Genomic DNA, 50,997 nt, shown 5'->3' on the forward strand with positions numbered 1-50,997 from the left:
GTCCATGTTCATCAAAGAAGATTCGTTTTAGCACGTTCGTCTCCATATCCTAACCTTACCAAAAACAAAAACGAGGCGGAAGCCCTGCCCACCCCAAAATTTTATAAATTCTATAATGTAAAAAAAGCCCTTGCGGGCATTGGCGTTGCATCGAAAAGGGCTGCGGATTCGATTTCGTGAAGGTTGCCATGCGCGATTGGCCGGCAACTGACCGTCGCGAATATCAATTCGTGGCGATCCGCGCAGTACTCCTTGTTTGGCGCTAAACGAAACTGACAATCCTTATTGGGCTCAAAATGAAGACGTGCCCATCCTAACGAATGTACGTATCGCTATTCATTGGAAATCGGCGGTTCTACCCCCTTTTTTCCCTCATTAGCGTGTTAACGTTTCGTTAGCCCGCTCGACGGGTCGTCAGCCGCGCAGCGGTATGATGAAATTGACTCAAAACGCATCGAAGCGAGAAAAAAGCTCCCTTTTCGCAGGCATTGCCGCAGCAATCGATCAACACGGGCGAAAAGACGCATCATTGCAGGTTTCTGAATGAAAGGCCTTCCTGGCCTGGCTTTGGGTGGTGAAACGGGTCAAATCGTTTTTCTATAAGGATAAAATTTCTCCCTTTTCATCTCATATTCATTCAATTCATATAGTAAGGAGTTCCTGAAATAAACAATACTAGACCCTTCCCATTCATATTCTTGAGCGTCATAAACGCACTTAAATATCCATTCAACAAATGCGGTATTTACGACTTCATCAAATCCTACGCTTTTTATAGTCCAATACTCCACTTTATTGTCATTACCGTTCCATTGTGTAAACCAGTTCGTCAATTCGTCTCTACCCTCTATGACAGTACCGTTGCACTCCCTTACGATGGCTTTATCATGCAACACGCTGCGAAACATCTCCATATCCTTCTTGACCCATGATTCGAAATATTGGCGAATGATTTGAGTCGCTTGATCCCGATTCAATTCAAGTCCCTCCTTAAATAATGAATGTCCCGCACCGCAGCAGGATACAACACTTATAAATCCTTAATAAAGGCGACAATCCTGCCCGCTTCTCTAAATCCGATCTTCTTGTGGAATTGCTGGCTTCCATCGTTATCCAACTGTGTATCCGACGCCATTTGGCTGCACCCCAACGACTTTGACCATTGTTCCCCGGCTTCAACCAGTTTTTTCGAAATGCCTTTTCTTCGGTACTTGTGATCCACATAGATGCCTTCAACATAACCTACAGGAGATGAATGCGAACCTTCCACGTAATCATGCCTCAAAGACATATGAATAAATCCGACATAAACTCCTTCGACGAATGCTAGATAAAAGATATCTTTTTCCGATTCCAGCAGTTCTTCGAATTCAGACCTTACATATTCTCTCGAATTATCCGGCCATAGCTTCAAGGCTAATGTCGTTAACTCATCAAGGGTTGAGATGTCTGCTTTAACAATGAACATGGACACACCACCTTTACTGTCTATCTAAGCTTTTTCCATGATCGGTTTGATACACTCCACTCTATTCCCAAATGGATCCCTAAATTCAAACCTCTCATATCCGGGTATCGGTACAGATTCCAGGATTTCAATACCATTTTTCCTTAATAGTACTTCTATTTCTTGCAAGTTATCCACTTCATACGCTAGATGAGCTTTCGTTTGAAGACGGTCAACCCTATCTTCCGTACCAATATGTAATTCCTGATCTGCTACTTGTACCCACAAACCGCCTCTACCCATTAATGATTCGGGTTTAGCGATTTCTTTCATTTTTAATATCCCACAGTAAAAGTCCCTAGCCTCTTCTTCTTTTCCATTTGGGATTGTAATTTGAGCATGGTGAAATCGTTTGATCATATCGATTCTCCTTTGTAGAAATATGAATTATGGAGATGAAAAAATACATGTTTAAAGAGAATTGGCTCCCGCAAAACGCTAAAGAAGGTTTATTATTCTTATTGATTGTTTCAATCCGATTGTAAGCAAAGTAATGCCAATATTCGTGGGAAAGACAGGAGCGAAAAGTAGAAAATGCAGATCAACAATTCCCGGTAAGATGACATCATCATCTTCCAATAAGGTGTGTTGTCTGAGTAGTCAAGCGGGGTTCAGCGATAGTAACTCTAACGGATGTCACGGCCGCTATTTCCGAAAATTCGGCCCATTTGAAATTGTAACGGAACTATACGCCGCTATTTGCTAATCATTCGCGTTTTTCCGCATGAAAAAGCTCAAATAAGGTCGCTCAGATCCGTTACATTTCAAAAAGAGGCTCTATCGGCAAAATAACGTCTGTCACTTCCGTTAGAGCCTCATTCGGAACGAAACGTTTCTCCCATGATTATACATCTAATAACAAAGGGGCGAAAGTCCCGCAACGCGAATGTAATATTGTTATACATAGTAGCGGTACTGCACTTTAGGATTAAGGCCTTCATCATATTTCAATATATATCGGAGGACGAAGGGTTATGAAAACGGCCCCGCACCTTGCAGCATTTTATTTATTCATCGTCCCAATCGATTCGAACTTTGGATTACTGTCAGTACTGAGACCTGCCTCTTTCCGCAATGCTGCCAGCGCATCCGCAAGATCGTCTTGTTTCACATAAACAAACGGACTCTTCCAGACGCTTTCCATTTGTAAGGATTCCATTTGATTCGGTTTTAACTTAGGGAAATTCAAGATCCATTGGCGCAGCACCGATTCAGGTATATCCGATGTTACATTTTCACCGATAATATCCAATATGGTTCCCCATTGGCTTATTCCATTGAAAGCGCCCAGTTTATCTAAAATCTGTTTGATAACCTGCTGTTGACGCTCATTGCGGGCAAAGTCGGAAGATTCCCGCGTACCTTGATTCGATTTGCGGTATCGGACGTAGTCAAGCACATGCTGGCCATCCAATGTCTGCAGTCCTTTACGTAGATCAATATTCGTCCCGTCTGCGGAGTCTTTATATTTCATGTCCATTTCCACATCGATCTGAAGTCCGCCTAGTGCATCCACCGTCTTGCGCAATGCATTGAAATCGACAACAACCATATAATCGATCGGCAAATCGAACAACTCGCTGAAGAACTGCTTCGTTGTGGGAATGGCCTCGGACTTATCCTTGATGTAGTAATGGGCATAGTAATAATTGGCTTTGCGGGAACGCGATGATTCGGATTTGATCAATAGATCGCGCGGTATCGACAATAGACTGGCTGAGCGGGTATCAGGGTTATAACTTACAAGCATAAGAACATCTGTATTCATCATTCCATCGGCGCCTTCCCGGCTATCGATTCCCGCCAGCATAATCATCATCGGTTTTATGCCCGGATCAGGTATTGGCGCAGTCATTTCATCCGCAGGAGTCGTTTGAAACGCCGGAAGCGTTTTAACTGAGGAAGATATCCGCTGTATCGCGGCATCCGCCTTATAATACAGATATCCCGCATAGATGCCGACTCCAACAATGATTACGGCAAACAGGCTCCAAATGGTATTTACAACTTTACGCATTTTCCTTTTTTTCATTTTGTCAGACATCGTTTCCCCCACCATATTTACGAGTTGTTTGGTCAGACGGCTAAGTACGCCAATGAGTGCCCCTGTTATGACATCGGACGGAAAATAAACACGTTATGATTTTTGCTTGGTTATGAGAGGCTTTCTTCGTCTTTATGCGCTGAAACGCTTAACACCAATCCGATGGCAATCATATTGATAAACAAAGAGCTGCCGCCATAACTGATAAACGGTAATGAAATACCGGTCAGCGGGACCAATCCGATAAGCATGCCAATATTAACGAATATTTGAAACACTAGCATCCCAATAATCCCGATAACAATATAAGCCCCTGTGAGGTGTCTGCTTTCCATGACGATTTGAACCATACGATAAATAAGCAAAAAGTATAGGAATAAGAGTACGGACGATCCAATAAATCCATAATTCTCTCCGATAACGACGTAAATCGAATCGGAATATGCATAGGGAATGAACCCTCTCTGGATATAATACCCGCCGCTTCCGGTCAAACCACCCGAACCGATTGCACGCATAGCATTTTTGACATGCCATGATTTGTCGGGATCGCTTGCAGGATCAAGAAAAGTCTCAATTCTTGACATTTGATGCGGCTCTACAACCTTGGCTAGCAATTCCTGGTTCGTATGAAACAGCCACAGTATCGTACCGATCGCAATGACCATGATGCTGAGGAACGCAATCATATAGAGCAATCGAACGTTGCCCATCCACAGCATGCTTAGTAACACCCCTACAAACACAAGTGAAGTCCCTAAATCGGGCTGCTTCATAATTAAAATGGTAGGAATCAAAAAGACAATGCAGATCGGAATCAAATCTTGAACTAGTCGAAGCTTCATTCCTTCACGTTTACCTAGCATATGAGCAACAAGCAGTATGGTGAAGATCTTCGCGAATTCCGATGGTTGCAATTGAAAATGGCCGATGTTTAGCCAGCGGGCTGCCCCATTAATGTTCTCTCCGGTAAATTTAACAAGAATAAGCATTCCTGTGCCTAAGCCGTAGAAAAAGTACAACAATTTGCCGGGCAGAGCCCTGCAATCGATCCGGGAAATCGCCAGCATCGGAATGCAGAAGGCTGCAAACAGAAATATATTGTTTATATGAAGACCTTCTAAATTTGTATCTTTGGTGGCCCCGTATATCGAGACGGTTCCACAGGCAACCAGACACAATAAAATGAATAACGTGAATTTATCCAGCTTCTTAAATTTGCGTACGAACATGTTGATACTACCTCTATTTTGTTGATTCCCTATCCTCTTTCTTCGTCATCTTTTCTGCGTCGATAGGAACTATCTCTTGATATGCTAAGCAAGATGCCGGTGCCAGCTAAGCATAAAATAAGCGAAGATCCGCCGTAACTAATGAACGGCAGCGGTAAGCCCGTGATCGGCAAGGTCCCTGTTACGCCTCCGATGTTCAATACGATCTGAATAAAAATCATCATAACGATGCCTACCCCTAACAAGAGGCCGAAAGGGTCGTCACATAGAACAGCAGCTTTATAGCCCCTCCATACGAATAGAAAGAAAACAATCAGGAGGAGAGATGTCCCCACAAACCCGAATTCTTCGCCTATAACGGCAAAAATAAAATCGGTATGCGCTTCAGGCAAATAAAACAGCTTTTGTATGCTTTTGCCAAGGCCTGTCCCCGTAAGACCCCCATTTCCCAGTGCAATGAGCGACTGAATAAGTTGATAGTCCGAGCCCAAGGGGTTATTCATCGGATTCAGAAAAGCGGCGATTCGCTGCAGTCGATAACTTTGACTCACGGCAAGAAAGATAAAAACAGGAATGAAAAACAAACTCAGCAGGAAAAGATGCCGCAGATCAACTCCACCGACAATAAGGATCGTTAGAGCAATACAGCACAAAATTAACACCGTACCGAAATCCGGCTGTTTCAATACAAGCAGCATTACCAGACCAACAACCGTTAAAATAGGCAATAATCCTCTCCTGAAGTCCCGAATATGTTCGCCTTTTCTGCTGACTAGGGCCGCCATGTACATAATGACACTTAACTTCGTAAACTCGGCAGGTTGTAAATGATAACCGCCTAAAACAAACCAACGTTTCGCGCCATTGATGTTGATTCCTACCAGTAATACAAGAACAAGCGAAATAATAGAGAACAATAACAGCATAGGGGTCACTTTTTTCCACCACGTATATGGGATACGCATAAAAATGAGCATTAAAAATAGTCCAATGAGCGCAAATACGCCTTGTTTCATGACGTAATGCCATGGACTATCGTGTTTCATCGTAGCTATCGGCGAGCTGGCGCTAAAAATCATAATCAAGCCAAATCCCACTAACAGGATCGTTACGAACAGAAGTAAGAAATCAGGGCGTCCTCGGATTTTACTCAAGTCGCAAATACCTCCATCCGATGCGCTGCAATCAATCCGTTGGTTATTTATTCCTCATCAAGATCAAGCTTTCCATGGTACTCTTTCTTCTTAATCAACTCCAATTGATCATGGTTCAATCCATAAACATCCAGCCCATTTCCAGCCGCTCCTAGCGACCAGGCAAGAGCAAGCTCGGGCAGACCATCGTCATTGAGATCCGAAAATCCGGCATACTCCAACCCATATCCAAAACCTTTCACTTCCGATACGATTCGCCACTTATTGTTATCCCGTTTGAATAGCGCAGCTTTCAATACTTTTCCTGACGGATTATTCTCTTCGTATACAATCACAGCTTCATCGATCCCGTCGCCATCCATATCTCCGAATGAGATGTCCTGCCTCTCTTTGCCTTGCACGGGTACGACTAACTTAGCCTGGGCGGGCAGCAATTGAATAAGTTCATCGCTGATGCGATCGCGTTCGAGGCTGTTCACGGATACGGGAGGCTTAATCATATCGATAGGCGTTGCCGGAATTCCGCATCCTCCGAGCATCCATACCATAGTAATCATGATCCCTATTCTACCCGGTTTATAAAGCATACTGACGATCATCTCCCCCGCATGGTTACTATATATTCTAAGGGCGCTCGGGCCCAAAGTGGTTATGAAATAGTTAAATTTCAATAATCTGAAACCGGCAGGAAAATATGAACCGTCGTTCCCTTCCCCACTGTACTGCTAATTCGCAATTCACCATGATGCAGGCGAATGATTTGATCGGATATGGCTAGACCTAACCCGCTGCCTGAGGCATGTTGATCTGCTTTATAGAATTTGTGAAGAACGCGCGCCAATTCTTCCTCGGCGATCCCTATGCCTGTATCTTCAACGCAAATAACAACTTTTCCTTGATCCTTGTGCGCGTGCAGAAGAATTCGACCGCCAGGGGCTATAAATTTGAGCGAGTTGTCCAGTAAATTAATCAAAACTTGCTTAAGACGGTTTACGTCGGCTTGGATAAGGGGAAGATCTTCACCCGTTTGGACTTCCAGCGAGACGCCTTGCCGGGCCGCTCTTGGACCAAGCTGCCTGCCCATATGGCGGAGCAATTCGGAAAGATCGACAGGACCAAGCTCCAAGGCGATTCTTCCATTATCCAATTTGGAAAAATCCAGCAGTTCATCAACCAAATGACTTAACCTGTCGCCCTCCGATTCAATAATATCCAGTCCTTCTTGCAATAGAAGTTTATTGTCCCTCCCACTTGATTTCAAAGTAATGACCCAGCCTTTGATCGAAGTGAGCGGTGTCCGCAGTTCATGGGAAATGGAAGAGATAAAATCGTTTTTAAGCTCTTCGCTCTTTAAGATTCTAGCAGCCATCATATTTAAAGTGTCCGCCAACGAACCCAACTCGTCTTGGTAGCGCTTTCGCACGCGTATGCTGAAGTCTCCTTCTGTCATGCGGTCTGCTCCTTGCTTGAGATCCTTAATCGATCTTGTAATCGTCCAGGACAGCAGCAGCCCGAGAACCGTAACGATGGCAATGACAAGAATCCCGACGGATATAAGAAGGACCGTAATCTGATGCAAGGTATGCAGCGTGGCCGTCAAGGAAGTGACGAACCTGACCTCGCCCAGAGTCATCCCATTTTCATGTTCTTTTAAAGGGTAAGATACGGCTAATACCGGTTCATGGGTCAGAGGATCCTTCCCCTTCCATACCCCGGGTGCGCCGCCGATCGCTGCTTGGACATCCGGATATTCCGTCATGGAGACGTTCCCTTGTAATCCGTTTGAATCCTGCAGCAGCCGGCCCGAAGGAGCAATAATCTGTACCTGCGCATCGGAATTGTGAGCGAACCCTTGCAATAACCGGTCTGATTGCGTCTCCAGATCCTCTTCATCAAAATATTGCTGAAAAAAAGAAGCTGACAGCTCTGCTTGATTATTCAGGATTCGCTCAACATTATGAAAATAATAAAACCTCACCGAGGCAATCAGAAAGATCTCGAGAATGAGGACTGTAAGGCAAATCACGACCATGTAGCTTCCGACTAGTCTTTTTTGTATACTCATGGCTCTATTCGTCTTTCCTCCAACGATACCCCAAGCCCCACACCGTCTCAATCCAATGGGGCTTGGAGCAGTCATCTTCAAGTTTCTCGCGAAGTTTGCGCACATGGACATCTACTGTTTTCGGATCGCCGACAAAGTCCTCGCCCCATACCAGATTCAATAATTCATTGCGCGATAATGCCGTATCGGGTTGTTCAAGAAACGTGCGAATCATTTGGAATTCTTTCGGCGTCAGATCGATTGCCTCGTCATGCTTGAACACTTTATTGGAATTGAGATCTACCCGAATGGGACCGGATTGAAGGATATGTCTTTGCGGTTTCAGGCTGACATCGGTACGGCGCAATATAGCATGAATACGTGCTACAAGTTCCAGAGGGTTAAATGGCTTGACAATATAATCGTCGGCTCCGATTTCAAGCCCTTTGATTCTATCAAGATCTTGTCCGCGTGCCGTTAAGAAGACAATGATGACAGCAGGATCCTTCTCTCTGATTCGTCTGCAGATCTCAAATCCATCGGTATCCGGAAGCATAATGTCAAGAACGATCACATCGGGTTGATGCGCCAAATAGCTTTTGATTGCCTCTTCTCCGGTTGAAGCTTCATGCACGATAAATCCATTATGCGATAAATTGATTGATATAAAACGTCTGATATGATCGTCATCTTCGCCGATTAATACTTGATTGCGTGTTACAGTATCCAAGATTTGCACCCCCAACACTGAATTCTTCGTAAGTCACATGCAAAAAAGACTTTGCCCGAGAAATTATAATACATTCCGTACTTTCACTCGCTGATAACAAAGTGGATGTTACTTGAATTTGATCGAATTGTCAAAAATGGCCGCAGCTTTCCTATCCAAGATGAATCAAAAAGGTGTATTCCGTCCGGTCCGATCAAGAGAATGCGAAAAGCCGCCCTTTAGGCCGGGTTTACGACCTTTTGGGACGGCTCCATGACAGGCGAACCTTTTAGAGGAAATACCAATCATTTAGGCTGAAGCTTCTTTTCTCGGAGGTTCCGCAAGAGGCTGCTCTATGCTTTGGCCCGTTTCGGCTTGTGCAAGTTCGTACGGCAAGCAGAGCGGCACGCCCGTGCGCGGATCGGGGATAATATCCGCTTCGATGCCGAAGACTTCCCGTAAAACTTCCTGGGTCATCACTTCTTCCGGAGACCCTTCGCTCACGATTCTTCCCTGCTTGATCGCTACCATATGCTGTGCAAATCGGGTCGCATGATTCAGGTCGTGAACGACCATGACAATGGTTCGTTGCTGCTCCCCATTTAACTGCTGCAGCAGCTTAAGCACCTCAAGTTGATGCGCCATATCGAGATACGTCGTCGGTTCGTCCAGGAACAGCATATTCGTTCCTTGTGCAAGCGCCATGGCAATCCACGCCCGCTGCCGTTGACCGCCAGAGAGTTGATCAACCGGCCGATCGCTGAAAGCGCCCATTCCGGTCACCTGTATGGACCATCGAATGATCTCCTTGTCTTGTTTCGTGAGCGACCCGAATCCTTTCTGATGCGGGAATCGGCCATAGGAAATAAGCTCTGAAACGGTTAGCCCCTCGGGTGCGACCGGGTTTTGCGGCAAAATCGCAAGCTGTTTGGCGACCTCTTTGGTTGGCTGGCTATGAATCGATTTGCCGTCGAGGAATACGGTTCCGGCTTGCGGCCTCATCATCCGTGCCATTGCTTTCAGAATCGTCGATTTTCCCGAGCCATTCGCACCGACAAGCGCCGTAATCTTACCTTCCGGAATCGACAAATTCAAATTCTCTACGATGAAACGGTCGGAATACGCGATGTCTAGTTTTTCGGTATATAAGCGTTTCATAGCCTTCACCTCTCCTCTCTCATGTCGTATATAAATTTTTCATGATCTCGCGGTTTTTCTGTTGAAACAATTCGTTATGGGTAGACACCATTCCCCATGCATTCGCTTCAGGCGCAATAAATTGTTTGGCTTTATTCACAGCGTTCGCAGCATCCTGGAATGCGCCGGCAATCAAATGAAGTTTCCCATCGTGATGCAAGATATCGCCTGCCGCATACAACCCTTCTACCGATGTCTCACTCATCGCAGTCCCCGCTACGCAGTATTCATTCTCCATCGCAATTTTCAATTCGCTGTTTTCCAGCAGATCCTTATCCCGTTCATATCCGTGATTGATAATGACCTCATCGACGGCCAGTTCTATTTTCTCCCCATCCTCACTGCGATTCAACAATACTTTGTCAATCCGTTCATGATCAGGCGTCGCGACCAGCTTTTCGATCGTCGTATTGAACAAGCATTCAACCGTGCTGTTTAGCAGCCGTGTTACTTGAGCTTCATGTCCGTTCAGCATGTCTTTTCTATAAGTCAAGTAAACTTTCTTCGCAAACGGTTCCAGCTCGTTCGCCCAATCGATCGCCGCATTGCCGCCGCCTGAAATCAGAATTGTTTTCCCTTTGAAACGAGCCAATGATTTTACCGTGTAATGCAAATTGGTCACTTCAAATCGCTCGGCGCCGTCAATATTTAATTTGGTCGGTTTCAGAATACCGCCGCCTACGGCAAGAATGACCGTCTTGGAGCAATGCCGCTGGCCGGACGAAGTATGCACAATAAAATGACCGCTTTCATCTTTAGTCAGGGAAGTCACCTTTTGCCCAAGCACGACCTCAGGATCGAAGGTTAATCCTTGCGCCACGATTTGCTCAATGAATTGGGCGCCCGTGACCGGTGTCAGCCCGCCTACATCCCAGATCATTTTCTCCGGATACACATGAACTTTGCCGCCAAGAAAAGGTTGGAACTCGATGATTTTCGTTTTCATCTCGCGCAAACCGCTATAGAAAGCGGCAAACAATCCCGCAGGACCGCCGCCGACAATCGTCACATCAAAAATTTGATCCGTATTCATAGATTACCGTCTCCTTGTCATGCTTTATATCGAATAAAATTCGGATGGCCTACGCTTTCGACCGTGCCAGCAGATACAGAAAATAAGGCGCGCCGATAACCGCGACGACGATACCGGTCGGAATTTCCGACATTGAGCGTCCGATCGTATCGGCCACGATCATGAGCAAACCGCCGGTCAATGCGGAAGCCGGAAGCAACAGCTGATGCTTCGGACCGACAAGCCGCCGCGCCAGATGCGGACCGATCAGACCGACAAAAACGATCCCTCCGCTTACCGCGACGCAGGATCCGGCCAGACCTACCGCTGCGGCAAGCAGCAGAAGCCGTTCTTTCTCAACCGGAGCGCCAAGTCCGGTAGCCGTTTGCTCGCCAAGGTTCAACACATTCATGACGCCGGCTTTGAAAAAAACGAAGGGGAGAAGCACCGCAATCCACGGGATCAGTGCGAGGACAAATTTCCAGTTCGACCCCCAGACGCTTCCTGCCAGCCAAGTGGCCACGAACTGATACTTGTCCGGATCGAGCCGCATCGTTAGCACAATCATCGCGGCGCTTATACCGGCTGCTACGGCAATTCCGGTCAGAACCAGCCGCGTCGGCGAAATGCCCTCATGACGCCTATAAGCAAGCGTGTAGATCAACAAAGCCGTTACCCCGGCCCCGGCCAAAGCGAGCACCGGAAGCAGGAATACCGGAGCCGCTGTAGTCGCCGGATAAAAGGAGATAAACAGCATGACCATGAATCCGGCTCCGGCGTTAATGCCCAAGATCCCGGGATCGGCAAGCGCATTGCGTGAAATTCCTTGCAGAATGCAGCCCGATACGGCCAATCCGGCGCCAACGAGAATGGAAATGACGATCCGCGGCAAGCGGAATTCGAACAAAATAAGCCTCTGCTTCTCCGTACCCATGCCGAAAAGCGTCTTCAACACGTCCAATGGCGATAGATGAATATAGCCGGTATTCATGCTGATCATAAATGAAATGATGATAAGCGCGGCCAGAATCGCCATCACGATCAAGCCCTGTCGATGTCTTCTTTCGCCCGAAGTTAACGTTTGTGCCGTTTTCATGACAGCACCCTCCTCTCCTTGCGTACCAAATAGAGGAAGAAGGGAACCCCAATCAAGGCAATAAGAGCCCCGACAGGTATTTCATAAGGAGGATTGATCATTCTTGCCGCAAGATCGGCGAGTATGACAAGCAAGCTGCCGAGCACCGCCGAGCAAGGAATAATCCAGCGGTAATCCACGCCGACCAGGAATCGTGTCAAGTGCGGAATGATCAGACCGATAAAACCGACGGCGCCGACGACAGAGACGGCGGAACCGGCCAGAATGAGCACGATGATCGTACCTGCCAGCTTGACGAGGCGGGTTCGTTGCCCGAGACCAACGGCAACCTCCTCTCCGAGACTTAGCAAGGTAACGGATCGAGACATGATCAACGCAGCGATCATCGCTCCCGCGACCCATGGAAACATAACTTTCAGTTGGAACCATTTCGTACCCGCTACCCCGCCTGCAAACCAAAAAACGATATCCTGGCCGATGCGGAAATGAAGAGCAATCCCTTCGCTCAGCGCAGTAAGGAGCGCGGTGACCGCTGCTCCAGCCAATACCAGGCGAACGGGAGTCAAGCCTCCCTTGGCCAGCGATCCAACTCCGAACACAAGTCCGGCGCCGGCAGCGGCGCCCAGAAACGAATATAAAATGAGAAACATATACGGAAGTCCGGGAAGAAAAGCAAAGCATAACGCCAATGCAAAGCCGGCTCCGGCGTTGAGTCCGAGCAACCCGGAATCTGCCATCGGATTGCGGGTCATTCCTTGCATCAGCGCGCCTGCTACCGCGAAGCTCGCGCCGACCATCGCTCCGCCAAGTACACGCGGCAACCGAAGCTCCTGAATAACTTGATGCTGGGTTACGTCAGGATTAAATCGGAATATCGCCTCCCATACCGTAACGAACGCAATATCCGAAGCGCCGAAGGAAACGGAGAACGCAATCCCGAGCATTAGGGCAATGACTCCTCCGATCAAAATAAAGGTCGCAGCGAGCGGCCGTGTCCGCAATTTCTCCGTCTCTATAGCTGTTTCTTCCATGCCTGCTCTTTCTGTCCAGTACGACATCCCCGTTCTCCTCACCCGTATAAATCGATGTGTTCTTTATGAATTTCATGGTTCCGGGCAAAGCGCTGCGCTTCATCCCCAAACTTTTAAATGATAACGATTATCAATATCAATGAATACTATACCAGATGAACAGAAATGATTCAACATATAAGAACCAGATTCATCCATCATTTATCCGCAAATCTGCAGACATTTCTATTGCCCGGCTTCGGTCTCTTCATTGCCGCGAGAATCATTATGGCGTTAGGCGCCGGGATGGCCGCCGTTACCGAGAATAAACAAAGAATTGCAATAGGAGTTTGCTTGTATTAGAATGATCATAGTGATAATGATAATCTTTATCAATTAAAGATGCTTTATTACATATATTACAGCAATGGAGAAAAAAAGGAGCAGATTTATGAAAACCGGAAAACATGCCTATGCAATCATACTTATCGCTGCGCTTCTGCTTATTATGACAGCATGCAGCAGTTCTCAGAATCCTTCGATGTCTTCCGAACCTTCCTCACAGTCGGAAACAGCCAACGGCAGCGGCTCGTCCGCACCATCCGCCCAGCCGGAAGCGGCGACGAAAACAATCAAAGACGGCCTGGATCGGGAGGTAGAGATTCCAACAAGGCCCGAGAAGATGGTTGTGCTCGGCAACATGGGCGAAGTGCTCTCCTTGGGCATCAAGCCAATCGGCACGAACGACTACTATCTGAATAAATTCGAGCCGGAGCGAATGGCTGGTATCGCAAGTGTCGGCGGAGACGAACCCTCCATGGAGAAAATTCTCGATCTGGAGCCGGATCTGATTATTATTCCAAGCTATTTCAAACCTGAAATTGTGGAAGCATTGCACAAAATTGCACCTACCATAGCGACCAAGTGGGGACTGCTTCCGCGGGAACACTTGTCCGTTTTAGCCGAATGGTTAGGCAGAGAAGCGGAAGAACAAACTTGGCTTGCGCAATATGCCGACAAAGCCGCACAAACCAAAGAAGCGCTCAAACCGTTTCACCTTGAGGGCGAAAAGGCGATCGTTCTTCAGTTTTGGAACAAATCGATTTATCAGCATGCAACAACCGTATTCACGCCATTGTTCGAAGACATCGGCTTCATTCCTACGGATGCACAATCTAAGGTAACGGAATCCAAGGGAATCTCGGAAGAAGCGGTCGTCGATTATGCAGCCGATGCAGATCGCTTGTTCATTCTGGTAGACGGGCAGAATGATATCGATATGTATCATCAACTGAAAGAGACCGCATGGAAGAACATCCCTGCGGTACAGAACGATAAGGTCATGCTTGTAGAAAGCGCAAGATGGAATGATTACAGCACGGCTGCGATGGAATGGATGCTCGAAGATTTAGTCCAGTTGATCAAATAGACGCCTATTTTGAATGTATAAAGAAACCGTCTCCTCTTGTAGAAAGAGACGGTTTCTTTTATCATTAGTGCGCACGGCTTCTAACCGAATATAAAGTACATGGCTTCAAATTTACCTTCAAAGGCTCTTTTCAAACGTATAGATCCGTCCATTGCTGGGCTTTGTAAATTTATCCCCTATATAGCCTCGATGTAAAAGCTCCTGTCGGAGCACCGTCATAAAAGCGCCATGAGTGACAATTAAGACATTCTCATCGTTTTTGCCGCTTTCTTCTACGGTGTTCAGAAATATTTGGGCTCTTTCCATTGTGGAGTACTTCTCTTCCTGCGATGGATGGTTGATTAACCACGCAAATCTCCCCAAGATTAACCAAACATTCAAATGCAGCTTGACGTTTGAGCGAAACATGGAACGAATGGTAATTTCCCGGAGTAAATCTGTCGTAATTAACTCGCCTTTATACATCGTTTCGGCCGTTTTGACCGCTCTTTTCATATCGCTCGAATAACAAACATCCCAATGGATCTTCGTTGTTGTTATATTCGTAAGGTCAATGTCTGACTCATCATACTGTTTGACCCACTCCGAGAAATCATTCGAAGTCATCCAGTACTTCTTTGTATTGATATTCACTTTATAATGTCTCATGATCCCAATTCTCATCATTACCTCGTGGTTTCAATTCATCACTACAGGTTTCAGGGCTTCGCCAAGACATCGACCCGCCAAAATAATCGGCCGGCGCGATTATTGCATCGCTTTGGCAAGCTCCGTGAAAATCACCCCGAGCGCGTAAGCGCCCGCATCGGGATAACCGATGCTGCGTTCCCCTACGGCGCCCGCTCTTCCCATTCGGGCGACAATGTCCGCCGTTTGCCGCGCGCCGAGAACCGCCGCTTCCGCCGCCTTGGTCGCCGCCGGCTTCATCTCGTCGCCTTGTTCGGCGCTCCGCGTCCACGCATCCGCAAACGGCACAAGCGCATCGATCAACGTCTTGTCTCCGACAACGGCCCCTCTGCCGAACGATCTTTCGCCTGTGTCCTGTACCCCTTTCACGACGGCCTGCATCATATCGGCGACGTCCTGAACGGACAGTTCCTGTTTCTTCCGGGCATACTTGCCCGCCGCGCGGAACCCCGATCCCCAGATCGGCCCGGAGGCCCCGCCGCAATGCTCCATAATGATCATCGAGCATGCGTCGAGGAAATCTCCGATATCGCTAAGATGATGGGTTAGAAGATCGTTCCACTCCGCTTTCAACTGCTTGAATCCCTTGGCGACGCTCATCCCGAAATCGCCGTCTCCGGCATGGGCGTCGAGCTCGCAGAACGGAACCTCGTTCTCGATGATGACTTCGCTCATTTGATCGATCAAATAGACGATATTTTGCAAAGAAAGCCGGTTATTCCGAATGACCGCTGCCGCACGATCCGTGTTGTTTTTATACGATACGGCCCCCGCTGCCTTCTCTTCCCGCACGACCTCGGTATAATTCACCGGCTCGAACGGGCCTTTGACCGACAACGCCGGCGTATCGCATGGCGCGGACAGCCATTTCTTCAGCGTCTCATCCAGCTTCATGATCGTCACCGACGCGCCGGCCATATCGATGCTGGTCATATAGTTGCCGACAAACGCCTTGAATACCCGTTTGTTCCTGGCCGTCAATTCGCGCGTCACGGAATTGTTGAGCAAATACAGTTCCTGCAGCGGCGTGCCGCCAAACCCGTTGATCAAGACGGCAACATCTTGTTCCGCAGGATCGTTCATCCGCAAGTTGTCCAGCAAAGACGTCACCATCCGCTGCGCCAGTTCATCCGCAGGCACGACTCGCTCCCTGCGTATTCCAGGTTCGCCGTGAATGCCGACGCCGTATTCCATCTCGTCCTCTTCGATATGAAACGTCGGAGATCCCTTGGCGGGAACGGTGCAGGAAGTAAAAGCGAAGCCGATGCTGCGAACATGATTAATCGCATGCTGCGCCGCTTCCTTTACTTCCGGCAGAGACAGTCCGGCTTCCGCGGCAGCCCCGGCCACCTTATGAACGAGAACTGTTCCGGCAACCCCTCTTCTCCCTACCGTATAGAGACTGTCTTCGACGGCAATATCGTCGTCTACCTTGACATAATCCGCTTGAATGCCGTCTTCGCTGGCGAGATGGGCCGCATTTTGAAAATTCATGATGTCGCCGCTGTAGTTCTTGATAATAAGCAGCGTTCCCTTATTGCTTGCGGTGCTGCGGATCGCTTGATACACCTGGATTTGGGACGGAGAAGCAAACACATCGCCGCATACGGCCGCATCGAGCATCCCTTTCCCTACGAACCCGGCATGGGCCGGTTCATGCCCGCTTCCGCCGCCGCTGATCAGCGTCACTTTGTCGGGATGGATCTCTTTTTTGGAAATCACTTTGAATTTCGGATTGAAATCCAGCTCAGGATGCGCCAGCACAAGCCCATAGCACATTTCCCGAACCAGAGTCTCAGGTTTGTTCATGATTTTCTTCATTATAAATCTCCTTCCTTCATTTATATTGTCGGCCTAAATGACGGCGGCCATAATCGCCGCTCATTTAAAACCGAATGAATGATTCGATCTATGTTCTCCACCTCTATACCAATTGTAGAAAATATATAATCTTGCACTGGTCTCACATAACTTGTGTCAATGAATCCGAGAGTTACATGCTGTGCCCAGCGTTACAGGCAAATGTTTATTTTTCTACCTCATACCAAATCTTATATGCTTCAATATTTTCCTCCGATTTATTGCTCGCATCGAATGTTTTGAAATATTTTGCATAATACTCATGTTCGATTTCTTCGTCGTCGTCCGTATTTATGGTCAGGTGTACTGCAGATATCTCCAAATTCCATTTGATTTTGTTGGCGATCTCGTTCATATTCTCAACCGTTGCAAATTCCTTCGTTCTCGATAGAATGGCATCGATTAATTCGTCGCTCGGTTCTTCCGAAATTTTGATTTGACAGTATAGATCCGGCCTTTGAAACATGACTTTTACTTTATTAATTTTACCCGATAGTTCTTGTATATCTTGGATATATTCCTTTGTCGGTCCTGTGTTGACATGAACCCTCGTAGAGCATCCGCTTAGAATAACTATAGAAAAAATAATTATCAAAACAAGAAAGTTAGTTCTAATATGACTCCACTCCTTCTCAGTTTTCTCCTAATATAATAACATGGAAAACCGTGGTGCATGCATTAGCGTAGCAATAAATCTTCTAGCTTGGGTGTGGTGTCATGAAAAGATAACGGATTTCCAAGGTCTTATTTTTCGAATCCCAGTCGATTTTTTGGAATTAACGGATTTTCGACCCGTTAACATATCGTGATCGGCCTGAGAATCCTTGGTTTTGTGAAATTTCTACAAAAATAGAGCCCTCAAAATCCGCTAACTTCACCCAAGCAGCGGTTTTGGATAAATTAAGGCCTTCAAAGTCCGTTAAGCTTTGCTCCTCCCTATCGGAATCATCGGCTTGAAATACAGTAAAGCATTCGATGCAATAAGATGCATGGGATATTTTGTTCCTGTATGGACGATGCCGTTGGACCGGGTACCCCGGGGAATAATAAACCGTTCCAATCATATTCTTTATAGAAGAAAACAATCAAAAGGAGGGTAAAGGGAATTGGTAAAAGCGAAAGTTAGTTTGCGGCCCATTGCTAGTAAGCTGAATTTACCCACTGTTTTGAAAACAACGATTCTTCCGGGTGACTCCATCGAAAGATTATTTATCGCAACCCAGGTAGGAGAGATCTTTTACATAAGGGACGGAGCAACAAGAACTTTTTTAGATATTCGCCCACGAATCATACAACTAGGTGCTTCTAGCGGCGGATATGATGAACGGGGATTGCTGGGACTAGCATTTCATCCCGATTTTTATTATAATCGTCTGTTTTATCTCCATTATTCGGTAGCCGGAACCCAAGGTCCGGGCGCTCTTCCAGGTCCTTTTGAATCTTTTAAGCCTAATCCTTGCGATCCCGAAACCTTAAACCTAAAGTGGACAAATAGAGAAACTCAATACGATCATATTGATACCGTTGAAGAATGGATTCTGCAATCGAATGGCCAACCTCGAAAACGGCGGACATTGCTGAATATAAGAAGACCCTTTTTAAACCATAATGGTGTCAATAGCTTAAACTTTTCGCCTGAAACAGGAAGACTTGTTTTGACAACCGGCGATGGCGGATCAGGCTACGATCCGTTTAATTTAAGCCAAGACGATATGGAAATCGCAGGTAAAATCATCGAAATTGATGTAGGTAAAAATACATTGATCGATAATCCGCCCATCGTTACACGTTTTCATGAGCTGCCCGAACCGATTCAGGAAACGCTTACGGTCATAGCCAAAGGGGTTCGCAATATACCAGGCATTTCATTTCAATGGTTTTATAACGAGTATATCAAATACGTGGGAAATGTCGGACAGGATCTCGTAGAGTCGATTTTTTCATTCGTACACTATAAACCAATACCGGTTACTCGGCTTGTTCAAGCATATTTCATGAATTCGGAACTTGACCAAGAAGGATTTATTAACTTTGGCTGGCGAGGGTGGGAGGGCGCTTTTCCTACCGCGACCATAACAGGCTGCTCTGCAAATTCCGCTTTGAATCGGAAAACCATTGCTTATTACGATGAAGCGATAAAAACTTCAGTACGGCGTCTTCTGCCTCTAACAAGTTATTATCATGAAGAGCCCCGTACCGGTAAGTTTAAAGCCACTGCACTTACAGGAGTCCAGCCATATATGGGAAATGCAATCCCCGCTTTATCGGGAAGCGTTGTGTTTACCGATCTGGCTCGGGACAAAGAATCTCAGCTTCCGGTTAGAGGGGCTTTAGCTTATACAAGGCTAAGAACAGATTGTAAACTAAATCATTATACTGTTATTGAAACCGATTATCATTTTGGGTCTCAATCCGCTTATTATGTTAGTTTGGGAACGAATCTGAATCAAACCAGACTCTATTTAGGGGTTTACGGCTCTATGAAAGTGACTGATGCTAACCAAGGTACTGTTTTTGAAATTGTTCCATGAATAGCCGGAGGGGACGATGAAAAACGTGATTTCGTTGAAAAACGTATCGTTTCGGTACGATTCGCGCCAGGATTGGGCACTTCGGGACATCAATTTAACCGTTTATGAAGGAGAATGGCTTACGATCGTGGGCGGAAACGGTTCCGGAAAATCAACGCTGGTTCGATTGATTAACGGCCTTCTTCAACCCGCATTGGGAGAAGTCGCTGTTTGCGGAATGTTGACATGCAACCCTCTGCACTTAAGGAATATTCGCCAACATGTTGGTATGGCGTTCCAAAACGCGGAGAATCAAATTGTCGGTCTGACCGTTTGGGAGGATACGGCTTTTGGCTTGCATCATATCGGCGTTTCCCCGGAACAAGCAGATGCCCGGTGCCGCTCCGTCTTGCAAATGCTTGGGCTCTATGAACGGAAAGATCATCCTCCGTATTTGCTATCCGGCGGGGAAAAACAAAAGTTGGCGCTTGCCGGAGTTCTGGCGATGGAGCCGAAAGTGATCATTGTTGACGAGTCTGCTTCCATGCTCGATTCCAAAAGCGCGCAACAAATTCATGAGATCATGTCCGAACTGCATCGTAACCAAGTCACACTTATCCAGGTGACCCATGAGGTCGAAGAGATTTTCACTGCCGATCGTCTTGTCGTTATGCAGAAAGGCATGATCCGGTTCGATGGAACGCCCCAAGCAGCGGCACGCAATTCGAGCGTTTTTACGGATTCCGGACTCCTCCCTCCGTTTTCTGTTCGAATGCGTGATGTCGCCACGCTAAGAGGGCTGAATTTACCTGCTATGAGCGAATTTGAATTCGCGGATCTGTGATGGATATTGTTGTAGAGAACGTAAATTGCATGTTGGCCGCCAGAACCCCTTTTTATCAAAAAGTCATTGATCGAATCTCGTTGCATATTCCCGCAGGGCAGTTCGTAGCGATGATGGGACCGACCGGGAGTGGAAAAACGACATTGGGACAAATGATCGGAGGCCTGATCCCCTCTCATTCAGGGGTAATAAGGATCGGACCTTACCGAGTCAATAAAAAGACCGACCGCCGCCGCCTTTGGAAAGCAATCGGATTTTTATTCCAATTCCCCGAGCACCAAGTACTCGAGGATACGGTTTTCACCCATATCGGAGCCGGACTCCATCGTTTAGGCATGAGGCGGGAATGGGTTTCCGAGCAGGTAAAACAAGCCATGGAAGCCGTGGGGTTATGCTATTCGCAATTCAAAGACCTGTCACCGTTTCAAATCAGCGGCGGTGAATTGCGACGGATTGCACTGGCGGGAGTTTTGGTTGCGGAACCGGAAATTCTTATTCTGGATGAACCGACAGCGGGCCTGGATAGCCGGGAACGGAGCAGAATGTTATCGTACATCAAGCGAATTCATGATGAGAACAAAATGACGGTTATCTATATTACTCATCGGCTTGAAGAAGCCCTCGAGTACGCTGACCGGATTCTCGTGCTGGACCATGGTCGATTGTATGCGGATTTCCACCCTTGTAAAATTCGGGATCACTGGCCGCGGCTGGAACGAATCGGTTTTGTGAAAACGCCCCTCCTCCGTTTTATCGATGCACTTGAGAAGCGGGCCGCCGAACCATTGCCCGAAAGTTTATATAAAGAAGAGCAACTGATGTCATTCATCGCTAATCTCTCTAGGGAGGACCTGTGACGTGCAATGGTTGAAGTTGCTGTCTTTAGGGCTGTCTATGAACACACGCTCTTTTTTGCAGGACTTGGACCCTCGTTCAAAACTTATTTTTGCTGCGACCTATTTATTTTTGGTTGCCTGTTCGAATGATCTAATCAGCATGGTTTTGTATGCAATCTCCGGATTTTTAATCGTTTTCGCCGCCCGGTTGCCGCTAGTTTATTTATGGAATGGCCTGAAGGGTTTGCTCCCCCTTCTGCTGGCGCTGTTTTGTTACCACATGCTGTTAGGCGATATGAAACATGCGGCTATTCTGCCTTGCAAGCTCATTTTTTTTATCCTAACGGCTCTCGTGCTCAGTGCAACGACCGCCCCGACAAAGCTGGCAGACGGTCTGGAGGCCGTCATGCGCCCGCTTGCTCTCATACGATTTCCGGTTCATCATTTCGTCTTTATGATCTCGGTGGCCTTCCGGTTCATTCCTCTCTTTGTCGACGAAACGGATTCCATGTTGAAATCGCAAAAAGTGAAACACGCACGTGATCAAGACAAAAGGTTTCGAACAAAAATACAATCACTTCTTCAGCTTCTCGTTGCTCTGCTCGTTGCCGCGCTTCGCCGTGCGGACCAATTGGCTCTCGCTATGGACGCTCGTTGTTACTTACCGGGAAATAAAATCCGGGCACGCCGGTTGCAGTTTCGTTGGCGTGATTGGATGGTTATCTTTTCTGCGATGGTTCTGCTTCTGATCGATATCCTGTTGAAAGGAGCAATTGGGAAAGGATGAACCCGATGAAAAAATATTGGTTGAAGCCGGTATGTGTAGAAGTTTCAGAGATGAACGCCCGTTTTGGAGCAGCCGAAGCTGCCACAAGAAAAATGATTACTGTCGCTTTTCTTGCCGCGCTATCCGCCATGTTCCAATCCATGGGAGGGTTATTGCCGGGGATAGGCTACTTGATTAGTCCCCTCGCCACAGCCCCCATTGTGTTAAGCACCGTCCTTTCTCTCGGTTCCGGTCTGACCGCTTATGCGCTCGCTATGTTGCTTCTCTTTTTTATCCAACCGAGCGAACTGATCGTGTTTCCTTTCACGACAGGCATATTGGGGCTTGGGATTGGCGGTTCGCTGTTATATTTGAAAATACGTTTATCGGCGGTGATTGCCGGGTCGTTGTCTTTGTGGGCAGGAATCCTTTTGTTGCTTTACGTTTTTCGATTTCCTGTTCTAGGCCCAGCCGTTTCAACTACATTTAACCTGAGTACCATCGCAATGGTTTATGTGTTCTCGCTGTTCTACAGCTGGCTCTGGGTAGAAATAAGCAGGTATGTCATTCAAAAAACAAGCAAAGTGATTGCTTGATCCCAACTCCGATAACGAATCATATGCTTTCTTCACAATGCCGAATTCCGCCACCGGTGATGGAACTGGTTTTATTGCGCATTCGGCGCTAACGAAACTAGCAATCCTTATTCTGCTCATAATGAAGACGTCCCAATCCTAACGAAAGTACGCATCGTTATTCATTGGAAACCGGCCGTTTTACCGCCTTTTTCCCCTCATTAGCGTGCTTCAGTTTCGTTACACGAGCAACAAGGTGATTTACGGGCTATTAGCGTGCATATGTTTCGTCCCGGAATAACGAACCCTTCAACGACTTCCGGCTCACCGCCGTACTTCTTCATCCAGCCGTATAACGTATTGTCCTTGATTTTTAGTTCGCGGGCGACCTCCGCCACCGCCTTTCCGCTTTCCTTGACGTACTGAACTGTCTTTCTCTTGTACGCTTCATTATACAGGGGTTTTTCATTCTGACACAGACCTCCGATTATTCTTCATTTCTTTAGCGCCTGTGACTGAGATATTTTTTTGTTAACCGTAAACATAAAAAAAGACCGTCGATCCGAACGGTCGAATCAATCCGAGTAACTGGAATTGATTACTTGGTCACGCGTCCGTTTGGTACGCGCGGGTAAAATATTGATGACATCCACAACCCGATCCTGTTCGTGAACAGCGTAATAAATCAGATAATTCAAAAACACATGCCTGCTTCTTCCATAAGTCATCCGCCGAAGCCCTTTGAAACTGCCGCGTTCAACTGCGGGACCCACGTATGGATTAAGCGCCAACAAGTTCTCTATATAGTCGATGATTTCGATTTCCTTCGTGTACCACCATTGCAACGGTTCCGGCCCTTGTTCCGCAAAAAAACGTTCGATTCGATCCAAGCATACATCGAACTCTTCTTTAAAAATTACACGAAAGGGCCGGTTATTTTCTTCGCTCACGACGCTTCTCCTTCAGTTCACTGGCCGAGTAGCCTTTCATATCAGGATTATCCAAATAATTCTGCAACGAAGCTTTCAGTTCAGGATCATCCTCAATCTCCTGAGCCAAATCCATTTTCCCGTCATCGCCCATAGCTGGATCGAAGTTTTCCACTTCAACGGAAACCAGTTTACCATCAATCACGAAAAGGCCCGACTGCTTGCCTTCCAACGCATGTAGCAACTCTACCTTCGCTTTGTCGCTTAATGGGTTCATCCGGTTCACCTCCACTTCATTTTCACACACGATCCCTGATTCTGCTTGTTACTATCATAGCATCGACGACATGTCCTGTCGATATTCACGCCTCCTACCGAGATAAACCATCCGTCTGCCTGCTACGTTGGATCGGGCGCTCCAGTCGCCACTTTACAAAATAAATTAATGACAGATATCATTGCTCAGGACGAGGAAAGCAATATCTTGGAACACTTTATTCAGAACAAAAACAACTTGTTTAGTAGTTTCTACAAGTGTTTTTGCAAATATAAAAATGCTTATCCAGTTGAGTTTTACAAGTACTTCAAACAATTAAATGATGATTGGCATTATTATTTTGGGAAGAGCCTTATAAAAGCTCCATTCAAATCTAAGTTTCCTGCTTATGCAAATGGAGAGTATAAAGCTGAGGTAATACGTTATTCCTCCAACTTTATATCAGATGATAACAAGTCATTACTTACCGATATTGAAGAAGACAATGGAGAAATATCTTATGAAGTCTTCATATACACTCTTTATTTGCAGAAATTTCTTTCAGAAATAATAAGACATTCGAAGCCTGTATGGTGGATAAATTGTATACCTAATATTATGTATTCTCCAATTCTATCTTTTGAAAGAGGGCGTAATCGGCAAGGACTTTTTATATATCAAGCATATCTCTCTTACATCGAAAGTGTGTATGGTTCTTTAGTAGTTGCCCAACAAAGAATCTGGGCTGATACAATTATTGTTGTAGAAAATAAAGAACAAGAGAAAATCGTATGTTACAAATTACATTAACGCTAACAAAACAAGGAGGCTGTCTATTAACTGTGGACAGTTTTCTAATTTGCTTCTCAAATGCTCAGATCGATTTTCTTTTCGACAAGAGATTTACCTCTGCATTAAAAATCCATATAAGAGGGCGATTTGGAAATTAATAAAATGTGTCCACATTAAATCGACAGTCTCCAAGGTAACTCTAATTCCTTTTGTGCCGCGGTGCACTTATCTTTTACAAAATCGTTTCAATGAGTATTCGGGCTGCTTGTTTATCACTTCCTAAACTTGACTGATAATTTGACACAAGTTAAGCTCTATTTATCAGCTTCGTATATCACTTGAGTTATCTTCCATGATTATACATCTAGCAGCCAGAGGGCGGAAGCCCCGCAGCGCGAATACGTCGCTTGAACGACAGTGAAAATGCCAATTCATTCTGCAGACTTATCCTAAGATAAAACCCCTGCTGGATGAATTCTTATCCATCCCCCACAAACTCCAACTAACCCTACCGGAGTTAATGATCCGATAACTCGACATCCCCCAATATCATCTGATCTAAATTTCGTCCGCCGGGAATCATCGGATATACATTTTCATCTTTCGGCACCACAAATTCAAGCAGCACCGGTCCGGGTGTTTCCATAGCCTCTTGCCAAATTCGTCTTGCCTCCGCTTTGGTGCTTGCTCTTAACCCCTTCATGCCATAGGCTTCGGCCAATTTTACAAAATCGGGACTGCCGGCAAGGTCGATATGGCTTAAACGATTGCTGTACATGACCTCCTGCTGCTGTCTAACCATGCCCAGCACTTCATTGTTAATGACCACAATTTTCACGGGAATACGATGAATCGCACAAATCGCCATCTCCTGCGCGCACATCTGCATCCCTCCGTCGCCATTGACCGAAACAACCAGACGATTTGGATTGCCTATCTGAGCACCTATAGCGGACGGAAATCCGAAGCCCATTGTCCCAAGGCCTCCGGAAGTAATGAGGGAACGGGGATGTTTAAATTTATAAAATTGAGCCACCCACATTTGGTGCTGTCCTACATCCGTGGTGATAATCGCTTCCCCTTGCGTAGTTTCGCTGATCATTTCGATAACAAATTGCGGTTTAAGCTCCGTATCCGAATCTTGGTAGCGCAACGGATATTTTGCTTGATCCGTCTCCAACTGTTTGATCCATCTGTCCGAATTGGACGGTCGGGCTTTCGCGTTGGCACAATGGAGAAGTGCTTTCATATCGCCGACACAAGCAATATCCGTTTTGACGTTTTTTCCAATTTCGGCAGGATCAATATCGAGATGCGCGATCCGTTTGGCATTTGGGGCAAAACCGGCAATGTTCATCGTGGCTCGCTCGTCGAAACGCGAACCGATGGAAATGACCAAATCCGCATTTTGGACGGCCATATTCGCAGCATACGTACCATGCATGCCCAGCATGCCCAGCCAGAGAGGGTGGGCGCTAGGGAAAGCTCCTAAACCGAGCAGTGTTGTTGCCACCGGAACCTTCGTTTTATTGACAAATTCCAGCAACTCCATGGATGCATTGGAATAAACGACTCCGCCTCCGGCAATAATGACCGGTTTCTCCGATTCGGCAATGGCCTGAAGGAGCTTATCGATCTGCGTCTGATCGGGACTCGGAGCCGGATGATATCCGCGTAAATGCATCTCGGCGGATAACTGAAACACCATGTTTTGATTGGATACATCTTTGGGGATATCGATCAACACCGGACCTTTCCTGCCTGTGTTCGCAATGTGGAAGGCTTCGCGAACAATGCGCGGCAGATCATGCACGTCGCGTACGTAGTAGCTATGTTTGGTTATGGGCATTGTAATGCCGACAATATCCACTTCTTGAAATGCATCCGTTCCCCCTGCTGCGGTAGCCACATTCCCCGTAATGACGACAAGCGGTACGGAATCCATGTATGCAGTTGCAATGCCGGTGACCAGATTCGCCGCTCCCGGCCCGGAGGTCGCGATACATACGCCTACTTTTCCTGTCGATCGGGCATAACCGTCCGCAGCATGGATCGCCCCTTGTTCATGCCGAGTCAAGATATGTTGAAAGTCCGAATTGCCGACCATCGCATCATAGATGTAAAGAACGCTTCCGCCCGGGTAGCCAAATACGCATTCTGCCCCTTCCCTTAGCAAGCAACGTAAAAGAACTTCCGATCCATTGATCAAATGTTGTGAATCCTCAATAGACTCTCTCTCGATTTTAAAACCCTGTTCCATATAACTTCCTCCCTGAAAAAAAATGAACCCCTTCCATCCTCGGCAGACAGCATTCGACTGTCACACCTAGGGACGAAAGGGGAAGGTTTCGCGGTACCACCCTGATTTGCCGGGAACCTCGCGATTCCGGCCTCATGAGGTAAGGATTGGCCTTACCTCCAGCACGGTAACGTGTGCCATTCCGTTTGAGCCTACTCATCGAACCAACGCTTGGCTCGACCTTCGATCAAAAGCTCCGAGACGACATCTGACAAAGGTTTACGGCAAAGGTTCCAGCTTTCCCTCCGCTCTCTGGACATAAGAGCCTTCGTCATTTTTTCTCTTCATCGCTTTATTCGATTTAAAAAATAAAAACCCCTTTCATCCGCGGCAGACAGCATGCAACTGTACACCAAGGGACGAAAGGGGAAGATTTCGCGGTACCACCCTGATTTGCCGGGAACCTCGCGATTCCGGCCTCATGAGGTAAGGATTGGCCTTACCTGCGGCACGATAACGTGTGCCATTCCGTTTGAGCCTACTCATCGAGCCAACGCATGACTCGACCTTCGATCAAAAGCTCCGAGACGACATCTTACAAAGGATTACGGCAAAGGTTCCAGCTTTCCCTCCGCTCTCTGGACATAAGCGCCTTTGTAATTTTTCCTCTTCATCGCATTTTGTTTTTCATCGTAGCACAAGGCATGCAATATTTCAATCGACTTGAACAGGACCAAAAGAATTTTATGATGAATCAAAACCATTCCGTAATCCAAATCGTTTCACTTCATTGCTTGTTCTTATAGGCTTTCCGCCAAGCCCGGTTGAATCTGCAAAATCAACATCCTTTTCCCTTCCGCATCCTTCACTTTATATTCAACGAACGTCCCATTATAGTGCTCATTGAAACGTTCCTCAACAAAGATTTCTTCATACTCTTTGCCCATACCATTTCCAGAAACGAAAAGGCGTTCACCATTATAACTTAATTCCGTAACAATTGGTTCGCCTTGCTGCAATTCATACCTGCACGGTACCAATGGCGTTGCATCGAGAAATGGCGTTCCGGACCGTACGGCCGTTATTTTGCGTCAAAACCGCTTATTTGCTGTTTAGGCGGACAGTGGTTCCGTTATTCATTCCTCGAGGGCTTGTTTTTGCGCTTTTGCCGCGAATAAAGGATCGTCTGTCCGCAAACTATCCGAAATCGAGCCGTTTGTCACAATTAACGTATCCTGTGTCCGCGAATTTTGGGAGCAGGGCGGTAGAAGAAATATTTAAGATTGCTAAGAAAAGTTAATGCAACGCCAATGGCGCGGTGCGCGTGACAAAAGCGGGCATAAAGCTATTCCGTTCCCGCCTTAAGCGCGTCGCTCATGGGGATGCGGTTGATCTTTTTGCTACTCATCAGCTTGGCAAGTTCGAAAGTCAGCATAACAATGACAAAGCCCAGCAGGATATACCCAATGTTCAGTTTGGCCGGAATGGCCATCTGCAAGCTTTCGGCAAGCAACCGGTACATGGCGTTAATGGATCCCACCAAGACAGGTGCGCCCAATATATAGCCGACGATGACGATCCATGTATTGCTGTTCAGGATCAGTCTGTTGATTTCCTTCTTCTTGTATCCCAGCACTTTGAGCAGCGAAATCGTTCCCTTATTCTCGTCGACCACCAGTCCTGTGACGATGTAAAGGATCACCAACCCCAGTACGAACGCCGAAACGGTCAGACCGTATATCATACCGCCCATTTGGTCAATGAAAGAGTGAAAGCTCGCTTTGATCGCCTCGATCGATTTCGTGCTTTTGATTTCATCTTGCGGAAAGCTCATTGGGACATCGCTGAAAATCCCGACATAGGTGTCCGAAGAGAAGCCCAGCATGGCATTCAACTCGGAGAGAGGCATGAAGATAAACTCCCCGCCGTAGGTGTCCGCAATGTCTTCGATCGTAATCGCATATTTCTTTCCGTCGTCATAGTTATAGAAGCTTACGGTATCGCCGATACCAAGCCCAAGCTTTTGTGCCAGCGGTACGGTGACGATCGCTTTGTCGGCAGCGAGTCTGTTGCCTTTCGCATCGTTCAAGACGATTCGGGTGGAGTTCTCGGGAATTCCCGTAACATAGAAGCTAGTTTCCGCTTCATCGTCCATGACCGCATACATCGCGTTAAATGGCTCGGTTCCTTCCGGCGGCGCCCCCTTCCGGTAATCGGTAAATACATATTCGTATTTTAAATTGTACAACTTGCTTATGCCTTCGTTCAGCATGAAATCGACCGAGCTTTTCATCGTAAGCCCATATTGCAGCAGCATGGTCGCCACAATGACGCCGAACAGCAAGAATACCGTTCTCGAAATACTTCGGAATTGCTGGCGTATTTGAAATTTCGTCGCAAATTTGAATCGATCCAGGCGAAGCGCGCGTTCGATCGCGTTGAGTTTATTGCTCTGGCCGCCCTTCATCAGCTCTGCCGGCTGAGTCTTCAGCACCTTGTTAATAACCAGGATCGTGCAAACGCCAAGCGCTGCAATCGGCAACAGCAAACTGAATAGAAAGATCCCGGGAGCATAGACTACCGGCTCCTTAGGCATCGGGAACGCCGTAAGGAGAAAGTCGAACATGGGGTTCATCGCTAACGCGCCGGCAATCGTGCCGACGATCGCGCCCGCTCCGGCTACGATCATCGGAAATGCGAGATAGTGCGCCAGAAGCTCTTTTTTCCGATAACCCAGTGCATACAGAGTGCCGATGATAACCGACTCGCGCTGAATCAGCCGCCACATCAGAATCCCCGTCAATACGCAGGTCAACAGCAAAATCACGGAGGGAACCATGATGCTTATGTTTCCGAGCAGATTGATTTCCATCGGAATATAGGACACCCTGAAATTTTTGGCGGTGCTTTCCCAATTTATAATTTTGACCCCTTGCTCCCGGACATCGTTTTTCATTGCGGTTTCCTGAGCTTTGATACCCTCGGCGTTGTTGAACTTGACGGCGTAGAAGGAAGTCGCATCGGGAACCGTTGCAAAATCGTCCTTGCCAACGACGGCCAGTCCGAAGGTTTGGGGATCGCGGATCATCTCCTCCTTGGACTTAGCGATATAGATATAGTTGGGCAACGTCATATTTCCGGCATACGTATACTCTTTTCCGCCAATGCGCAGGATGTCGCCCAATTCATAGCCGTTGGTTTTCGCAAACAGCTCGTCGAGAAGAATCTCTCCGGCGCCAAGTTGTTGGCCGCTTGTAACGGCAGGAACATTGACCTGAGCGTTGAAGCTATAAATTCTTAGGGTCTGCCCGGGATGAAGCTCATAATCTGCAACCCCGCTCTGCTCGATTTCGGCGTTGAAACGGCTCTCCATACCGGCAATATCAAGATCGGCGTCAACATAGATTTCGGCATCGCTCATCGCATGGTTGGATTTGAACGCGGAGAAGGTGTTGTCTAAATTCACGGAGACCAGGTTCATCATGACCATCAGCATGCAGCTAACGGCAATCAAAAACATGGAGCCGACATATTGCGCTTTGTTTTCCGAAATCGTTCTTAGTACTTTTTTTACCAGCATCGTCACCACTCAATCCTTTCCGCCGGAACAGGAGACGCATTCGCCAGCTCTTCGACGATTTCCCCGCTTCGCAACTTGAATACCTTGTTCGCCATATCGGCAATCGCCGTGTTGTGGGTGATCATCAAAACGGTCGTGCCGTACTGCGCGTTCACCTCCTGCAAGAGCTGTAGGATGCTGCGGGAAGTACCATAGTCGAGCGCGCCGGTCGGCTCGTCGCACAACAGCAGTTTCGGATTTTTGACGATTGCCCGCGCGATGGATACCCGCTGCTGTTCGCCGCCGCTCAGTTCCCTCGGAAAGCGCCGTTTTTTGTCCTGCAGCCCCACCGCCGCCAACACTTCGTCGATGTTCAGTGACGATCGGCTAATGTTGGAGACGACTTCGATGTTTTCCGCCACCGAAAGGTTGGGGACAAGATTGTAGAATTGGAATACAAAACCGATATGCTCGCGCCGGTAGTCGGTCAGCTTGTCGTCGTTCAACCGCTGCACTTCGATCCCGTCCACGATGACGCTGCCGCTATCGCCGCGGTCGATGCCGCCCAGAATGTTCATCAATGTCGATTTTCCCGAACCGGACGGTCCGAGAATAACGCCGACTTCTCCCTTGTCCAACCGCATTCCGATCCCCTTTAACACTTCGGTTGTAATCGTCCCAGACGTGTAGCTCTTCCTTAATCCCGCGATCTCCATAAACATACGGCTTCACCATTCCCTCCCGGATTGCTTTGCGCAATCCGACATTAGATTTGGACTTCAATCTTCCGCCGTCACCCATGCCTTGACCGCTTCTGCATCCAACCGATACAACGCATTCGAAGGCGCGCCCAATACGCGCTCGATCGCATCCATATAGGCGGCATACGTGACGGTAATGCGTTCCATGCAGTTCTGCGGATCCTGTTCCTTCTCAAGCGAAAGCAATAACTTGGCATGGGTGTTTCCCATCCCTTGCTGCAGAGACAAAATGACCTCGCCGGATTGTTCGGGATAGGCTGTGGTGAAGACGCCTTCCCGCACGCCTTGACGGACAATCTCCGTAAGCAGCGGCGCGCGCTGCTCGCGAACGGCTTCCTCCACTTTTTGCCGGACAATGGCATTCTCGTCGGCATACCACACGCGCCCGAGCTTCAAGACAGCCGCCCTGTTCTCGGACCTCAACCGATCCAATGTATCGAAAAACCCTTGCAGCTTCTCGATGGCGGACAGCTTAGGATCGCGGATAATGGGAAGTAGCGGTTTCTCCGTCTCTTCCCGAATCCGCTCGATGAACGCCTCCAGCACCGCCGGCTTCGAGCCGAAATAGTGGTAAAACGCGCCGCTAGATATCTGCAGCTCGTTCAGAATATCCTGGATCGTCATCCGCTCGTAGCCTTTGACATGGATGAGCCGCTGCGCCGTGTCAAGAATTTCGTTGCGTTTTTTGGCGTATTCCTGTTCATTGATCGTTCGCGCCATGTTTCATCTCTCCTTTTTATTAATAAACCGAGACTCTCTCTATTAATACAACACCACTATACTCCTTTTTGCGCCCGGTGACAAGAGAGCGAAGCACTTCTGTTAGTGGATAATGAAACCGAGTGCGGCTAACACTGGGCTGAACAATTGGCTGGATGGGATATCCCTTCTTGAGTCAGAAACGGATAAGAGCCCACCTCTGGCGCTAACCTTAGGGTGGGTCCTTCTTTTCTCTTGAGTTATTATTGAAGAGGGTAAAACCGCCGATTTCCAATGAATAACGCCACGTACTTTCTTTAGATTGGGAACGTCTTCGTTTCGAGCCCATTAAGGATCGTCAGTTTCGTAAGCGCTTAGGTCCCCGCAGATCGCCTTCAATTATTTGACTTGAATATACATAAAGAAGCCCGCAAAGCAGCTATAAAAATGCCGGTCAACGTATCGTGTACGTCAACCGGCATTTATTACTATGTCGCGAGGTGCGCGCACAACATTTTCTTTATTGGGACGCCTGAGCTTGGAGTACGTTCAACAAGACCGCTACCGCTTCCGCGCGAGTTGTCTGCGCTGTCGGAGCGAAGCGATGATCGCCGCGCCCTTGGAGAAGGCCTCCGTTCACGGCGGCTGCGATCCAGCCTTGCGCCCAAGCCGGGATTTCTCCGGCATCGGCAAATGTCAGCCCGGTCTTCGATCCTTCGGCAAGACCCAGCGCCTTGGCCGCCATCGTTGCGAGCTCCATGCGAGTCATCGTTTGGTTCGCACGGAACGTATTATCTGCATAGCCGGTAATAAATCCTTGATGAACGCCCTTGGCAATATCCGATTTCGCCCACTGCGGAAGAAGATCGGCATCCGCGAATGTGAGCCCGGTTTCTTCGCGCAAGTCGAGTCCTCTTGCCAATAAAGCGGTAAACTCGGCGCGTGTGATCGGCTTGTCGGGACCGAACGTTCCGTCCGCATACCCTTGAACCAAGCCTTTCTGCACCGCATCCGCAATTTTCGCTTGAGCCCAATGTCCTTGAGTATCGCTGAAGACTGCGGTTGTCCGATCTGCCGATTCTCCGATCCGTACGGACTTGCCAATGGCAACGTCTTGCGCCGCGAGCTTATGGTCGACAGCGGTCAAGCTATCCCAACGAACTTCGGTGGCGCCGGCCTTTTTCACCTTAAACGTGAAGCCGCCGATTTCAATATCGCCCTCTTCCCCGGCAATATTGCCCGTCATCGTATGAAGGAAGGTAATCTCTCCGTCCTTCACAATTGGGGAAACGGAGAATCCGGTGAGCTCCGACGCCGCTTCGACCAATTCCAAGTAATCAGGATCGAAGCTTAATTTGACTTCATAGGCGTACAAGTCCCGTACGTTTTTCCCCGTCAAAACCAGCTTCACGGTATCCCCTTCGTTCCAGCTTCCCGATTTCGCAGCGAGATGGAAAGAGGTCGGACCTTGGGCGAAAATGCGTCTAGGGCTATCGCTAGGGCCGGCCATTTTCCGGGCGATCGATGCCAGATCGAGCACGTCGATTTTGCCGTCGCCGTTGACGTCGAGCGCTTTGATTCGATCCCAATCCATGCTTGTCTTGTCATGGCCAAGCAGCTTGGCAAGCTGCTCGAGATCGCTAAGCTTTGCCTTGTTCGCTTCGCCTGCGTTCGAACCGGACGAGCTGCTTGAACTGCCGCTATTGCCCGATCCGGGATCAGGATGCTGCGGCTCTCCGGGTTCTCCCGGTTCTCCGGGCTCGCCGGGTTCTCCCGGTTCTCCAGGTTCACCGGGTTCTTCACCATCGGCTTTCAACTTATAAACGAAGGAAGCCGAAACCGCCTCGATCTCATCGCCGCTAGCGTCCCCGATCCGCGCCCCGGCGATATCGATGCTGCTCTCCGTCGTCTCAGCAACCTTATTGGTGTCAAAAGTCAGCTTGATCAAGTCTTGATTGCCTTGAATCGGCCGGCCTTCGCCGGCGAGAATGAAGCGCAGCTGCCCCGAATCGTTCCGCGTATCGAGAACGGTTACCCCTTCCTGCAACGATTCGGGGGAAACGAACGTTAACAGATTCGCATCGTATTGCAGAGTCAGGTCGTGCGCATACATCTCCTTCATAGCCGACTTGATTCCGTAGGCGATCGTCAACGGTTCGCCGCCCGTCACTTCAACCGGTCCGCTGATTTGCACCGTCGGATGTGTAATCGAGACGACAATGCTTTGCGTCTCTTCGACATTGCCCGCTTTGTCAACCGACCGGTATTCGATCATATGAACGCCTTGCTCTTGAACGGCCAGTTTGCCGTCCTTTACCGTCTTCCACTTGCCTCCGTCGATCCGGTACTCGGTCCGCAGCACGCCCCAGCCGTTCGGATTATCTTCTGCGGAGAAGCGAAGAACGATCTCCTTATAATGTTCCCCTTCGGCTTCGCCGCTTCCCTCTAATTGAACCGTTGTCGTCGGCGCTTCCGTGTCTTTAAGGAGAATGTCCAGATAAGCTTGGTACTTGCCGTCTTCATTTTTGCGGCTGCGGATCTCCGCGTGCAGATCGCGGCCGACTTGCTGCAAGGTTAAGCTGACCGTTTTATTGTCTTGCAGTTTGGTTTGTACAAAAGGCGTTACATTGAATGTCCACCATTGATCCGGCGACGCAAACGCCGTCAGATCGATTCGTTCGCTTGCGCTCGGTTTATTTTTATAGGTGATCGTGTCTTCTTTCCAGCTATCGTCATGTACCTCGAACACGCCGATATCGGATTGCGTTCCGTTGTTGTCTTTGGTTTGACCGTAAACATGAAGCGTAGCTTGTTCAATTTCATCGGCAAGGTGCGAAAGATCGAACTTCAAGAACACGCGGCGGTCGTAGTTCCCGCTTCCGTTGCGAATATTGAGGAATCCTCTCGTTCCGAAGTTCGTATTCTCTTCGCTGCCACCGTTCACGAACGTGTCTTCCGCTACGTTAATGCGGACTTTGGCCGCGTCGTCAGGCTCCAGCGCGCCTTCTTCGGGAAGCTCCGTTTCCGCGTCGGGATCGACTTTCAGCTTTATGACATGGCTGCGGCCTTTCGTTCCTCCCGTGGCAATCTCCAGTTGAACCGACGGAGAGGTCCGCAATACGGTCACGGCCTTATCCTTGGCTAGTTCCTCAAGCGCCACTGCGGCAATTTCCACCCTCACCTTGGATTGCGTTTGCGTCGGATCGGATACGGACACGGTCCATTCGTCGCCTTGCTCCTTCACCATCACCGAAGCGGGTTGATAGGCGCGCACGCGGCCCAACTCGCCCGGCTGCCAGAAGTTGATGCCTGTCAGGCCAAGCTTCGTTTCTTCCACCGCCTGCATCTCTGCCGTATTGCTCAGGACGCGAATGTCCGGATTCTCGCTGTACGCTTGCGTCGCTTCCGGCGACAATGTCGGCAGCACCACATAGGAATACGCGGCGTCCGTCGGTTTCGTGCCATGCTCTACCGCCAAACTGACATAATTGCGCGTAATCGGATCGGCGGGACCCGATACGTTGATGTCTTTCCAGGAACCGGTTCTCCCTTCGCGCAACGCCCGAATATCGGTACTCTCCGGGAAATAGTAGCCGATATCGGCTCCGTCCGCCGTCCCTGCCAGATGCGCCCAGTTCACTCCTTGTAGCTCGTCGGACCAGCCCAACTCGCTTGGCATCGCCTGACCGTTCACGGTCAGCGGATTGGAGCCGGCCGTATTGATCATCCGATTTTCTACAATCGTTTCCACTTGGCGTCCGTCTGTCCGCTCGTCAGGCGTCGTAATACCCGCTCCCAGCGCGACGATTTCATTGTCGAACATAAACCACGACTTCTTGCCGGTCAGTTTGCTTCCGGGCGGAGCCAGGTCCATCCCGGCGATCCCGTACAGGTTGTCCATGGACGAACCGCCGACCCATGTTTTGCCCGTCGTTTTGATCATCGGCCGCTCCACGCCGTCGGACGTCGTGCCCGGCATCCGGTGGGAATCGACCGTCGGCCAGAACGCATCGCGGAATTGCCCCGAATCGCGGTTGTATAAATACGTCATTCCGTCGCCGGTATACCAGCCTCTAGTATGTTCGCCGTTCATTCCTCCCTCGAAGTTGGCAATGCGGGAGGAGGACATGCTAATGCCGAGAGTATAGCCCGGGCGCGAATGAACGATCCGGTCCATCGCCGAAAACTGGCGGTGCGCAATCAAGTCCCCGCGCGGCTTGATCGAAGTGTCGCTCATCAGCTTTTTGAATAAAACGATGTCTCGAATTTGCATGCCTTCGTACATATTCGGCATAGTGCGATCGGAGATGACCCAATCCTTGACCATGCTCTTATAATAGGCGGCTTGTTCCGGGGGAGCGTATTGCGCCAAGCGCAGAATCGTCCATACCGCGCCCCGGGTATTGTTATTGTAACGGGAGACCGCTCTGCCGCTGACCATCTCCATAATATGGCCGCTATAAATGACCGGTTCGAACGAATCGGTGATCCAACTCCACACATGATCGAAATTCGGATCTTCGATCGGCCACGGAGAGCCGCTCAAGACGGTCAACAATTTCGAAATATCCCCCAACAGTACGCTGCCGTAGCTGCCGGTATACGCGATATTATTATGCTGGATAAAAGAACCGTCCTGATAGAAGCCGTCCCCGCTGGTCACATACGGGAAGACGGAACCGATCGCATCGCGCGCTTGCACGATTTTCGCCTCGTCCTGTCCGAGGACCCCCCGCAGCAGAACGGCCAGCGATTTATCCAACAGATTGGCGCCCGTCTCTTTCAAGCCGGGAGCGCCGATCAATCTCTTGGTCGGATCGGGTATAAATCGGTCGATCGTCCGGGTATACCCCGCGATCTGCTCCGGACTTAGATGATCGTACATCAGGGTAACGATATCGGCTAACGAGAGCGGCGAGCCGATCTCCCACTCCCACCAATTGCCGTAATAGCTTCTTGTTTCGTTAAAACGATTCGCGTACATCCAATCCAAGCCCGCGATAATATCGTTCTTTAACTCCTCGTTCCGATATAACGGCGTGCCGGGAGTCGCGAAGGCAATCGCCATATCCTTCAGGCGGTTGTACGATAAGGTGATATGGTTCGGAGCGGTCGTACTGTTATAATCCGCCCAGAGATAGGTACGGTCCGCCGCTTTATTGAGCGTGTCCCATACGCCGCTCCCATCCTCATTCGTGACTTTCCGGGCATTCGCCTCGACCGCATTGCGGATGTCGGCATCGTTAAAGTTGATTTGCGCGCCGCCTGTCAAATAATCGAACCATTTCATCCGCAGCGCATCGAAGTCATTCGCCTGCGGCGCCGCCGCGGCTGCCGGGGCAGCCGGGAAAGACGCAAACATAAGCGAAAAGATGAGCAAAGAAAGGACGCAAAACTTGACGCTGTATTTGTTCACGATGAAATAACACCCCTTCCAATTTCTTTTACTCAGCGATCATCGTTTCGGCAAACCATTGCAAATCGTCCGCATCGATGATGCCGTTGCCGTTGATGTCGGCAGCCATGACCTTGTCCCAATCCGGGCTTGCGGCCGTCTTGCCGAAATGGGCGGCGGCCATCGCCAAATCGCCAACCCCGACCTTGCCGTCCCCGTTCAGATCGCCGACGGTATTCGTAAGCGTAATGTGAATGACGCAGGCTGCGGTAAATGCGCCGTCCTCGGTCGTTACCGTCACGCGAACGCGACCCGGTGTCAAAGCGGTTACCGTCGCTTGGCGGCCGTCCGTCTTCAACGCTGCGATATCGCTGCGATCGATCGTCCACACTACATTGGCATTCGTCGCGTTCTCGGGAACGACGGTCGCCTCAAGATTCAGGCTGTCGCCGACGATGAGAGCCGCTTGTTCCTTGCTTAATTGGACGCCCATGACTCGAACCGCTGGCTTCAACGTCACTTCCAAATACGACTTGTAGACGCCGCCTTCATTTTCTTTACTTCTCACTTCCACCGTCAAATCGGTTTCGCCTTGCAGCGCGATGCTTACTTGCCGATCGGCGGCCATCCGCGCTTTGGCATAGGCGGTAATATCAAATTCGCGCCATTGATTCTCGCTGTCGAACGACACTTTCTCGATCAAACTTCCAACTTGAGGCATGTTATTCCAGATGAGCGTATTTTCTGTCCAAGCATTGCTCTCTACCTCGTATGCGCCAACGGTTTCCGTCACTCCGCGGCTGTCGCTCTTTTTGCCGTATACATGCAGCTTCACCGACTCAATTTCTCCGGAAAGTTTGCTCAAGTCGTATTTTAGGAACGTTTTGCGCAAGTAGTCGTTCACGCCGTTTTTCACATTGAGATAGCCAACACCGCCGAAATTCTGGCCCGCTTTGCTGCCGGCATTGACATATGCGTCTTCCGCTACGTAAACGGTGACTTTCTCCTCTTGACCCGGCTCGGCAGGATCGTCCAATTCCGGCGTTTGGCTCGGATCGTATTGGAATTGAATCGTATGGGTTTTGCCAATCGCGCCTTTTGTGTCAATTTCCAATTTGAGATAAGGCGAGGTTTGGATCACGGTAACGGAAGGGTCCTTCGCGATTTCCTTCAATACGGCTTTGCCGAGGTCAAGCGTTACTTTCTCTTGCTTCTGCGTCGGGTCGGAAACGGCGACAGTCAATTGATCGCCTTGTTCCTTGACCATGATCGAAGCAGGTTGATACGCCCGTACAAATGCCGTACGATCCGCTTCCCAGAAGTTGAAGGCGGTCATGCCAAGCTTCTTCTCATGCACGGCATGAACTTTGCTCGTACGGCTCACAATTTCAATATCGGGATGCTCGCTGTATTGCTCGGTCGCTGCCGTATCCTTGTTCGGCAACAGGACATAAGCGTAACCCCCGTTCTGCGGCGCCATGCCGTGATCGAACGCCAAGCTGAGATAATTTCTCGTGATCGGATCGGACGATCCTCCGTTATTGATCTCGCTCCAAGCGCCCGTTCTCGCTTCGCGTTTCCCCGTGATATCGGCTTTGTCCGGGAAATAATACCCGATGTCCGAACCGGCTACATTGCCCTCCAGGTGGGCCCAACCGATCCCTTTCATCGGCTCCTCCCATCCGAGCGCGTCCGATTTCACTTGACCGTCCAACGTAAGCTTATTCGTGCCGCTGTCCGTCAATTGGCGGTTTTCCACGATCGTCTCCACTTTGCGGTTGTCCGTGCTTGCAATGTCCGAGCCTAACGCCACAATCTCATCATCGAACATAAACCACGATTTTTTGCCATGCAGTTTGCTGCCGATGCTTTTATCCAGCGCAAAATTCATCCCTGCCGCGCCGTACTGTCCGTCAATTGACGAACCCCCGACCCAGGTTTTCGCATTGTAATAAGAGGCCCAATCTTTCGGTGCCGGCGCATAGCCGTCCGTTGTGGTTCCCGGCAGGCGGTACATGTCCACCGTCGGCCAATATTGATTGCTGTATTGAGACAAGTCGTTATTGTACAAGGCGGTCATACCGATCCCGGTGTACCAGCCTTTCCGGTTCTCGTTGTTGCCGAATTCAAACGCCGAGATCCGGTCGGAGAACATGCTGAGCCCGAAACCGAAGCCCGGACGCAGGTGAACGACCCGATCCATCGCGGCAAAATTCTGATGCTTCACCAGTTCCCCGCGCGGCTGATTCGCGGCATCGCGCATGATCGCCTTGATCAGATTCATTTCATAGATCGGCATATTGTCGTAATAGTTCGGGAACGTCGTATCGGACAATACCCATTCCTTAATCATGCTCTTGATCTTGACGGCTTCCTCCGCAGGCGCTCCCTCGGCCAAGCGCGCCAACGTCCGAATGATCGCACGGCCCGTCAGGTGATCGGAGTCCGTCTGGCGGGAGATGCTGCGGCCTTTTACCATATCCATCATCGCGCCTTTATAGATTAACGCCTCGAACGAATCGTCCACCCATCGATACACATTGTTCGCGTTCGGATCGTCCAGTTCCCATGGCGATGCGTTGAACAAATACATTAAATCGGCCATACGCCCGATCAATACGCCGCCGTATGCCCCGGTATAAGCAATATTGGTATGCTGAATCAAAGAACCGTCTTCATAGATTCCGTCCCCGCTCTTCGCGTATTGGAATTCCCCGGACATCGCATTCCGGCCTTGTTCGATCTTGGCGCCGTGCTTGCCGACAACGCCGCGCAGCACAACGACCAGCGCTTTATCAAGCAGGTTTGCGCCGGTTTCCGTAACGCCCGCGTTTTGCACTCTTTTCGTCGGGTCAGGCACGAATCGATCGATGACATTCAAGTATTGATCAACTTGTTCTGCCGGCATCTCTTCATACATCAGTACGAGAATGTCCATGAACGCTTGCGGCGTTCCGATCTCCCAATCCCACCAGTTCGGGACGCTGTTCTTGTTTAAGTTATATTGGTACGTATGCATCCATTCCAAAGCTACGAGGATATCGTTCCGCAATTCCCCCTTTTGGTACACAGCGGTACCTTCGGTCGAATAGGCAAGCGCCATATCTTTGATCATGCCGTACGCTTTCGTGATTCGAGCCGAATCGGCGTTCGTCTTGTCGATCACATCATCCCATAGCGCATTCGCATCCGGCGTTTTGTTCATCCGGTCCCAAATCCCCGTGCCCTCGGCATTGGACACTTTCTCCGATAACGACTGAATATAAGCGGCAACATCCGGATCGGACGCATCCATGGAAGATCCGCCAATGAGTTTGTCGTACCATCTCAGTCTTAGCTCGTCATAGCCGGACAGCGTTTCGGATGACTCCACCGTCACATAAGATTGGGCGCTAACGAGACCGTCCGGCGTCGAGACGGTGATGATAGCGGTTCCGTAATCGAGCGCCGTTACCGTTCCGCCTTCTACCGATGCAATCTCCGAATCGGAAGAACTCCACACGACAGGTTGATCCGATGCGTCCTCCGGCGTGAAGATCGGGGTTAACGTCGCGCTTTGGCCTTTTTCCAAGGAGATCATTTTCGGCTCCAGAGACAGTGCGGTTATGCCTTGGCGCGGTTTCAACGTCACGTCGTCAAACCAAGCTGTCCCCGTCCCCGTTTCGAAAAACGGCTCGATTCTCACATATTTCGCTTCGGCCGGAGCCGCCAGCACCGCCTCTTTCAGCGTCCAGTCGTTCGTCCCGGCCAATTTGGCGGTCGAAGGCCCGTCCCCGACTTTTTCGCTCTTCGTGCTGCCGTCCAGGCCGGCGATGCTTTTGTAAAAATTCGTTCTCACAAATACGCCGCCGCTCGACACGACATCCGCCGTTTTGATCTGAGCGCTGAATTCATATGTATTTCCGCCGGCAATCGGCACATCCAAGCTAAGGCCTGTCCGGTCGTCAGCCCCCAGATGCTCGATCTGTACCGCATAGGTTCCGGAATAATAAACGGTATCGGTCACGGACACTCTTCCTTGTCCCTTGGCCAGCCACGCGCCCCATCCTTGCGGCTGAATCCCGTCTACCCAGGATGCGTTCCCCGTGTAGCCGACATTCTCAAATCCCCCGTTAGGAACGAGATTGACTTCCGCTGCGCCCGCTTCCGCCTCCGCCGCATTCGCGAGCCATGCCGGAAACGCCGGCAGCACATTCAACGTCATACAAAAAAGCAAAACAACGGATATTCTTTTGTACAGCGCTTTCAATAAACTTCCTCCTCCCAGCTTGCTGAAATCGTTTTCCAGACTCCTTACCATGATAAATCGGAGGGCGGAGGGTAGAGCAGGGTCAATTTTTGCCTTCCCGTGAATAATTTTGACTTTTGTGCGGGGATGGAGAAAAGGGGGAGGGTTGTGTAGGGTACTTATCATCCGAGCGTTTTTCCATGATAAAAAGGCTCATGACGTTTCCTAGGGTGGCCATGAACCTTTCATACGACAATGATTCTTATCTCGAAGCTGGTTGCTCCTTCATGAGGCGGCCTGATCAAACGCCCCCCTGCTCGCCCGGCTTAACAGAATAGGCTGCCGGCGGGAAAAGCGTGCGATTGGGGTCAATTTCATATGCGCCACCGTTGATGCAGCAGGCTTTTTTGCGCATAAGGGAGTGACCTCCTTGTATTTCGAGGGCGATCGCGCGAACCTACGCTCTTTGTTGGCGCTAACGAAACTGACAATCCTTATTGGGCTCAAAATGAAGACATTCCCAATCTAACGAAAGCACATATCGCTATTCGTAGGAAATCGGTGGTTTTACCGCCTTTCCCCCCTCAATAACGTGTTTCAGTTTCGTTACAATGAACAACAAGGCGATTTACAGGCTATTAGCGTGTTTCAGTTTCGTTAGCACACGATGGGTCGTCCGCCGCAACCAGCTGTGGGGATTGCCGTACTATGGCATTCCCATTTCTTCTACCGCCCTGCTCCCAAGATGACGGACACAGACGCCGCTATTTGTGACAAACCGCCCGATTTCGGACCGTTTGCGGTCAGGCGATCCGCTATTCGCCACAAAAGCGTAAAAATAACCGCTTCATCGAACGAATAACGGAACCAATGTCCGCCTAAACCGCGAATAAGCGTTTTTGAAGCGAAATAACGGCCGTACGGTCCGATCGCAATTCTCGATGCAAGGCCGCTGGTTTCCGACACAATGGGCGGGAGATAGCCGATAGCAAAACATGCCGAACAGTACGGCCCCCTTGCGAAAAAAGAGACAACCGCCCAAGCGATTGTCTCCCATCTCTATTGCGGCATACCGAAGTTAGGGGTGCCGTCCTCATTCCAAGCAATGACCTTCGCCCTTGCATGCCGGTTCGGGTCATACAGCGGATTGCCTTCGATTTCTTTGTAAGGCCGGGCATGGTAGACCATGACGTCCTTCCCGTTCTCTTGCGTGAAGCTGTTATGGCCCGGGCCGTATTGGCCCGCTTCCTCGTTGCTTACAAATACCGGTTGCGGCGTTTTGGACCAAGCTCCCGCATCCATGAGATCGGCTTCTTCGGACACCGTCAATAATCCCATGCAATAATGATGGTCCGTCGCGCTGGCCGAGAAAGCGACGAAAATGTTGCCATTGCGCTTCAGAACGGCCGCCCCTTCGTTGACCCAGAATCCGATTTGTTCCCACGGATGCTCGGGTGTGGCGATCATGACCTCGTTGCCGGCAATCGTCCATGGGTTTACCATTTTATCGATATACAAATTCGAGATATTATTGCGTTTCTCGGCCCAGATCGCATAACGCGTACCGCGATGCTCGAAAGTGGTCATATCGAGTGAAAAGTCCGTAAAGGCTTCGGATGTCGGATTCTCTTTTTGCATGATGCCTTTCTCGATCCAATCTCCTTCGAGCGGATTCTCAGCGGCGCATTCCAAGATGAAGGGGCGGATCTTCCAAATATCCTCTCGCTCCCCGGCGGCAAAATAAATATACCAACGGCCTTCGATATAATGAATCTCCGGCGCCCAAATGTGCAGGGACATCTCGCCGGATTCGCGGCAATGCCATACCGCCTTCTCCTCGGCGTCCGCCAACCCCTGAATGGATGTCGCCCGTCTTATGATAATGCGATTATATTCCGGCACCGATGCCGTGAAATAGTAGAATCCGTCCGTATGGAGATATACCCAAGGATCCGCACGCTGCTCTATCACCAAATTCTTGTACGTTTGTTCTGCTGTCATCGTCTCATCGATCCTCTCTATCATGTTTTAACGCGACATATGAAAACGAATCACATTCCAGGAATAAGGGTCGACAGCGGTCTCGGCACGGCCGCCGTCAACACGCGCCGCTCCGGCTTGGGCCGGCTGAATCTCATCGGGACGATCCGCCGTATTCACGGCATCCAGCCGCTCATGCTTCATCACAATGTGTTCCACGAATTGGCAACCCTCAAAGTCTCGCAAATCCAATTGCAGCAAGAGAGCTTCCTCTCCCCGATTGACCGCGAACACCGTCAGGTCGCCGGATTCCTCGTTGTAGACAACCGCGGAATCGAGGACCGGTACGTCCGTATACGTAGGGGTATCGTATTTCGGACTGTCTACGATGCCTCGAAGCACCGTGCCTCTGCCAAACCGGGAGATGTGCTGGAACGGATAGTAGGTTGGGTTGCGCCACGCCTTGCCTCCCTTTTCCGTTAGAATCAAAGGTTCGGTATTGACTAACAGCGATTGGCAGGCAATTTGGATACGGTCTGCATGACGCAGCAGGCTAAGCGCCGCGGAACCGAATACGAGCGCGTCTTCCATTCGAAATTTTACCCAATCCAGAGGATGCCCGGTTTGCCACGGAACATATTCCACATCGGGCTCGCGCCAAACGTTCCATTCGTCAAACGATAACTTCATCACCTTATTGCTGCGCTTGACTCCTTTCACATAATCGCAGGTTGCAATGACTTCTTCGATTTGTTTTTCCATCTCGATCGGCATGGCCAAGTAAGACGGTGTGTCATTCGCGCGATTGAACACCCCGATATATTGATGAAGCGAGAGCATATCCGCATATTCATACGTATATTCCAGTACGGTTCGATCCCATTCCGGGAAGGTCGGCATATGGCGCGCGGAACTTCCGACCGCAACAAGCTCAATACTCGGATCGATCCATTTCATCACTTTCGCCGTTTCCCGCGCCAATTCTCCGTATTGGGCCGCCGTTTTGCGGGCGATCTGCCACTCCCCGTCGAGTTCATTGCCCAAGCACCATGTTTTGATCTTGTAAGGATCCTTGATGCCATGGGATTTGCGAAGGTCGCTCCATTTGGTTCCGCCTTCGAAATTGCAATATTCCAAAATATTTTTAGCCGCCTCGATGCCTCTTGTCCCCAGATTGATCGTCATAATCGCTTCCGCGTCAATCATGCGGGCCCATTGCATGAACTCGTTCAGGCCGAATTGATTCGTTTCGATCTGTTTCCAGGCCGGATCGACGACGATCGGCCGCTGCTCTTTCGGGCCGATGCCATCCTCCCAATTGTACCCGGAAGTGAAATTCCCGCCGGGATATCGGACGACCGAGAGATTCAATTCCTTCACCAGGTCCATGACATCTTGACGAAACCCGTGCTCGTCGGCGGTCTTATGATCGGGCTCATAAATGCCGTTATAAACAACGCTTCCCATATGCTCGACGAACGATCCGAACATCGTATCGCTCACTTCGCCAATTTGATAATCTTTGCTTACAATAATGGATGCCTTTTTCATCGTTTCTACTCCACTTCATCTATGATGTATTATTTGAGGCCGGAAGTTGCTATCCCCTGTACGAAATACCGCTGCGCCATGGCATACACCAGCATTAACGGAATCAGAGACACCGTTGCCGCAGCCAAGGTGGCCCCGTATTCAATGGTTCTGCCCCCGACGAACATGGCCAGTCCCGCCGACAGCGTTCTCATCTCGGTCGAGCTTGTCAGCATCAGCGGATAGATCAGATCGTTCCAGTTGTTCATGAGCAAGAAGATGCCCAGCGTGACCATGGAAGATTTGCATAACGGCAGCATAATGTGCCAGTAAATTCTGAATTCATTCAACCCGTCCACTCTTCCGGATTCCTCAAGATCCTTCGGCAAGCCTACGAAGAAGGACCGCATTAAGAAAATGCCAAAGGGACTGGCCGCTCGCGGAAGAATCAGGCCCCAATAGGTGTCCAGCATGCCGAACTTGTAGATCTGAACGAACAATGGAATCATCAGCACCTGGAAAGGAATCATCATCAGAATTAACACCAGGGTAAAAAGAACTTTATTCCCTTTAAACTTGATCCGGGCAAACGCATACCCTGCGAGCGAATCGAAAAACACCGACAAAACCATGACGCCTCCGGAAAAAATGACGGTATTTTTCAGAAAATCGAGCAAAGGGATCCGTTCCCAAACTGTAATATATTGCGAGAACGTATAGCTGTCCGCAAAGAAAGTCGGCGGAAACTTGATCAACGACTGTTCGGTCTTAAACGAAGAGATCAAGATCCATAGAAAAGGATGAAGAATAAGGATCAATAACGCGATGGCGATGACGGAACCTACGATTTTTTGCCACGTCGGTCTTTTCATGTTGATAGCCCCCTAATGCATGTCCGTTGTTTCTTTGCTTTGGAAATAGCGATTCATCGCAAGCGTAACGATCATGATCACAATCAAGGTCATCACGGAAATAGCCGACGCGTAGCCGAGATCGTACGGCGCCGTCTGGAAGCCGCTCTTGTAAATGTAGGTCACCAGGGTTTCGGTTTTGCCCATTGGCCCGCCTTGCGTGGTCACGAAGATTTGGTCGAATACTTGCAAGGCCATAATCGTTGCCGTAACAACGCTGAATCCGAGTGCGGGAATAATCGACGGGATCGTAATGTTGAAAAATTGCCGAAACTTCCCTGCCCCGTCCAATTCGGCGGCTTCGTAATACGATCCGGGGATTGTCTGAATGGCAGCGACGAGAATGACCATGGTATAACCGAAGTTACGCCACACCGTCATGAAGATGACCGCAGGCATCGCCAGATTCGGATCCCGCAGAAATCCCAAGCGGGGGAATCCGAGCTGGGTCAAATAATGCGTGTATAACCCGATCTGCGGATCCAACAAGAACGACCACATGATCCCGATGGCCGTCAACGAACAAACAAACGGCAGAAATAAAGCGGATCGAAAAAATTTACGGAGCCGAGTGTTGCGCGAGACGAATACGGCAGCCACTAGAGACAGAGCAATTTGGAAAGGCACTTCCAGAACCGTAAAATAAGCCGTATTAAATAAAGCGCCCCAAAACTTGCTGTCGCCCAGCATGCGCTGAAAATGAGCGAGACCGATAAAGTCCGCGGACTGCATAAAGACGTCCATACGGAGCGTGCTGATCGCAATCGTCGATATCAGCGGAATGAGCATAAAGATGAACAAAATAAGCATGGCAGGAGCAATAAACAAGTACGCGGCCCGTTCCGGCTTATTCAACAATGACGCGGTTTTCACATTTGATTTCATACGTTTCACCTGCTGACTTCTCGGGGCCAAGCCAACGAGTCCGTCAGCTCGGCCGCCCCTGGTTTATTGTTCGGATTTCAGCAATTCGTCGATGGTATCCGATGCTTTCTTAAGGGATTCCTCCACGTTCGCTCCATTCTCCACCGCTTCGATGAGCAGCAGGAGCACTTCATTGTTAATACGGTCTGCGCTAATTAACCCTTGCAAGAACGGACCTGCCGCGTCGCCCATATCGGCCATCGTCGATATAATCGGATTCGACTTCACCTCGGGATCCTCGACGACCGATTTCAAGTAAGGAGGAAATCCGTTGCTAATCGACCACTTCTTCGCGATTTCCGGAGAGTTCCAATAGTTGATAAAATCATAGACCGCGGCTTTCTCCGCTTCCGATGTCCCTTTCGGCACGCCGAAGCCGATCCCGTCCAGTTGCGTAAATTGCGTCGCCGAACCTGCAGGGGGCAACGCAATGCCGAAATCGATGGAACCGCTTTGCAAGGCCGGCACCATCCATGGCCCGTTCATATACATCGCCATCTGCCCGCTTTGCATCATCTTCTCTAAATCCGCACTGGACGAACCCACCGGACTCACTTTTTTATTAACCACCAGATCTTGCAGCCATGAGAAGGTTTCCAAGTTTTCCGGCGAATACAATGTCGATGTTCGAGTCGCGTCGTCCACGACCGATCCTCCGTTGCCAATGATCAGAGAAGCGTAATATGGCGCCACTCCGCTCACAGGCAACCCTAAGCCGTATTGGTTCTTGGACGGGTCGGTTAATTTCTCGGCATAATCCGCCAATTCTTGCAAGGTGGCAGGGGCTTTGTCAGGATCCAATCCCGCATCCTTGAACATTTGCTTGTTCCAGAATAAGTAGAGCCCGTTCATTTGCATCGGAAGCAGGTAGGGTTGTCCATCCTTCGCCCCGAGCTCGAGCGCCCCGTTCACATAATCGTCGCGGTTGGCGCCTGTCGTATCGAAGAAATCGCTTATGTTTTGAAACGAGCCGTTCTGAATAAACGGAGTGGCCGCACCGCCGATTACAGCGACAAAGCTGGGCGCGGTATCGGTGGATATCGCGACCGGAAGCTTCTGATTGAGTTGAGCCCACGGCATCACATCCATTTTGATTTCAACCTTGCCTTTATTGGCTTCGTTATAGTCGTTCACAATCTGCTGCAGCAGTTCCCCGTCCGGACCTGTGAATCCGTTCCAGAAGGATAGCGTGATTTTCCCGGATGAGGATTCCGAACCGTTGCCGCTTGAGTCGGTTTTCCCGTTGCCGCATGCCGATAACACGATAAGTAAAATGGCCAAGCTCATTGATAAGAAAATGCGTACTTTTTGTTGCCGCAAATGATGTAACATTCGTTTCCCTCCAAAATGGTTAGTTATCACCGGAATTCGCTTACTGGACCGCCAAACTTCAACTTCACGTCGGAAGATCACCACCTCCTGCATTGGTGAACGCTTTTCTTTTAAATCGATTTAAATTTTGTTTAAAAAAATTTCTTATACTTTTACATGCGATGTACTGGATTCGCGAACGACGATCTCGGCAGGGATCGTCGTTTGTTTCGCGCCGACCTCTTGCCCCGTTAACAAAAGGATCATCTTGGTAGCGGCGACTCGGCCGATTTCACGCAACGACTGATGAATCGTTGTTAAAGCCGGCGTCGTCATCGAAGCCATCTCCATATTATCGCAACCGACCATTGCTACATCTTCCGGAATTCGGATCCCGGCCGCATGCAGCGCTTTCATCGCGCCGATGGCCATGCGATCGTTGCCCGAGAAGAGGCCGTCAAAGGAAACGCCGCGCTTCAGCAATTCCCGGATGGCAGCCGCCCCGGATTCCATGGTGTAATCGCCGGTGACGACCAAGGAAGGATCATACAGCACTTTATAGTCTTCAAGCGCTTTCTTATACCCTTCCAGCCGGTCTATGCTAACCTGGTATTCCAGAGGCCCTGTAATATGGGCGACGTTCCTTCTGCCTGCTTGCAGCAGATGTTCGGTCGCCAGGTAGGCGCCGCCGAAGTCGTCGCGTTCGACGGTGATGACGTCGTTATGATGCCATCTTCCCAAGTAAACCACCGGAAAACCCGATTCGACAATCCGGGAGATATTGCTGTCATTGATCGATGCGGGCCATAAAATAATGCCGTCCGCACGCCGGTTCATCATGATTTTATCATAGGCGGCTTGTTCGTCTTGTTCCGTTGGCGCGGTGGAGACCATTAAGTAAAATCCGTTCTGAACGAGCACCTCCGTGACCCCTTCGAGGAGCTCTACGAAATACGGATGCGAAAATGCGTTGTGCGGCGTATTGGGAAAGATTAATGCGATCGTTTCCGCTTTCTTCGCCCGCAAACTTCTTCCGATCTCGTTCGGAACATAGTTTAACCGGCGAGCCGCTTCTTCTACCATTTGTCTTGTTTTCACGTTCACTCTAGGATCGCCGGCAAGCGCCAATGAAGCGGTTGCAGGGGAAACGCCAACAATTTTGGCCAAATCCTTCAGCGTGAGACTTCCTTTTTTCATAGACATTCCAAGGCACCCTTTATCATTTAAATCGATTTAATTAAACCAATAATAATACGTTTACATTGTTTCGTCAATAGGGATTTTCAATGTTACGATCGCGTACCGGGAGAGATCCCAGTGACGTACCTGTGTTTAGCGCTAGACTTTTCCTTTTCATGACACCTAGCCGATCCGAACATCTTCATTTCTGTGTAAAACAGCTGGCTTTTTCAAATTTGAGCAATCATGGAACAGGCCATAATCTTTCGAGAGCAAGATTATGACCTGTTTAAACATTTTAATTATTGATTTTCATAAATCCACCCTTTTACAGCCACTCCAGAGTTATCACTTGGATTTTTTACTTTAAGGTAAACCCCACTAGGTGGCTTATTCGTGTTTGACAATGTTAAAACTTGATAGAATGACTCCTTCGCATATTCTGGTAGTTCTGGATAGTATCCAGTTTTGATGCTTTCTCCCAACACATCATCACTAAATAGACCCTTTTTTACAACTTGATATACAGCAGTAACCGAATCCTGAAAACCAGGTTTGTACTGATATCCCGATATGCCTATTTTAAGATCGGTCATATCAAACTTATCACTGTATGTTTTACCACCTTTGGATAGCCATTCATCATAAGAACCCAGGTAAACTGATGCTTGGGGCGATATCATACCATCATTCATTATTTGGGAAGTATTACGATGTGAAAATCTTTCTGATTCTATTTTTTTTCTAACTAGATCACTCATCGTCTCTTGACCATCGAGCAACAATTTCCACTCCCCATCTTTTTTAATAACCGGGAGTAAAACTCTGTTAACCTCGTTATTCTCTTTGCGAATCAATTTCAAAGTTACAGTGAATGAAGAGTCAGAATTAGAAACAATACTTTCTAAAGAAGCATTTGAAAATGGATCTGTACTTATAGCCTCCTGATACTGCTCGATTTGTTCGTTGATCGATTCGAACCTAGTGTCAATTACCCAATTCACAGCTTCAGTAACATCACCCATTTGAATTGCATTAATGTAGTTGTTTACAGACTGCTTTGCCATTTCTTCTTCATTCACTGAATTCGCATTTACAGCGGCCGGGAATACGGAGAGAAACATTAAAGGTATGATGATGAATGTCGTTTTTATTCTTCCAAAAAACATTGAAATTTGCATTATAATTTTCATCCTCTCTTTTTTAATTAATTTCACCCAAGTAGTCCATGATCAAGTCTACAACCTGCCCTCCTTACCAAATTAGTTAAAATAGCGACTAAGTATACTCTATTCACATTGGTAATCCCTCCCTTTTATAAATTCTCCTAAATAATAACATATTTACCTATGAAAATCCACAATATACCATAGTATGTAAAACACTCGAAATTATAAATCCAACTGTAATGAATCATTGTTCTTTCCGGTTCATCTTCGGTCAAGGATTAAACCAAGCAATATTTATAAAGATATTTGATATAATGAATTCAAAGCACATTTGACTGTTAAATAAAGGAGAGTCTAATGTATGAGCAAAATGTCAAACGGGAAATTAGAAAGACTTGCGGTTAACGCTATCAACGCAGAAGCAGATAAACCCTCCTCTTACCTTATTAAGCTTCTCGGAATTCACATTCCGTTGCAGACTCTAGCTTCCTAGCTAGGGTCTTCTATTGTTTCACCCCCAAACATGGGGTGCGAACAAACATTCCTCTTGACTTTTCAAAATCACCCCAATAATCGCCGAGAAGGCTTTTTTTATTTCTAATGAATTGGGTGATTTTCATGAA

General features: G+C 48.8%; 41 protein-coding genes. 8 read left to right on the plus strand and 33 right to left on the minus strand.

The window, feature by feature from the left end:
• Window positions 1-180, plus strand: a 180-nt coding sequence (locus tag KQI79_RS22050) for a hypothetical protein (RefSeq protein ID WP_216540471.1), incomplete at its 5' end; no start/stop codon positions are given.
• Window positions 181-584: 404 nt separating this feature from the next.
• Here KQI79_RS22050 and KQI79_RS22055 read toward each other — a convergent pair.
• The 13 genes from KQI79_RS22055 to KQI79_RS22115 all read right to left on the minus strand — a co-directional run bounded on the left by KQI79_RS22055 (window position 585) and on the right by KQI79_RS22115 (window position 13,053).
• The gene (locus KQI79_RS22055) at window positions 585-977 is read right to left on the minus strand and encodes a nuclear transport factor 2 family protein (protein ID WP_216540472.1); all 393 of its coding nucleotides are present in this window, start codon (window positions 975-977) and stop codon (window positions 585-587) included.
• 53 nt (window positions 978-1,030) lie between these two features.
• Window positions 1,031-1,468 (minus strand): aminoglycoside 6'-N-acetyltransferase, encoded by a 438-nt coding sequence (gene aac(6'), locus KQI79_RS22060; RefSeq protein ID WP_216540473.1) that lies wholly within the window; start codon window positions 1,466-1,468, stop codon window positions 1,031-1,033.
• A 24-nt stretch (window positions 1,469-1,492) separates the two neighbouring features.
• A complete protein-coding gene (locus KQI79_RS22065) occupies window positions 1,493-1,867 on the minus strand; it encodes a VOC family protein (protein WP_216540474.1) in 375 nt (124 codons plus the stop codon).
• A 643-nt stretch (window positions 1,868-2,510) separates the two neighbouring features.
• Window positions 2,511-3,551 (minus strand): LCP family protein, encoded by a 1,041-nt coding sequence (locus KQI79_RS22070; RefSeq protein WP_216540475.1) that lies wholly within the window; start codon window positions 3,549-3,551, stop codon window positions 2,511-2,513.
• Between the two features lie 110 nt (window positions 3,552-3,661).
• Window positions 3,662-4,783: an FtsW/RodA/SpoVE family cell cycle protein gene (locus KQI79_RS22075; protein WP_216540476.1), complete on the minus strand. Its 1,122-nt coding sequence runs from the start codon at window positions 4,781-4,783 to the stop codon at window positions 3,662-3,664.
• A 29-nt stretch (window positions 4,784-4,812) separates the two neighbouring features.
• Window positions 4,813-5,937, minus strand: coding sequence for a putative lipid II flippase FtsW (ftsW, locus tag KQI79_RS22080; protein ID WP_216540477.1), 1,125 nt, complete (start codon window positions 5,935-5,937; stop codon window positions 4,813-4,815).
• Between the two features lie 47 nt (window positions 5,938-5,984).
• Window positions 5,985-6,524 carry a hypothetical protein gene (locus tag KQI79_RS22085; protein ID WP_216540478.1) on the minus strand — a complete coding sequence of 180 codons (540 nt, stop codon included), beginning with the start codon at window positions 6,522-6,524 and terminating at the stop codon, window positions 5,985-5,987.
• An 80-nt stretch (window positions 6,525-6,604) separates the two neighbouring features.
• Window positions 6,605-8,002, minus strand: coding sequence for a sensor histidine kinase (locus KQI79_RS22090; protein WP_216540479.1), 1,398 nt, complete (start codon window positions 8,000-8,002; stop codon window positions 6,605-6,607).
• 4 nt (window positions 8,003-8,006) lie between these two features.
• Complete coding sequence (locus tag KQI79_RS22095) at window positions 8,007-8,711, minus strand: response regulator transcription factor (protein ID WP_216540480.1); 705 nt, start codon at window positions 8,709-8,711, stop codon at window positions 8,007-8,009.
• A gap of 288 nt (window positions 8,712-8,999) precedes the next feature.
• The gene (locus KQI79_RS22100; protein WP_216540481.1) at window positions 9,000-9,848 is read right to left on the minus strand and encodes an ABC transporter ATP-binding protein; all 849 of its coding nucleotides are present in this window, start codon (window positions 9,846-9,848) and stop codon (window positions 9,000-9,002) included.
• Window positions 9,849-9,867: 19 nt separating this feature from the next.
• A complete protein-coding gene (locus KQI79_RS22105; RefSeq protein ID WP_216540482.1) occupies window positions 9,868-10,920 on the minus strand; it encodes an NAD(P)/FAD-dependent oxidoreductase in 1,053 nt (350 codons plus the stop codon).
• Window positions 10,921-10,969: 49 nt separating this feature from the next.
• Window positions 10,970-11,995: a FecCD family ABC transporter permease gene (locus tag KQI79_RS22110; RefSeq protein WP_216540483.1), complete on the minus strand. Its 1,026-nt coding sequence runs from the start codon at window positions 11,993-11,995 to the stop codon at window positions 10,970-10,972.
• Window positions 11,992-13,053, minus strand: coding sequence for a FecCD family ABC transporter permease (locus tag KQI79_RS22115; protein ID WP_230192438.1), 1,062 nt, complete (start codon window positions 13,051-13,053; stop codon window positions 11,992-11,994). The genes KQI79_RS22110 and KQI79_RS22115 overlap by 4 nt, the downstream gene beginning before the upstream one ends.
• Window positions 13,054-13,456: 403 nt before the next feature.
• On the opposite strand from KQI79_RS22115, the gene KQI79_RS22120 reads away from it, so the two are divergent.
• Window positions 13,457-14,434 carry an ABC transporter substrate-binding protein gene (locus tag KQI79_RS22120; protein WP_216540484.1) on the plus strand — a complete coding sequence of 326 codons (978 nt, stop codon included), beginning with the start codon at window positions 13,457-13,459 and terminating at the stop codon, window positions 14,432-14,434.
• 117 nt (window positions 14,435-14,551) lie between these two features.
• Here KQI79_RS22120 and KQI79_RS22125 read toward each other — a convergent pair whose 3' ends face one another.
• The 3 genes from KQI79_RS22125 to KQI79_RS22135 form a co-directional block, all read right to left on the minus strand.
• Window positions 14,552-15,082 carry a histidine phosphatase family protein gene (locus KQI79_RS22125; RefSeq protein ID WP_253298335.1) on the minus strand — a complete coding sequence of 177 codons (531 nt, stop codon included), beginning with the start codon at window positions 15,080-15,082 and terminating at the stop codon, window positions 14,552-14,554.
• A gap of 99 nt (window positions 15,083-15,181) precedes the next feature.
• Window positions 15,182-16,942 (minus strand): dihydroxyacetone kinase subunit DhaK, encoded by a 1,761-nt coding sequence (gene dhaK, locus KQI79_RS22130; protein WP_216540485.1) that lies wholly within the window; start codon window positions 16,940-16,942, stop codon window positions 15,182-15,184.
• A gap of 205 nt (window positions 16,943-17,147) precedes the next feature.
• Window positions 17,148-17,447, minus strand: a complete 300-nt coding sequence (locus KQI79_RS22135) for a hypothetical protein (protein ID WP_216540486.1) — start codon at window positions 17,445-17,447, stop codon at window positions 17,148-17,150.
• 640 nt (window positions 17,448-18,087) lie between these two features.
• On the opposite strand from KQI79_RS22135, the gene KQI79_RS22140 reads away from it, so the two are divergent.
• From KQI79_RS22140 to KQI79_RS22160, 5 genes are read left to right on the plus strand one after another with little or no spacing between them, the layout of a single operon-like run.
• On the plus strand, window positions 18,088-19,512 hold the full coding sequence (locus KQI79_RS22140) for a PQQ-dependent sugar dehydrogenase (protein WP_216540487.1): 1,425 nt from the start codon (window positions 18,088-18,090) through the stop codon (window positions 19,510-19,512).
• A gap of 16 nt (window positions 19,513-19,528) precedes the next feature.
• Window positions 19,529-20,335, plus strand: a complete 807-nt coding sequence (locus KQI79_RS22145; RefSeq protein WP_216540488.1) for an ATP-binding cassette domain-containing protein — start codon at window positions 19,529-19,531, stop codon at window positions 20,333-20,335.
• Window positions 20,335-21,192: an ATP-binding cassette domain-containing protein gene (locus KQI79_RS22150; protein WP_216540489.1), complete on the plus strand. Its 858-nt coding sequence runs from the start codon at window positions 20,335-20,337 to the stop codon at window positions 21,190-21,192. Before KQI79_RS22145 ends, KQI79_RS22150 begins: the two co-directional genes overlap by 1 nt.
• 1 nt (window position 21,193) lies before the next feature.
• Complete coding sequence (locus tag KQI79_RS22155) at window positions 21,194-21,958, plus strand: energy-coupling factor transporter transmembrane component T family protein (RefSeq protein ID WP_216540490.1); 765 nt, start codon at window positions 21,194-21,196, stop codon at window positions 21,956-21,958.
• Between the two features lie 5 nt (window positions 21,959-21,963).
• Window positions 21,964-22,533, plus strand: coding sequence for a hypothetical protein (locus KQI79_RS22160; protein ID WP_253298336.1), 570 nt, complete (start codon window positions 21,964-21,966; stop codon window positions 22,531-22,533).
• Between the two features lie 200 nt (window positions 22,534-22,733).
• On the opposite strand, the gene KQI79_RS28365 is transcribed toward KQI79_RS22160, so the two are convergent.
• The 3 genes from KQI79_RS28365 to KQI79_RS22175 form a co-directional block, all read right to left on the minus strand.
• The gene (locus tag KQI79_RS28365; RefSeq protein ID WP_216540511.1) at window positions 22,734-23,003 is read right to left on the minus strand and encodes a transposase; all 270 of its coding nucleotides are present in this window, start codon (window positions 23,001-23,003) and stop codon (window positions 22,734-22,736) included.
• Between the two features lie 84 nt (window positions 23,004-23,087).
• Entirely contained in the window at window positions 23,088-23,462 is a 375-nt protein-coding gene (locus KQI79_RS22170) for a type II toxin-antitoxin system RelE/ParE family toxin (RefSeq protein WP_216540492.1), read from the minus strand.
• The gene (locus KQI79_RS22175) at window positions 23,446-23,718 is read right to left on the minus strand and encodes a hypothetical protein (RefSeq protein WP_216540493.1); all 273 of its coding nucleotides are present in this window, start codon (window positions 23,716-23,718) and stop codon (window positions 23,446-23,448) included. The genes KQI79_RS22170 and KQI79_RS22175 overlap by 17 nt, the downstream gene beginning before the upstream one ends.
• A gap of 207 nt (window positions 23,719-23,925) precedes the next feature.
• On the opposite strand from KQI79_RS22175, the gene KQI79_RS22180 reads away from it, so the two are divergent.
• Complete coding sequence (locus KQI79_RS22180; RefSeq protein WP_216540494.1) at window positions 23,926-24,507, plus strand: hypothetical protein; 582 nt, start codon at window positions 23,926-23,928, stop codon at window positions 24,505-24,507.
• 499 nt (window positions 24,508-25,006) lie between these two features.
• On the opposite strand, the gene ilvB is transcribed toward KQI79_RS22180, so the two are convergent.
• The 14 genes from ilvB to KQI79_RS22250 form a co-directional block, all read right to left on the minus strand.
• Window positions 25,007-26,749, minus strand: a complete 1,743-nt coding sequence (gene ilvB, locus KQI79_RS22185) for a biosynthetic-type acetolactate synthase large subunit (protein ID WP_216540495.1) — start codon at window positions 26,747-26,749, stop codon at window positions 25,007-25,009.
• Between the two features lie 779 nt (window positions 26,750-27,528).
• Window positions 27,529-27,747, minus strand: a complete 219-nt coding sequence (locus tag KQI79_RS22190; RefSeq protein ID WP_216540496.1) for a hypothetical protein — start codon at window positions 27,745-27,747, stop codon at window positions 27,529-27,531.
• Window positions 27,748-28,073: 326 nt separating this feature from the next.
• On the minus strand, window positions 28,074-30,308 hold the full coding sequence (locus KQI79_RS22195; RefSeq protein WP_216540497.1) for an ABC transporter permease: 2,235 nt from the start codon (window positions 30,306-30,308) through the stop codon (window positions 28,074-28,076).
• A gap of 2 nt (window positions 30,309-30,310) precedes the next feature.
• Entirely contained in the window at window positions 30,311-31,009 is a 699-nt protein-coding gene (locus KQI79_RS22200) for an ABC transporter ATP-binding protein (RefSeq protein WP_216540498.1), read from the minus strand.
• A gap of 57 nt (window positions 31,010-31,066) precedes the next feature.
• Window positions 31,067-31,768, minus strand: a complete 702-nt coding sequence (locus tag KQI79_RS22205; protein WP_216540499.1) for a TetR/AcrR family transcriptional regulator — start codon at window positions 31,766-31,768, stop codon at window positions 31,067-31,069.
• Between the two features lie 499 nt (window positions 31,769-32,267).
• Window positions 32,268-37,163 carry a polysaccharide lyase family 8 super-sandwich domain-containing protein gene (locus tag KQI79_RS22210; RefSeq protein ID WP_216540500.1) on the minus strand — a complete coding sequence of 1,632 codons (4,896 nt, stop codon included), beginning with the start codon at window positions 37,161-37,163 and terminating at the stop codon, window positions 32,268-32,270.
• Window positions 37,164-37,191: 28 nt separating this feature from the next.
• Window positions 37,192-41,391 carry a polysaccharide lyase family 8 super-sandwich domain-containing protein gene (locus tag KQI79_RS22215; RefSeq protein ID WP_216540501.1) on the minus strand — a complete coding sequence of 1,400 codons (4,200 nt, stop codon included), beginning with the start codon at window positions 41,389-41,391 and terminating at the stop codon, window positions 37,192-37,194.
• Between the two features lie 1,038 nt (window positions 41,392-42,429).
• Window positions 42,430-43,371 carry a glycoside hydrolase family 43 protein gene (locus KQI79_RS22220; RefSeq protein ID WP_216540502.1) on the minus strand — a complete coding sequence of 314 codons (942 nt, stop codon included), beginning with the start codon at window positions 43,369-43,371 and terminating at the stop codon, window positions 42,430-42,432.
• Between the two features lie 27 nt (window positions 43,372-43,398).
• Entirely contained in the window at window positions 43,399-44,901 is a 1,503-nt protein-coding gene (gene arfA, locus KQI79_RS22225) for an arabinosylfuranosidase ArfA (protein ID WP_216540503.1), read from the minus strand.
• Window positions 44,902-44,930: 29 nt separating this feature from the next.
• Entirely contained in the window at window positions 44,931-45,752 is an 822-nt protein-coding gene (locus tag KQI79_RS22230; RefSeq protein ID WP_216540504.1) for a carbohydrate ABC transporter permease, read from the minus strand.
• 12 nt (window positions 45,753-45,764) lie between these two features.
• Entirely contained in the window at window positions 45,765-46,676 is a 912-nt protein-coding gene (locus KQI79_RS22235) for a carbohydrate ABC transporter permease (protein ID WP_216540505.1), read from the minus strand.
• A 63-nt stretch (window positions 46,677-46,739) separates the two neighbouring features.
• Complete coding sequence (locus tag KQI79_RS22240; RefSeq protein WP_216540506.1) at window positions 46,740-48,047, minus strand: ABC transporter substrate-binding protein; 1,308 nt, start codon at window positions 48,045-48,047, stop codon at window positions 46,740-46,742.
• Between the two features lie 144 nt (window positions 48,048-48,191).
• Complete coding sequence (locus KQI79_RS22245) at window positions 48,192-49,229, minus strand: LacI family DNA-binding transcriptional regulator (protein ID WP_216540507.1); 1,038 nt, start codon at window positions 49,227-49,229, stop codon at window positions 48,192-48,194.
• 278 nt (window positions 49,230-49,507) lie between these two features.
• Complete coding sequence (locus KQI79_RS22250) at window positions 49,508-50,386, minus strand: hypothetical protein (RefSeq protein ID WP_216540508.1); 879 nt, start codon at window positions 50,384-50,386, stop codon at window positions 49,508-49,510.
• Window positions 50,387-50,997: the final 611 nt, after the last annotated feature.

This window comes from Paenibacillus sp. MSJ-34 (assembly GCF_018918005.1).
Lineage (GTDB): Bacteria > Bacillota > Bacilli > Paenibacillales > Paenibacillaceae > MSJ-34.

What these genes read in the sequence shown, in the direction of transcription:
- KQI79_RS22065 (WP_216540474.1), bottom strand. Translation starts at nt 1,867, where the DNA reads ATGATCAAACGATTTCACCATGCTCAAATTACAATCCCAAATGGAAAA.
- KQI79_RS22070 (WP_216540475.1), bottom strand. Translation starts at nt 3,551, where the DNA reads ATGTCTGACAAAATGAAAAAAAGGAAAATGCGTAAAGTTGTAAATACC.
- KQI79_RS22075 (WP_216540476.1), bottom strand. Translation starts at nt 4,783, where the DNA reads ATGTTCGTACGCAAATTTAAGAAGCTGGATAAATTCACGTTATTCATT.
- KQI79_RS22085 (WP_216540478.1), bottom strand. Translation starts at nt 6,524, where the DNA reads ATGCTTTATAAACCGGGTAGAATAGGGATCATGATTACTATGGTATGG.
- KQI79_RS22090 (WP_216540479.1), bottom strand. Translation starts at nt 8,002, where the DNA reads ATGAGTATACAAAAAAGACTAGTCGGAAGCTACATGGTCGTGATTTGC.
- KQI79_RS22100 (WP_216540481.1), bottom strand. Translation starts at nt 9,848, where the DNA reads ATGAAACGCTTATATACCGAAAAACTAGACATCGCGTATTCCGACCGT.
- KQI79_RS22105 (WP_216540482.1), bottom strand. Translation starts at nt 10,920, where the DNA reads ATGAATACGGATCAAATTTTTGATGTGACGATTGTCGGCGGCGGTCCT.
- KQI79_RS22110 (WP_216540483.1), bottom strand. Translation starts at nt 11,995, where the DNA reads ATGAAAACGGCACAAACGTTAACTTCGGGCGAAAGAAGACATCGACAG.
- KQI79_RS22115 (WP_230192438.1), bottom strand. Translation starts at nt 13,053, where the DNA reads ATGTCGTACTGGACAGAAAGAGCAGGCATGGAAGAAACAGCTATAGAG.
- KQI79_RS22120 (WP_216540484.1), top strand. Translation starts at nt 13,457, where the DNA reads ATGAAAACCGGAAAACATGCCTATGCAATCATACTTATCGCTGCGCTT.
- KQI79_RS22125 (WP_253298335.1), bottom strand. Translation starts at nt 15,082, where the DNA reads ATGAGACATTATAAAGTGAATATCAATACAAAGAAGTACTGGATGACT.
- dhaK (WP_216540485.1), bottom strand. Translation starts at nt 16,942, where the DNA reads ATGAAGAAAATCATGAACAAACCTGAGACTCTGGTTCGGGAAATGTGC.
- KQI79_RS22135 (WP_216540486.1), bottom strand. Translation starts at nt 17,447, where the DNA reads ATGTTTCAAAGGCCGGATCTATACTGTCAAATCAAAATTTCGGAAGAA.
- KQI79_RS22145 (WP_216540488.1), top strand. Translation starts at nt 19,529, where the DNA reads ATGAAAAACGTGATTTCGTTGAAAAACGTATCGTTTCGGTACGATTCG.
- KQI79_RS22150 (WP_216540489.1), top strand. Translation starts at nt 20,335, where the DNA reads ATGGATATTGTTGTAGAGAACGTAAATTGCATGTTGGCCGCCAGAACC.
- KQI79_RS22160 (WP_253298336.1), top strand. Translation starts at nt 21,964, where the DNA reads ATGAAAAAATATTGGTTGAAGCCGGTATGTGTAGAAGTTTCAGAGATG.
- KQI79_RS22175 (WP_216540493.1), bottom strand. Translation starts at nt 23,718, where the DNA reads ATGAACCCATTAAGCGACAAAGCGAAGGTAGAGTTGCTACATGCGTTG.
- ilvB (WP_216540495.1), bottom strand. Translation starts at nt 26,749, where the DNA reads ATGGAACAGGGTTTTAAAATCGAGAGAGAGTCTATTGAGGATTCACAA.
- KQI79_RS22195 (WP_216540497.1), bottom strand. Translation starts at nt 30,308, where the DNA reads ATGCTGGTAAAAAAAGTACTAAGAACGATTTCGGAAAACAAAGCGCAA.
- KQI79_RS22200 (WP_216540498.1), bottom strand. Translation starts at nt 31,009, where the DNA reads ATGTTTATGGAGATCGCGGGATTAAGGAAGAGCTACACGTCTGGGACG.
- KQI79_RS22205 (WP_216540499.1), bottom strand. Translation starts at nt 31,768, where the DNA reads ATGGCGCGAACGATCAATGAACAGGAATACGCCAAAAAACGCAACGAA.
- KQI79_RS22220 (WP_216540502.1), bottom strand. Translation starts at nt 43,371, where the DNA reads ATGACAGCAGAACAAACGTACAAGAATTTGGTGATAGAGCAGCGTGCG.
- arfA (WP_216540503.1), bottom strand. Translation starts at nt 44,901, where the DNA reads ATGAAAAAGGCATCCATTATTGTAAGCAAAGATTATCAAATTGGCGAA.
- KQI79_RS22230 (WP_216540504.1), bottom strand. Translation starts at nt 45,752, where the DNA reads ATGAAAAGACCGACGTGGCAAAAAATCGTAGGTTCCGTCATCGCCATC.
- KQI79_RS22235 (WP_216540505.1), bottom strand. Translation starts at nt 46,676, where the DNA reads ATGAAATCAAATGTGAAAACCGCGTCATTGTTGAATAAGCCGGAACGG.
- KQI79_RS22240 (WP_216540506.1), bottom strand. Translation starts at nt 48,047, where the DNA reads ATGTTACATCATTTGCGGCAACAAAAAGTACGCATTTTCTTATCAATG.
- KQI79_RS22245 (WP_216540507.1), bottom strand. Translation starts at nt 49,229, where the DNA reads ATGTCTATGAAAAAAGGAAGTCTCACGCTGAAGGATTTGGCCAAAATT.
- KQI79_RS22250 (WP_216540508.1), bottom strand. Translation starts at nt 50,386, where the DNA reads ATGCAAATTTCAATGTTTTTTGGAAGAATAAAAACGACATTCATCATC.